The sequence below is a fragment of the Paraburkholderia agricolaris genome (assembly GCF_009455635.1).
GTDB lineage: Bacteria > Pseudomonadota > Gammaproteobacteria > Burkholderiales > Burkholderiaceae > Paraburkholderia > Paraburkholderia agricolaris.
In genome coordinates, this window is record NZ_QPER01000001.1 from 2,121,667 (window position 1) to 2,177,976 (window position 56,310).

The 56,310-nt window shown below is 62.8% G+C and carries 56 protein-coding genes (2 of these 56 cut by a window edge); 30 read left to right on the top strand and 26 right to left on the bottom strand.

Going from position 1 to position 56,310, the window contains the following annotated elements:
• The 3 genes in view from GH665_RS09550 to GH665_RS09560 are tightly spaced (at most 27 nt apart) and all read right to left on the bottom strand, a layout consistent with a single transcriptional unit that may run on beyond the window.
• Positions 1-1,056, bottom strand: the 5' portion of a protein-coding gene (locus GH665_RS09550) for an MFS transporter (protein WP_153135649.1). 261 nt of this gene lie to the left of the window's left edge; only the first 1,056 of its 1,317 coding nucleotides appear in the window; its start codon is at positions 1,054-1,056; its stop codon lies beyond the left edge, outside the window.
• Positions 1,057-1,083: 27 nt separating this feature from the next.
• Positions 1,084-1,584: an aromatic-ring-hydroxylating dioxygenase subunit beta gene (locus GH665_RS09555; protein ID WP_153135650.1), complete on the bottom strand. Its 501-nt coding sequence runs from the start codon at positions 1,582-1,584 to the stop codon at positions 1,084-1,086.
• On the bottom strand, positions 1,581-2,864 hold the full coding sequence (locus GH665_RS09560) for an aromatic ring-hydroxylating oxygenase subunit alpha (protein WP_153135651.1): 1,284 nt from the start codon (positions 2,862-2,864) through the stop codon (positions 1,581-1,583). The genes GH665_RS09555 and GH665_RS09560 overlap by 4 nt, the downstream gene beginning before the upstream one ends.
• Positions 2,865-2,968: 104 nt before the next feature.
• Between GH665_RS09560 and GH665_RS09565 the strand changes: the two genes are divergently transcribed.
• The 4 genes from GH665_RS09565 (at position 2,969) to GH665_RS09580 (ending at position 7,046) form a co-directional block, all read left to right on the top strand.
• Complete coding sequence (locus GH665_RS09565) at positions 2,969-3,889, top strand: LysR family transcriptional regulator (RefSeq protein ID WP_153135652.1); 921 nt, start codon at positions 2,969-2,971, stop codon at positions 3,887-3,889.
• A 111-nt stretch (positions 3,890-4,000) separates the two neighbouring features.
• On the top strand, positions 4,001-4,675 hold the full coding sequence (locus tag GH665_RS09570) for a GntR family transcriptional regulator (RefSeq protein WP_153135653.1): 675 nt from the start codon (positions 4,001-4,003) through the stop codon (positions 4,673-4,675).
• A 70-nt stretch (positions 4,676-4,745) separates the two neighbouring features.
• Complete coding sequence (locus tag GH665_RS09575; protein ID WP_153135654.1) at positions 4,746-6,146, top strand: MFS transporter; 1,401 nt, start codon at positions 4,746-4,748, stop codon at positions 6,144-6,146.
• Between the two features lie 27 nt (positions 6,147-6,173).
• Positions 6,174-7,046, top strand: a complete 873-nt coding sequence (locus GH665_RS09580; protein WP_153135655.1) for an isocitrate lyase/PEP mutase family protein — start codon at positions 6,174-6,176, stop codon at positions 7,044-7,046.
• 4 nt (positions 7,047-7,050) lie between these two features.
• Here the strand turns inward: GH665_RS09580 and GH665_RS09585 are convergent, their stop codons facing one another.
• Complete coding sequence (locus GH665_RS09585) at positions 7,051-7,938, bottom strand: LysR family transcriptional regulator (RefSeq protein WP_153135656.1); 888 nt, start codon at positions 7,936-7,938, stop codon at positions 7,051-7,053.
• A gap of 102 nt (positions 7,939-8,040) precedes the next feature.
• Between GH665_RS09585 and catB2 the strand changes: the two genes are divergently transcribed.
• From catB2 to catC, 3 genes are read left to right on the top strand one after another with little or no spacing between them, the layout of a single operon-like run.
• Positions 8,041-9,198, top strand: coding sequence for a muconate cycloisomerase CatB2 (gene catB2 / locus GH665_RS09590; protein ID WP_153135657.1), 1,158 nt, complete (start codon positions 8,041-8,043; stop codon positions 9,196-9,198).
• Between the two features lie 47 nt (positions 9,199-9,245).
• Entirely contained in the window at positions 9,246-10,154 is a 909-nt protein-coding gene (catA, locus tag GH665_RS09595) for a catechol 1,2-dioxygenase (protein WP_153135658.1), read from the top strand.
• Positions 10,155-10,175: 21 nt separating this feature from the next.
• Entirely contained in the window at positions 10,176-10,466 is a 291-nt protein-coding gene (gene catC / locus GH665_RS09600) for a muconolactone Delta-isomerase (RefSeq protein WP_153135659.1), read from the top strand.
• A gap of 64 nt (positions 10,467-10,530) precedes the next feature.
• On the opposite strand, the gene GH665_RS09605 is transcribed toward catC, so the two are convergent.
• Together GH665_RS09605 and GH665_RS09610 are read right to left on the bottom strand one after the other, a co-directional pair.
• Positions 10,531-11,508: a PDR/VanB family oxidoreductase gene (locus GH665_RS09605; protein WP_153135660.1), complete on the bottom strand. Its 978-nt coding sequence runs from the start codon at positions 11,506-11,508 to the stop codon at positions 10,531-10,533.
• A gap of 206 nt (positions 11,509-11,714) precedes the next feature.
• On the bottom strand, positions 11,715-12,605 hold the full coding sequence (locus tag GH665_RS09610; protein WP_153135661.1) for a LysR family transcriptional regulator: 891 nt from the start codon (positions 12,603-12,605) through the stop codon (positions 11,715-11,717).
• Positions 12,606-12,776: 171 nt separating this feature from the next.
• Here GH665_RS09610 and GH665_RS09615 point away from each other — a divergent pair, with 171 nt between their 5' ends.
• Positions 12,777-13,526, top strand: coding sequence for a sulfite exporter TauE/SafE family protein (locus GH665_RS09615; RefSeq protein ID WP_246216179.1), 750 nt, complete (start codon positions 12,777-12,779; stop codon positions 13,524-13,526).
• Positions 13,527-13,564: 38 nt separating this feature from the next.
• Positions 13,565-13,708 carry a hypothetical protein gene (locus GH665_RS09620; protein WP_153135662.1) on the top strand — a complete coding sequence of 48 codons (144 nt, stop codon included), beginning with the start codon at positions 13,565-13,567 and terminating at the stop codon, positions 13,706-13,708.
• Here the strand turns inward: GH665_RS09620 and GH665_RS09625 are convergent.
• Entirely contained in the window at positions 13,682-14,641 is a 960-nt protein-coding gene (locus GH665_RS09625) for a LysR family transcriptional regulator (RefSeq protein WP_028198674.1), read from the bottom strand. The two genes, GH665_RS09620 and GH665_RS09625, sit on opposite strands and share 27 nt — an antisense overlap.
• A gap of 139 nt (positions 14,642-14,780) precedes the next feature.
• Between GH665_RS09625 and GH665_RS09630 the strand changes: the two genes are divergently transcribed.
• The 3 genes from GH665_RS09630 (at position 14,781) to GH665_RS09640 (ending at position 18,179) form a co-directional block, all read left to right on the top strand.
• On the top strand, positions 14,781-16,091 hold the full coding sequence (locus tag GH665_RS09630; RefSeq protein ID WP_153135663.1) for an MFS transporter: 1,311 nt from the start codon (positions 14,781-14,783) through the stop codon (positions 16,089-16,091).
• An 80-nt stretch (positions 16,092-16,171) separates the two neighbouring features.
• Entirely contained in the window at positions 16,172-17,194 is a 1,023-nt protein-coding gene (locus GH665_RS09635) for a histone deacetylase family protein (RefSeq protein ID WP_153135664.1), read from the top strand.
• Between the two features lie 238 nt (positions 17,195-17,432).
• The gene (locus GH665_RS09640) at positions 17,433-18,179 is read left to right on the top strand and encodes a glucose 1-dehydrogenase (RefSeq protein WP_153135665.1); all 747 of its coding nucleotides are present in this window, start codon (positions 17,433-17,435) and stop codon (positions 18,177-18,179) included.
• 42 nt (positions 18,180-18,221) lie between these two features.
• Here the strand turns inward: GH665_RS09640 and GH665_RS09645 are convergent, their stop codons facing one another.
• Positions 18,222-19,100, bottom strand: a complete 879-nt coding sequence (locus GH665_RS09645) for a LysR substrate-binding domain-containing protein (RefSeq protein ID WP_153135666.1) — start codon at positions 19,098-19,100, stop codon at positions 18,222-18,224.
• A 117-nt stretch (positions 19,101-19,217) separates the two neighbouring features.
• On the opposite strand from GH665_RS09645, the gene GH665_RS09650 reads away from it, so the two are divergent.
• Positions 19,218-20,447, top strand: a complete 1,230-nt coding sequence (locus GH665_RS09650; protein WP_153135667.1) for a 2-aminoethylphosphonate--pyruvate transaminase — start codon at positions 19,218-19,220, stop codon at positions 20,445-20,447.
• Here the strand turns inward: GH665_RS09650 and GH665_RS09655 are convergent.
• On the bottom strand, positions 20,387-20,656 hold the full coding sequence (locus tag GH665_RS09655) for a hypothetical protein (RefSeq protein ID WP_153135668.1): 270 nt from the start codon (positions 20,654-20,656) through the stop codon (positions 20,387-20,389). The genes GH665_RS09650 and GH665_RS09655 overlap by 61 nt on opposite strands.
• On the opposite strand from GH665_RS09655, the gene GH665_RS09660 reads away from it, so the two are divergent.
• From GH665_RS09660 to GH665_RS09690, 7 genes are all read left to right on the top strand, one after another.
• The gene (locus GH665_RS09660) at positions 20,643-21,596 is read left to right on the top strand and encodes a LysR family transcriptional regulator (protein ID WP_153135669.1); all 954 of its coding nucleotides are present in this window, start codon (positions 20,643-20,645) and stop codon (positions 21,594-21,596) included. The genes GH665_RS09655 and GH665_RS09660 overlap by 14 nt on opposite strands.
• Before the next feature lie 198 nt (positions 21,597-21,794).
• Positions 21,795-22,772: an isopenicillin N synthase family dioxygenase gene (locus tag GH665_RS09665; RefSeq protein WP_153135670.1), complete on the top strand. Its 978-nt coding sequence runs from the start codon at positions 21,795-21,797 to the stop codon at positions 22,770-22,772.
• The gene (locus tag GH665_RS09670) at positions 22,769-23,626 is read left to right on the top strand and encodes an alpha/beta fold hydrolase (RefSeq protein ID WP_153135671.1); all 858 of its coding nucleotides are present in this window, start codon (positions 22,769-22,771) and stop codon (positions 23,624-23,626) included. The genes GH665_RS09665 and GH665_RS09670 overlap by 4 nt, the downstream gene beginning before the upstream one ends.
• On the top strand, positions 23,623-24,729 hold the full coding sequence (locus tag GH665_RS09675) for a BMP family ABC transporter substrate-binding protein (RefSeq protein ID WP_153135672.1): 1,107 nt from the start codon (positions 23,623-23,625) through the stop codon (positions 24,727-24,729). Before GH665_RS09670 ends, GH665_RS09675 begins: the two co-directional genes overlap by 4 nt.
• 13 nt (positions 24,730-24,742) lie before the next feature.
• On the top strand, positions 24,743-25,681 hold the full coding sequence (locus GH665_RS09680; protein WP_246216180.1) for an aromatic ring-hydroxylating oxygenase subunit alpha: 939 nt from the start codon (positions 24,743-24,745) through the stop codon (positions 25,679-25,681).
• Entirely contained in the window at positions 25,671-26,891 is a 1,221-nt protein-coding gene (locus GH665_RS38940; protein ID WP_217361873.1) for a Rieske 2Fe-2S domain-containing protein, read from the top strand. Before GH665_RS09680 ends, GH665_RS38940 begins: the two co-directional genes overlap by 11 nt.
• 7 nt (positions 26,892-26,898) lie before the next feature.
• Positions 26,899-27,546, top strand: coding sequence for a glutathione S-transferase family protein (locus GH665_RS09690; RefSeq protein WP_153135674.1), 648 nt, complete (start codon positions 26,899-26,901; stop codon positions 27,544-27,546).
• 65 nt (positions 27,547-27,611) lie between these two features.
• Here GH665_RS09690 and GH665_RS09695 read toward each other — a convergent pair whose 3' ends face one another.
• The 5 genes from GH665_RS09695 to GH665_RS09715 form a co-directional block, all read right to left on the bottom strand.
• Positions 27,612-28,529, bottom strand: coding sequence for a LysR family transcriptional regulator (locus GH665_RS09695; RefSeq protein ID WP_153135675.1), 918 nt, complete (start codon positions 28,527-28,529; stop codon positions 27,612-27,614).
• A gap of 36 nt (positions 28,530-28,565) precedes the next feature.
• Complete coding sequence (locus GH665_RS09700; protein WP_174771709.1) at positions 28,566-31,460, bottom strand: Hsp70 family protein; 2,895 nt, start codon at positions 31,458-31,460, stop codon at positions 28,566-28,568.
• On the bottom strand, positions 31,457-33,307 hold the full coding sequence (locus GH665_RS09705; protein WP_153135676.1) for an Hsp70 family protein: 1,851 nt from the start codon (positions 33,305-33,307) through the stop codon (positions 31,457-31,459). The genes GH665_RS09700 and GH665_RS09705 overlap by 4 nt, the downstream gene beginning before the upstream one ends.
• Positions 33,304-33,894 (bottom strand): DUF2760 domain-containing protein, encoded by a 591-nt coding sequence (locus GH665_RS09710; protein ID WP_153135677.1) that lies wholly within the window; start codon positions 33,892-33,894, stop codon positions 33,304-33,306. Before GH665_RS09710 ends, GH665_RS09705 begins: the two co-directional genes overlap by 4 nt.
• Positions 33,895-34,200: 306 nt before the next feature.
• Entirely contained in the window at positions 34,201-35,097 is an 897-nt protein-coding gene (locus tag GH665_RS09715) for a LysR family transcriptional regulator (RefSeq protein WP_153135678.1), read from the bottom strand.
• A 133-nt stretch (positions 35,098-35,230) separates the two neighbouring features.
• Between GH665_RS09715 and GH665_RS09720 the strand changes: the two genes are divergently transcribed.
• A complete protein-coding gene (locus GH665_RS09720; RefSeq protein WP_153135679.1) occupies positions 35,231-35,890 on the top strand; it encodes an NADPH-dependent F420 reductase in 660 nt (219 codons plus the stop codon).
• Between the two features lie 55 nt (positions 35,891-35,945).
• Here the strand turns inward: GH665_RS09720 and GH665_RS09725 are convergent, their stop codons facing one another.
• From GH665_RS09725 to GH665_RS09755, 7 genes are all read right to left on the bottom strand, one after another.
• Complete coding sequence (locus tag GH665_RS09725) at positions 35,946-36,428, bottom strand: c-type cytochrome (protein WP_153135680.1); 483 nt, start codon at positions 36,426-36,428, stop codon at positions 35,946-35,948.
• Positions 36,425-36,877 carry a c-type cytochrome gene (locus GH665_RS09730; protein WP_246216282.1) on the bottom strand — a complete coding sequence of 151 codons (453 nt, stop codon included), beginning with the start codon at positions 36,875-36,877 and terminating at the stop codon, positions 36,425-36,427. The genes GH665_RS09725 and GH665_RS09730 overlap by 4 nt, the downstream gene beginning before the upstream one ends.
• A gap of 26 nt (positions 36,878-36,903) precedes the next feature.
• Entirely contained in the window at positions 36,904-37,434 is a 531-nt protein-coding gene (locus tag GH665_RS09735) for a methylamine dehydrogenase light chain (RefSeq protein ID WP_153135682.1), read from the bottom strand.
• Positions 37,435-37,472: 38 nt separating this feature from the next.
• A complete protein-coding gene (gene mauD, locus GH665_RS09740) occupies positions 37,473-38,078 on the bottom strand; it encodes a methylamine dehydrogenase accessory protein MauD (RefSeq protein ID WP_153138343.1) in 606 nt (201 codons plus the stop codon).
• Entirely contained in the window at positions 38,075-38,638 is a 564-nt protein-coding gene (locus GH665_RS09745) for a MauE/DoxX family redox-associated membrane protein (RefSeq protein ID WP_153135683.1), read from the bottom strand. The genes mauD and GH665_RS09745 overlap by 4 nt, the downstream gene beginning before the upstream one ends.
• Before the next feature lie 10 nt (positions 38,639-38,648).
• Positions 38,649-39,794, bottom strand: a complete 1,146-nt coding sequence (locus tag GH665_RS09750) for an amine dehydrogenase large subunit (RefSeq protein ID WP_153135684.1) — start codon at positions 39,792-39,794, stop codon at positions 38,649-38,651.
• 128 nt (positions 39,795-39,922) lie between these two features.
• The gene (locus tag GH665_RS09755) at positions 39,923-40,873 is read right to left on the bottom strand and encodes a helix-turn-helix domain-containing protein (protein ID WP_153135685.1); all 951 of its coding nucleotides are present in this window, start codon (positions 40,871-40,873) and stop codon (positions 39,923-39,925) included.
• 272 nt (positions 40,874-41,145) lie between these two features.
• Between GH665_RS09755 and GH665_RS09760 the strand changes: the two genes are divergently transcribed.
• From GH665_RS09760 to GH665_RS09775, 4 genes are all read left to right on the top strand, one after another.
• Positions 41,146-42,510, top strand: a complete 1,365-nt coding sequence (locus GH665_RS09760) for a DUF1329 domain-containing protein (RefSeq protein WP_153135686.1) — start codon at positions 41,146-41,148, stop codon at positions 42,508-42,510.
• 84 nt (positions 42,511-42,594) lie between these two features.
• Positions 42,595-44,412: a DUF1302 domain-containing protein gene (locus GH665_RS09765; RefSeq protein WP_153135687.1), complete on the top strand. Its 1,818-nt coding sequence runs from the start codon at positions 42,595-42,597 to the stop codon at positions 44,410-44,412.
• A 66-nt stretch (positions 44,413-44,478) separates the two neighbouring features.
• On the top strand, positions 44,479-46,839 hold the full coding sequence (locus GH665_RS09770) for an efflux RND transporter permease subunit (protein WP_153135688.1): 2,361 nt from the start codon (positions 44,479-44,481) through the stop codon (positions 46,837-46,839).
• 10 nt (positions 46,840-46,849) lie between these two features.
• Positions 46,850-47,824 carry a WD40/YVTN/BNR-like repeat-containing protein gene (locus tag GH665_RS09775; protein ID WP_153135689.1) on the top strand — a complete coding sequence of 325 codons (975 nt, stop codon included), beginning with the start codon at positions 46,850-46,852 and terminating at the stop codon, positions 47,822-47,824.
• A 32-nt stretch (positions 47,825-47,856) separates the two neighbouring features.
• Here GH665_RS09775 and GH665_RS09780 read toward each other — a convergent pair whose 3' ends face one another.
• Positions 47,857-48,714, bottom strand: coding sequence for an oxidoreductase (locus GH665_RS09780; RefSeq protein WP_153135690.1), 858 nt, complete (start codon positions 48,712-48,714; stop codon positions 47,857-47,859).
• A gap of 116 nt (positions 48,715-48,830) precedes the next feature.
• Here GH665_RS09780 and GH665_RS09785 point away from each other — a divergent pair, with 116 nt between their 5' ends.
• Positions 48,831-49,766 carry a LysR family transcriptional regulator gene (locus GH665_RS09785; protein WP_153135691.1) on the top strand — a complete coding sequence of 312 codons (936 nt, stop codon included), beginning with the start codon at positions 48,831-48,833 and terminating at the stop codon, positions 49,764-49,766.
• 94 nt (positions 49,767-49,860) lie between these two features.
• Positions 49,861-50,127, top strand: coding sequence for a hypothetical protein (locus GH665_RS09790; RefSeq protein WP_246216181.1), 267 nt, complete (start codon positions 49,861-49,863; stop codon positions 50,125-50,127).
• 100 nt (positions 50,128-50,227) lie between these two features.
• Here GH665_RS09790 and pstS read toward each other — a convergent pair whose 3' ends face one another.
• The 4 genes from pstS to GH665_RS09810 form a co-directional block, all read right to left on the bottom strand.
• Positions 50,228-51,319, bottom strand: coding sequence for a phosphate ABC transporter substrate-binding protein PstS (gene pstS / locus GH665_RS09795; protein ID WP_246216182.1), 1,092 nt, complete (start codon positions 51,317-51,319; stop codon positions 50,228-50,230).
• Positions 51,320-51,388: 69 nt separating this feature from the next.
• Positions 51,389-52,876 (bottom strand): MFS transporter, encoded by a 1,488-nt coding sequence (locus GH665_RS09800; RefSeq protein ID WP_217361874.1) that lies wholly within the window; start codon positions 52,874-52,876, stop codon positions 51,389-51,391.
• Between the two features lie 365 nt (positions 52,877-53,241).
• Positions 53,242-53,625: a hypothetical protein gene (locus GH665_RS09805; protein ID WP_153135692.1), complete on the bottom strand. Its 384-nt coding sequence runs from the start codon at positions 53,623-53,625 to the stop codon at positions 53,242-53,244.
• Positions 53,626-53,704: 79 nt separating this feature from the next.
• Positions 53,705-54,118: a thiol-disulfide oxidoreductase DCC family protein gene (locus GH665_RS09810; protein WP_153135693.1), complete on the bottom strand. Its 414-nt coding sequence runs from the start codon at positions 54,116-54,118 to the stop codon at positions 53,705-53,707.
• A 125-nt stretch (positions 54,119-54,243) separates the two neighbouring features.
• Between GH665_RS09810 and GH665_RS09815 the strand changes: the two genes are divergently transcribed.
• The 3 genes from GH665_RS09815 to GH665_RS09825 all read left to right on the top strand — a co-directional run.
• On the top strand, positions 54,244-54,774 hold the full coding sequence (locus GH665_RS09815) for a GbsR/MarR family transcriptional regulator (RefSeq protein WP_153135694.1): 531 nt from the start codon (positions 54,244-54,246) through the stop codon (positions 54,772-54,774).
• Positions 54,775-54,916: 142 nt separating this feature from the next.
• Positions 54,917-56,173: an SDR family oxidoreductase gene (locus GH665_RS09820; RefSeq protein ID WP_153135695.1), complete on the top strand. Its 1,257-nt coding sequence runs from the start codon at positions 54,917-54,919 to the stop codon at positions 56,171-56,173.
• A protein-coding gene (locus tag GH665_RS09825; RefSeq protein ID WP_153135696.1) for a DUF2269 family protein crosses the window boundary here: on the top strand, positions 56,170-56,310 show its 5' portion. It continues 333 nt past the right edge of the window; the window shows 141 of its 474 coding nt (coding positions 1-141); the start codon lies at positions 56,170-56,172; its stop codon lies off the right edge, out of view. Before GH665_RS09820 ends, GH665_RS09825 begins: the two co-directional genes overlap by 4 nt.

The following is a 56,310-nucleotide window of genomic DNA, read 5'->3' on the forward strand; positions in this document are numbered from 1 at the left end:
GGGCAGGCCGAGCGCCAGCGACAGAAACACCAGCAGCGGTTCGTGCGTATCGATCAGCCAGAACGCCGGAAACGCAATCACGACGAGGCCGAGCGCGCCGATCATATACACCGGCCGGCGTCCGATCGCATCCGATAGTCTGCCCCACAGCACGATCGTGACGAGTTCGAGCAGCATGGCGATCATCACGCCGCCGAGCATCACCGAAACCGGCACGCCGATCGTCTTGCCGTACACCAGCACGAACGACAGGAAGATGTACGTGCCGCCGTTTTCGGCGACACGCAGCCCCATGGCCTGCACCACCTGCTTGGGGTGATTGCGCAGTACGGTCAGCATCGGCATGTGCTTCGGTTTCGCCGCGGTGAAGTCGCGGCTCTCCGGCAGACGCCGGCGAATATAGACACCGACGCCGAAGATCAGCACGCTCGCGAGAAACGGCACGCGCCAACCCCAGGACATGAAGCTCTCGACCGGCAAGCGCTGCACCAGATAGAACGCCGCTGCCGACAGCACGAAGCCGCCCGCCACGCCCAGTTGACTGAACGAGGCATAGTAGCCGCGGCGATTGGCCGGCGCGCTCTCGCTGATCAGCAGCACGCCGCCGCCCCATTCGCCGCCCGACGCGATGCCCTGGACGATCCGCAAACAGACGAGTGCGGCGGGCGCCAGAAAGCCGATCTGCGAGAAAGTCGGCAACAGACCGATGCCGAAGGTGGCCACGCCCATCATCATCAGCGTCACGACGAGCGCGCGTTTGCGGCCATGCCGGTCGCCGATGTGGCCGAACACGATGCCACCCAGCGGGCGCGCCACGAAGCCGATCGCGAAGCCGGCGAAGGCGGCGAGCGTGCCCATCAGCGGATCGCCGTGCAGCGGGAAGAACAGCGGCCCGAAGATCAGGGCCGCCGCCGTGCCGTACAGAAAGAAGTCATACCATTCGAGCGCGTTGCCGAGCACGGAGGCGACGATGATCCGCCGCAGGGTGCGCGAGGTGGCCGGCACCGCGGGCGCGACGGGCGAGCCGGCCGTGGGAGAAAACGTGTCGTTTGGCATCGTCGTGCTCGCTGGTATCGTCGTCAGTTACAACAGGAACCCGATGGCGCTGAGCGCCTCGGTCGAATCGATCAGGCGGATGACCTTCTGGGCGATACGCGGCTCGCCGCTCGCGAAACTGATACGGTGCGTGAGATCCGCTGCGAACAGGGTCGACTTGCCGCGCTTGTACGCGACGATGATTTGCGCCGAGCTCACCTCGACCTCGTCGCTCGTATCGCTCGTCAGCGTGAAACGCGAAACGGTGCGCACGGTGCGCGCGGCGTCGCTTGCCGAGGCCGAGTAGCCCGACATCATGCGTTGCACGCGTTTCTCGCGCATGTCCTGATCGTCGTAGGCATAGTTCAGCGTGGCGGCGAAGTCGGTGGTGGCGGGATCGATCGGCACCACATAGAAACCTGCCGGGTCCCACAGCGAAAGCCAGTCGCGATAGTCCTTGCGGTCGAGCAACTCGGCTTCGCGCCAGATCAGTTCGATCGCGCCGGCAAAGGTCTGCTGCGAGAACAGTGTGTTCTTCTGGTCCATCATGCTTGCTCCATCATCGTGCGCCATTGCGCATACGCTTCGCGCATGCCGGTTTCATCGGTGGCGTGCGCGGTCTTTTCGCCGTTCGGCGCGGTGCTTTCGCGATTCAGACCGCGGTTCACGAGGATCGGCAGATCGGGGCCGGCATGCGAGCCGCGCTGCACGCGTTCCCATGCTTCGGCGTCGTCCGGACTGCCGAAACCGAATGGGCCCTGGAAGTGTTCGTGAATGCGCAGGCGCACGCGGTTCGCTTCTTCGGGGCCGCCATCCATCGCCAGAGCCACGTGGCGAATTTCAGTTTCGTTCGCGGAAATGGGCCGCAGCACGCGAAAAAACGCCATCGACAGCGCGAGGTTCGGAAACAGATTCAGGTTGAAGCCGACCCCCATCAACGATCGTACGATGCGGCGCACTTCGTCGGGCGTGTGCTTTTTCGCGAGCGTGGCGGCGAGTTCCTCGAAACGTTCGGGAATCGGCGCGCCGTCGTCGCGGTCGAGATCGACGAGTTCCGGCACCAGCACGGCGAGACTATGGCCATTGCCGAGCGAGCGGCAAAATGCCTGGTCGCTCGTCATGAAACTCGTGATGGCGGCTGCCGTTTCGTCGTCGATCGATTTCATCCACGACTTGTGGACCACCGGGAAGTGATACAGGTCGGTGGTGTTTTCGAGCTGGATCTTCCAGTTGCCGTTAAAGCGGAAGCGATGTTCGCCGTTGGCCTTGATCGGATAACCCGCGCCTTGCTTCATGAACAGGTCGATCCATGGCTTCGCGCCGCCGAGAAAATCCTCGAGCGGTTCAATGTCCTGATTGAAGCTCGCGAAGATCAGACCTTGATAGATGCCCACGCGCAGGCTCGCCAGGGGCAACTCGGTCTTGTCGATCACGCCTTCATAGCCGTCGCCATAGGGCAGCGCGCGCAATGCGCCGTCGAGACCATAGCTCCAGCTGTGATACGGGCACGTGAAGCCTTTGGCGTTGCCCTTGTGCTGCTCGCACACCGTCGCGCCGCGATGGCGGCAGCGGTTTTGCAGCACATTGACGGCGCCGCTCTTGTCGCGCACCACGATCACCGGCTGACGGCCGATCGTGGTGGTGCGGAAGTCACCCGGATTCGGCAATTCGCTTTCATGCGCGACCCAGATCCACGTCTTGTAGAAAATACGCTCGAGCTCGGTTTCGAAAACCGCTGGATCGTAGTACAGCGAAGGGGCGACGCGGTCGGACTGCGCGCGCTGATACAAGGCGCTCGCATCGACGGTCTGATAGGAGGAATCGCTCATTGGAGTGGTATGTGGGTGGTCGATGAAGCAAAGTCTCGCTGAGCGAGTGATATGCGTCAAATTGATCTAAAATAAAATATAAGATCAATCTCATGGATATCTCGATGAATTCACTGGACCACGTCGACCTCAATCTGCTGCGCGTTTTCCAGGCGATCGTCGAGGAGCGCAGCCTTACGCGGGCCGGTCAGCGTCTTGCATTGTCGCAACCGGCGATCAGTTATTCATTGGGGCGCTTGCGGACCCTGTTCGACGATCCGCTGTTCATTCGCACTCGCGCCGGCATGCAGCCCACGCCGATCGCGCTCGAGCTGTCGGGCATCGTCGCGCGGGCGCTGGATACGGTGCGTGAAGCGCTCCGCTACGCGGAGCATTTCGATCCGGCGGTGAGCACGCGCACGTTTCGCTTGTCGCTATCCGATGCAGGGGAGTTGGCGTACCTGCCGCCGATCTGCGAAGCCTTGCATCGTCAGGCGCCGCGCGTGAAATTGCGCATCGAACCGTTGCCCGTAGAAGAAATTGAAGATGCATTGCGCGGCAGCCGGCTCGATTTTGCAATCGGCAATCTGCCGGCGCTGACCGCGCGCACGCGTCATCAACCGTTATTCGAAGAGACTTATGTGTGCATGACGCGCAAGCGGCGCGGCTTGCCGCGTGCGAAAGAGCTGGACATGAAGGCGTTTCTGGATGCATCGCACGTGCAGATCACGTCGGTTGAACACAGCCACTATGCGCTCGACGACGCGTTTCGCGCGCAAGGCGTGGGCCGGCATATTGCACTGGAGTTGCCGCATTTCGTGGCCTTGCCGAGCGTGCTTGCCGTGACCGATCTGTTCGCCACGCTGCCGCGGCGTCTCGCCCAGATTTTCAATCGGGACGGCGGCTTTCAGCTTTACGAATTGCCTGTCACGTTGCCAATGGCGGCTGTCACCATGCACTGGCATGAGCATTTCGATCAGGACGAAGGCAACGTATGGTTGCGCAATCTGATGGGCGATATCGTGCGGCGTTTCGACGAACGTTGAGCGTCTCGGGACAATCCCTGGGCCGGCATCGAAACAACATGGCATACAATGTTTGCATTGGAAGGCGAGAAATTGCCATAAACACCTGATGAAACGCCAACATTGCATACAATGTTAGAAGCCTCAGCCAGCCGGTTTTCCGGTGAAGACGTCTACGCCACGCTGAAAAAGGCGCTGGGCGACAGTCAGTACGCACCGGGCGAATACCTGCGCGAAGCCCAGATCGCGAAATCGATGGGGGTGAGCCGCACGCCGGTGCGCGAAGCACTGCAACGCCTCGCTTCCGAAGGCTGGCTGGAGATCAAGCCGAACTACGGCGCCCGCGTGAAGCACTGGTCGACCCGCGACGTCGAGGAGATTTTCGAGGCGCGGCTGCTGGTCGAGCCGTATCTGGCGGGGCGCGCTGCGCTGCGCATTACGGCGGAGGACATCGGCACGCTCGTCGAGCTGGCCGAGCGGATGAGTGTCATCGCGACGCTCGAGGCAACCCCCGAGACCACCGAACAATGGTTTGCCGCGAACGGCACCTTTCACGCCATCGTGACGGCAGCGGCCGGCAATGTGCGGCTGGACAACGCGCTCAAGTCGATGAAAGAGATGCCCCTGATCAAGTGGACGTACGACACGTATGGCGCCGCCGACCGCAGGCGCAGTGCCCGTCAGCACGTCGAGATCGTCGAGGCGCTTGAACAGCGCAACCAGGCACTGGCCGAGGCCATCACACGCTGCCACATTCTTGCGGCAGAGCAATCGGTACAAGAGAAGATGAAGGCAAAGATGAAATAGCGGCAACCTGCGTCGCAAATCAGCGGCCACGACTGAGCGACGCCGACAATCAACGACATTGGAGACAGGAATGATGACGACGGTGAGCGCTGGCGCAAGACTGGACCGGCTTCCCATATCCCGCTTTCATCGCCGCATTCTGTGGCTGATCGGCGGCGGGATGTTTCTCGATTCATTCGACATTTACCTCGCCGGTGGCGTGCTGGGAGCACTGACCCGCAGCGGCTGGTCGACCATGCAGCTCAACGCGACCTTCCTGTCGTCGACCTTCATCGGCATGCTGCTTGGCGCGCTGACGGCAGGCCTGCTCGGCGACGCCAAAGGCCGCAAGTTTACCTACCAGTTCAATCTGCTGATCTTCGGCCTCGCCTCGATTGCCGGCGCGCTCGCACCCAATATGACCTCGCTGATCGTCTGCCGCTTCTTCATGGGCCTCGGTCTCGGCGCGGAGATCGTTGTGGGCTATGGCTCGGTCGGCGAGTTCATTCCGCCCGCCGTACGCGGTAAATGGTCCGCCTATCTTTCGCTGATCACGAATTCGGCCCTGTTTTTCTCTACATTTATCGGATTCCTGATCATTCCTTCGGTCGGCTGGCGCGCCATGTTCGGGATCGTCGGCGTCGGCGCGCTGATCATCTGGGTGATTCGCAAGAAGATGCCGGAGTCGCCGCGCTGGCTCGAATCGAAGGGTCGCTACGAGGAGGCCGACGCGCTCCTCATCGCGATCGAAACGGAGATCGTGCGCGATCTGCCGGGGGGCGCGTTGCCACCGGTCGCCGAATCGAAGCCCGCCGCCACGCAGGTCACCACGCTACTGAACCTGTTCCAGCGTCCTCTGTTTCATCGCATGTTCCTGTCGATCTGCGTGCAGGTGGCGATCAATATCGTGATCTACGGCTTCATCGTCTGGGTGCCGACCTTCCTGATGAAGCAGGGCATCGGCGTCGCATCGTCGCTCGGCTACACGGCGTTGATGTCGCTGGGCGGCCCGGCGGGCGCGCTCGTTGGCGTGCTGATCGCGGACCGGGTCGGGCGCAAGAACGGCCTGATCGGTGTCGCCACGCTGGCAGCCGTCATCGGCTGGTTGTACGGACACTCGAGCAGCGTGCAGATGGCCACGCTACTGGGCTTCATTCTGTTCACGCTGACCTATCTGATGGTCGCGCTCGGTATCGCCACCTATATTCCGGAATTATTCGCGACGGAAAATCGCATGCGCGCCAACGGCGTGGCCGGTTGCTCCGGGCGCCTCGCGGGTATCGTCGCGCCGCAGGTGGTCGTGCTGATGTATGCCACCGGCGGCATCAAGGACGTGCTCTCCGTAATTGTCGGCGCGCTCGCCGTGCTCGTGGTGGTACTGGTCGCGTTTGGCATTGAAACCAATCAACGTTCGCTGGAAGACATCGCACCGGAAACGGATGCGCCCCCGCTCGCAACCGGGCACGAGATGCCCGGCAAACAACATCTTTAGCCGCTTCTGGACATCAAGGAATTCGCCATGATTCGCAATAATGCCCGTCTCAATCTCAGGGCCCGCCTGTCGCAGCCGGAAATCGTGGTCGCGCCCGGCGTCTTCGACATGATCTCGGTGCGTCTCGCCGACAGCATGAAGTTCGATTGCCTGTACATGACCGGCTATGGCACGGTGGCGTCCTATCTGGGCGTGCCCGACGCGGGTCTCGCCACCTACACCGACATGCTCAATCGTGTCACCGCGTTCTGCGCGGCCAGCGACACGCCGATCATTTGCGATGGCGATACCGGTTACGGCGGCTTGCTCAACGTAGCCAACACCGTGCGCGGTTACGAAGGCGCGGGTGCGGCCGGTATCCAGCTCGAAGACCAGGAGTTTCCGAAGAAGTGCGGGCACACGCCGGGACGTCGCGTGATTGCCACCGAAGACATGGTCAGGAAGATCAAGGTCGCGGTCGAGGCGCGCGTCGACCCGGACTTCCAGATTGTCGCCCGCACGGATGCGCGGACCAGCCTCGGTCTCGATGAGGCATTGCGGCGCGGCGAAGCCTACGTCCGTGCCGGCGCCGACATCCTCTTCATCGAATCGCCGGAGACGCAGGAAGAACTCGAGAAGATCGGCCAGGCGTTCGACAGGCCCCTGCTCGTCAATATCGTGGAAGGAGGCCGCACGCCGCAATTGACACCCGCGGAACTGCAAGCGCTGGGGTTCTCGCTGGCGATCTATCCGGCGTCGGGTTTCCTCGCGGTGACGCATGCGCTGGAGCAGGTCTACACCCGGATTCAGGCGCTCAAGGGCACCAGCGGGGAGGCCGACGCAATGTATTCATTCGCGAAGATGTGCGACCTGATGGGCTTCCCGGCCGTGTGGGAGTTCGACCGGCAGCATGCCGACTGAGGCTTCAGGCTCGTTTGAACAGCTCCCGCGCGAGCGAACACAACAAGGTCGTGGTCGGCGACTCGTCCTGCAGTCGCCGGCTCATGATGATCGGCGACGCGATATTGGCTGCCGGCACCGGCCGGTACACCACGCCATGGGCGCGCAGCCCCTCCACGCTTTCCGGCACCAGACACACGCCGACTTGCGCCGCGACCAGACCTAGCGCGGTTTGCAATTCCCTCACTTCATGAACGGCCCTGGGCTCCAGTGCGTGATCGTGCATTGCCGATAGCTGCTGGTCCGCATAACTCGGCCGTGGCGTGCTCGGATAGACGATCAGCGTTTCCTGTGCGAGCGCCGCGAGCGTCAGCGGTTTCTTCTGACGTGCGAGCGGATGGTCTTGCGGCAGCGCGGCAATCATCCGCTCTTCGACCAGCACCTCGCGCGCCAGTTGTGCGTCGTCGAAACGCAAGCGGCCGAAGCCGACGTCGATACGGCCGCCTTTGAGGGCGCCGAGTTGTTCGATTGTGAACATTTCGATCAGCGACAGCTCGATATGCGGCGCGGCCTCGCGAAACGCACGGATCACCGCGGGCAGCGCGCCATACAGCGTGGACGGCACAAAGCCGATCACGATGCGCTCGGCCAGTTGCGCGAGGCGCCGGGTGAGCGGCGCGAGTTCGTCTGCTTCATCGACGAGGCGCCTCGCCTGCGTATAGAAAATCCGGCCGGCTTCGGTCAGACGCAGCGGTCGTGAACCGCGTTCGAACAGCGCGAGGCCCACGCTTTCCTCGATCTGCTGGATCTGGCGGCTGAGCGGCGGTTGCGTCATATGCAGGCGGTTAGCGGCCCGCGTGATGTTCATTTCTTCGGCGACCGCGATGAAATAGCGGAGCTGGCGAAGTTCCATGCATACCTCTAAGGTATGGAAGTAGTCGGAATCGGTGTTGGACTGCTTCGCGGGTTATTTCTACTATGGTGCTCTCAGGAAAGCAGTTCAGGAGGGCAAGGAATGATAGCAACACCCGTGAAGATCGAGAGCGTGGAGACGATTCTCGTCGACGTACCGACGATTCGTCCGCACCGGCTGTCGGTCGCGACGATGAACTGCCAGACGCTCGTGCTGGTGCGCATTCGCTGCGCCGACGGCGTGGTCGGCGTAGGCGAGGGCACGACCATCGGCGGGCTCGCCTACGGTGAAGAAAGCCCGGAAAGTATCAAGGTCAACATCGATACGTATTTCGCACCGCTGCTCAAAGGCCTCGACGCGACCCGTCCAGGCGCGGCGATGGCCACACTGCGCGGCTTGTTTCAGGGCAACCGCTTTGCCCGGTCGGCGGTTGAAACCGCTTTGTTCGATGCCCAGGCGCAGCGCCTCGGCGTGCCTTTGTCGGAGCTGTTCGGCGGGCGCATCCGCGATTCGGTGGACGTGGCGTGGACCCTCGCGAGCGGTGACACGACCCGCGATATCGACGAAGCCGAGCGCGTTTTCGAGGCGAAGCGGCATCGCGTGTTCAAGCTGAAGATCGGTTCGCAAGCGTTGGCCGACGACGTGGCGCACGTTGTGGCCATTCAGAAGGCGCTGCAAGGGCGCGGTGAAGTGCGGGTCGACGTGAACCAGGCATGGACCGAGTCCGAGGCGATCTGGGCCGGCAAACGCTTCGCCGATGCAGGCGTTGCGCTGATCGAGCAGCCGATTGCCGCGGAGAATCGCGCGGGTCTCAAACGTCTGACGGATCTCGCTCAGGTGCCGATCATGGCGGACGAAGCCTTGCATGGGCCGGCCGATGCCTTCGCACTGGCGAGCGCGCGTGCCGCCGATGTGTTCGCCGTGAAGATCGCCCAATCGGGCGGCCTGAGCGGCGCCGCGAATGTGGCGGCGATTGCGCTCGCCGCGAATATCGACCTGTACGGCGGCACGATGCTCGAAGGCGCGGTGGGCACGATCGCCTCGGCGCAACTCTTCAGCACCTTCGGCGAATTGAAGTGGGGCACCGAACTGTTCGGACCGTTGCTGCTGACCGAAGAGATTCTCACTGAACCGCTGCGTTACGAGAATTTTGTTTTGCATCTTCCACAAGGACCGGGGCTGGGCATCACGCTCGACTGGGACAAGATCGACCGCTTACGGCGCGATACGCGCAAGGGCGCAAGCATCACCACGAACTGACGGTTCATTCGCTAACCGCCAAGAACATCAAACGAAGGAGATACCCCATGAACAAGCAAGCCATCGACGCGCTGCTGCAGAAAATCAACGACAGCGCCATTAGTGAAGGCAATCCGCGCACGAAGCAGATCGTCAACCGCATCATCAAGGATCTGTTCTATACGATTGAAGACCTCGACGTGCAGCCGGACGAGTTCTGGACCGCGCTGAATTATCTCGGCGACGCGGGCAGGAGCGGCGAGCTCGGTCTGTTGGCCGCCGGTCTCGGCTTCGAGCATTTTCTCGATCTGCGCATAGACGAAGCCGAAGCGAAGGCCGGCATCGAAGGCGGCACGCCGCGCACCATCGAAGGACCGTTGTATGTAGCGGGCGCGCCGGTTTCCGACGGCCACGCGCGGCTCGACGACGGCACCGATCCGGGGCAGACGCTGGTGATGCGCGGCCGCGTGTTCGGCGAAGACGGCAAGCCGCTCGCGAATGCGCTGGTTGAGGTGTGGCACGCGAATCACCTCGGCAACTACTCGTACTTCGACAAGTCGCAGCCGGCCTTCAATCTGCGCCGCTCGATTCGCACCGATGCCGAAGGCAGGTACAGCTTCCGCAGCGTGGTGCCGGTAGGTTACTCGGTGCCGCCGCAAGGGCAGACGCAATTGCTGCTCGATCAGTTGGGCCGTCATGGGCATCGTCCGGCGCATATCCACTTCTTCGTTTCGGCGCCTGGTTGCCGCAAGCTGACCACTCAGATCAACATCGACGGCGATCCGTATCTGTGGGACGACTTTGCGTTTGCCACACGCGACGGGCTCGTGCCCGCCGTCAGGCAGGCCGAGGGCGCGGAAGGCAAACCGTACGGCGTGGACGGCAAGTTCGCGCTGATCGATTTCGACTTCACGCTGTTCAAGGAGCGCGACAATCTGCCGGGCGCGGAAGTGGAGCGCGTGCGCGCCGAAGCCTGAGATAAGAAAAGGAGAACAAGCATGCTGTTTCACGTAGAGATGACCGTCAATCTGCCGTCCGATATGGACGCGGAGCGCGCCGCCCGTTTGAAGTCCGATGAGAAAGCGATCTCGCAGAAGCTGCAGCAGGAGGGCGTGTGGCGGCACTTGTGGCGTATCGCCGGGCGCTACGCGAATATCAGCGTGTTCGACGTGGAAAGCCCCGCGCATCTGCATGACGTGCTGAGCCAGTTGCCGCTGTTTCCGTATATGGACGTCGAGGTGCGCGCGCTGTGCCGGCATGCTTCGTCGATCCACGACGACGACCGCTAAAGGCGTAAGAACGCCGATGCTGCGAAGGCGGCACCGGCTTGCTTTAAAGATTGAAGATCACCTCTTAAAGATCGAGCACCAGCAGTGGCGAAGCAGCGCGCGAGACACAGCAGCAGATCACCTTGCCGCTCGCGCGTTCGGCTTTACTCAGGCAATGATCGCGATGCTCGGGTGTGCCGCTCACCACATCGACCATGCAGGTGCCGCAGACGCCTTCGCCGCATGACGTATCCACTTCAATGCCGATCGACGCAAGCGCCGCGACGATCGTCGTGTGCTTATCCACATGGACCGTTTCGCCGCTGCTGGCAATGCGCACGTCGAATGAATCCAGCGTGTTCGATTCGTCGCCAGCCGCAGCAGCCGGTTCGGCGGCAAAACGCTCCAGGTGAATCGCATCGGCGGCAACGTGCTGTTCGGCTATTGCCACCACCCGTTCCATGAAGGGCGCGGGACCACAGGTATAGAGGTGCGAGCCGTCGCGCGCATTGGCGACGCAACCGGCTAGCGCTGCGTCGAGTTGTTCCCGCTCGACGCCGAAATGAAGCCGCACGAAATCACTGAACGGCGCGCGCGAGAGCAAGGGCAAGAACGCCGCATGCTCCGCGCTGCGCGCGAAATAATGCAGCACGAAGCGCTGTTCCTGCTTGAGCAGGCGGTACGCCATGCTCAGGAGCGGCGTCACACCGATACCCGCAGCAATCAGAATGTGTTCGGTGGCGCCGGGCGCGAGCTGGAACAGATTGCGCGGCGCGCCGATCGTCAGTTCGCAGCCGACCGTCACGTCCTCATGCAGCGAGAGCGAGCCGCCGCGCGACGCTTCTTCACGCTTGACCGCAAACAGGTGTGTTTCGCGATGGTCGGGGTCGCCGCACAGAGAATATTGCCGCGTGACGCCCGAGGGGCCGGTGACGTCGATATGCGCGCCGGGTTCGTAGCGCTCGAACGGTTGTCCGTCCAGACGCGATACGCTGAACGAGCGCACGCCGTGCGCTTCGTCACGCACGCTGTCGACGCGTACGCTGAAGGTGGTTCTTTCCATGATCTTGGCGGCCAGCTGAGCAAAAAGGGCAGAGAGGGGCAGAGCGGACGCCACATGCAATGCGCGGCGTCCGGTTGTGCATCAAGGATAAGAAACCGCCGACAATCAGGCAAATCGATTAAAAATCGGTTATAGAATAAATGCAGCTGATAATACGGGGTGCTCATCGCCCCTTGTTATTCCCACCTGCGTCATTCCCACCTGCGTCATTCCCACATCCCGGCCAGGTGCCGCACCAGCGCTTTTTCCGGCCGTTTCAGCGCATTCAGGTCGCGCATGCAAATCAGCAACTGGCGTGTGGCCCAACTGTCCGTCAGTTCGATCGTGCGAATACCCGGCGTGCCGCGATAGCGCTTCGCGGCGGTGGCCGGCACGATGGCGATGCCCGCGCCCTGTTCGACCATGCAGCAGACGCTTTCGAAGGTTCGCATGTGAGCGCGAACGCTGAGCGGTTGCCCGGCAAGCAGCGAACGTTCGCCAAGGTACACGTGCAACGCGCTGCTCGTGCTCAAGCCAATGAATTCACGCTCGGCCACTTCTGCGAGCGTCACGCGGCGGCGTGCGCCCAGCGGGTCGTCACGGCTGGTGATCAGCACGAGTTTGTCGATGGCGAAGGGCAGCGTCTGCAATGTGCCATGCTCGACGGCATCCGAGATGATGCCGATTTCCGCCGCGCCGGCCAGCACCGCCTTGATGGTTTCGCTACTTTGCCGCTCCTTCAGATCGATCTGTACGTTGGGGTGATCGCGTAGGAACAGGCCGACCGCGGACGGCAAGAACTCGGTGATCGCGGCAGTATTGGTCCACAAGCGGATGCAGGCTTTGCGCCCGGCCTGATGTTCACCGAGCTCGCCCTCCATCCGGTCGATCTGGCCGAGCACGAGCCGTGCATGATGCGCGAGCGTATCGCCGGTTGCCGTCGACTCTACGCCGCGCCGGCCGCGCTCCAGCAACGGCACGCCCAGGGCTTCTTCCATACCGCGCAAACGTGCGCTGGCCGAAGGCAGCGACATGTTCGCGCGGGCCGCGCCATGCGTGATGCTGCCGGTTTCGAGAATGTGGAGAAAAAGGCGGAGGTCGATCAGGTCGAAGCGCATGGGGTGAGATTGGATCGGGTGTTGTTATCGTGGCTGGGTTTGAGTTTGAACTTGAGTCTCAGCCTAAGCTTCAGCCTTAGTTATAGCCTAAGTCACAGTACGTATCTTACGCATTGTGAGCAGCGCCGCGGCAACCGAAAATCCGGACATGACATTCATAACAACGTCCCGATGATCTCTTCCTTTGCTATGCGCGCGAGTGTAGTTGCCGCGACCTTTGTGGTGGCCGGCTTCGTCAAGGGCGTGACCGGCATGGGCCTGCCGACTGTCGCGATGGGCGTGCTCGGCACGCTGATGCTGCCGGCGCAGGCTGCCGCGATGCTGTTGCTGCCGTCGTTCGTGACGAACGTCTGGCAACTGTTCGCGGGGCCCAGCGTGCAGGCCCTGATCAAGCGCCTGTGGCTGATGATGGCGGGCATTGTCGTGGGTACGCTTGCTGCAGCGCCGTTCATTGCCGGCGGCGGTGGTGCATGGGCCGTGGCCGGCTTGGGCGCAGCGTTGACGCTCTACGCCGCGGCCGGGTTGCTGGCGTGGCGCTTCTCGGTGCCGGCGCGGCACGAGCGCTGGTTGTCGCCCGCTGTCGGCGTGGTCACCGGGGCGATCACGGGAGGCACGGGCGTATTCGTCGTGCCGGCGGTGCCTTACCTTCAGGGGCTGACGTTAAAGAAAGAGGATCTGGTTCAGGCGCTCGGCCTGTCCTTCACCGTGTCCACCATCGCGCTCGCCATCGGGCTCGCACGCGAGCATGCATTTGCGATCGACGAGCTGGGCGAATCGCTGTGCGCCGTGGTGCCGGCACTGCTGGGAATGTGGATCGGGCAGCGGGTGCGTGGGCACATTAGTCCGGCGACTTTCCGGCGCTGGTTCTTCATTTGCCTGCTCGGTTTGGGCATTCAACTGTTGGTGCGCGCATTCATTTGATCCGGACGTGGCGACGGTGAACCAGGGAGGGATGCATCATGTGGCCGACTATTCTGGATACGCTGGGCGCTTTGGCCGTGCTGGCCAGTGTGGCCGCGCAGATCGCGTTCATCCGCAAAACGCGGCAAGCGGCGAGCCGTGAGGCTCGTCCCCAGTCAACGCGGCGCAAGCCGCTCAGGTAGCGCGTAGCGTTGCATCGTGCGCTCCATGCCGTCGAGAAAGGCCTGCTCGGCGGCGTTCATCTTGCGCGCGCGCAGCCATAGCAGATCGATATCGACGTCGACCAATCCCTCTTCGGGCGGCAGACGCCACAGGCGTTGTTGCGCGAGATCGTCGCGCACGATGTGCTCGGGCAGGCAGCCGATGCCGTATCCGGCGAAGATCAGCCGACGCACTTCGTCGAGGCTCGGAGAGGCCGCCACGATGCGTCCGGTGAAGCCGCGCTGATCGCGGAACACCGTGAGCGGCGAGAGGCTGTCGCCGATCTGGTCGCTGGTGAACGACACGAAGTTTTCCGCCAGCAACTGATCGACCGACAGCGCATGCCGCCCGAACAGCCGATGATGCCGCCCGCAATAAAGCGCATAGCGTTGCCGCAGAAAGCAGCGCTGCTCGAGTTTGTCGACGGGCGTCCGGCATAGACCGAGACCGGCCGTGGCCGTTTTTTGCAGCAACGACGAGATGATGTCCGACGAGCGCATGACTTCGATCTGCAAATCCACGCGCGGGTAGGTCTTGTGGAATTCCGCGAGGAATTCGTCGTAGACGCCGGAGTCGATCCGGCTCACCGTCAGAAGCCGGATCGACCCGGTGATGTCGTCGCTGCGATCGTCGAGTTCGGTTTCGAGCCGCGACATGTGGCCGTAAATATCGCTGGCGATCCGGTACACCTCCTCGCCGGCGCGGGTCGGTTCGAAGTGCGGGCCGCGGCGCTGGATCAGGTTGCGCCCAAGCGTATCTTCGAGCCGTTTGAGCGCCTGGCTGACCGCGGGCTGGGTCAGATGCAAGCGGGCTGCGGCACGGCTGACGCTGCGCTCCTGCATGATCACGAGGAACGTGCGCAGCAGGTTCCAGTCGAGCCGGTCATTCAAAAAGCGCGTGACGTCCGCGCGCAACTGAGTCATAAAATCTCCTCCGGCATTAGCTGAATTTATAGTTGAGATAATAAGCCGAAATTTGACTAATGTTTTATGGCTAGCGATAAAACCCCTCGTAAGATGCCCTGATGTCAGGCATCGCGACTGAGGAGCCGCCATGAACGCTTCACCCCCCGCCACCCGCCAGCCCGTGCGCGCGGCAACCGCCGCTTTCATCGGCACGATGATCGAGTGGTATGACTTCTACATCTACGCCACGGCCGCCGCGCTGGTGTTCGGCGAGTTGTACTTCCCCTCGCACGATCCGTTTGTCAGCACGATGGCGTCGTTTGCGACCTTTGCGGTCGGCTTCTTTGCACGGCCGCTGGGCGGTGTGATCTTCGGCCACCTGGGCGATCGCATCGGCCGCAAGAAGGCGCTGATGACCACGCTGATGATGATGGGTGTCGCCACCGTGTGCGTCGGCTTGCTGCCGGCTTATGCGAAGGTCGGTGTGCTCGCGCCCGTGCTGCTGGTGCTGCTGCGCGTGGTGCAAGGTATCGCCGTGGGCGGCGAGTGGGGCGGCGCTGTGCTGATGGCCGGTGAACATGCACCGCAAGGGCGGCGCACCTTCTTCGCTTCGTTCGCGCAACTGGGCAGCCCGGCCGGATTGATTCTCTCGTTGATCGCCTTTCGCGCCGTGACGTCGATGCCGCACGACGACTTCATCGCCTATGGCTGGCGGCTGCCGTTTCTGGCGAGCGCGGTGTTGCTCGCGGTCGGCATCTTTATCCGTATGGGGGTGAACGAGTCGCCGGAATTCCAGCGCGAGAAAGACGCGAAGCGCACCGTCGAGTTGCCGATTGCCGAAGTGTTCCGTTCTTCCGGCGCGCTCGTTGCGCTGTGCATTGGCGCGAACACGATCGGTATTGCGGGCGTGTACTTCACCAACACGTTCATGATTTCGTACACCACGCAAAACATCGGCGTGTCGAAATTGCTGATTCTCGATTGCCTGTTCGCGGTCGCCATCATCCAGTTTCTGGCACAACCACTCGCCGCGTGGCTCGCGGAAAAGTTCGGCGGGGCGCGTTTCCTGAAGTTGGCCGCGTTTGCCGCGATGCTGTCGCCGTATCCGATGTTCACGCTCGTGCAGAGCGGCAGCCGGCTCTCGATGATTGTCGGCATCGCGCTGGCGGTGGTGTGCATGGCGAGCTTCTATTCGGTGATCGCAGGTTTTGTCAGCGGCGTGTTTCCGGTGCGCGTGCGTTACTCCGCAATTTCGCTTTCATACCAGGTGTGCGGCGCGATTGCCGGTGGCCTGACGCCGCTGGCGGGAACATGGCTCGCCCATAAATTCGCCGGACAATGGTGGCCGCTCGCGGTGTTTTACACCTGCCTCGCGGGCATCTCGTTGTCGTGCATCGTCGCACTGGATGCGCTGAAACACCGTCGTGCCGATGCACCCGAAGCGCTGCCGGCACGCTGAATCACCGTGAAATCAAAGCGCTTGCCGGCGCGTGCGACGATCGCCGCACCGGCTTGCGTCTGAAGCCAAGGACCTGGACCATGCAGACTTTTTTTCATCCGGCGCAGTTGAAGCACCATCCGCGCAGCTATCTGTCGCGCGGTCAGATGCGCACGCCGCAGGAAGTGCCCGAACGTGCGTTGCGACTCGCCGAAGCGGTGAAGAAGCTCGGCTTCGACGTGCGCGAGCCGGCGGATTTCGGCGCTGCGCCGCTCGCCGCGGTGCACGGGATGAACTACCTGCGCTTTCTCGAAGAAGCGCACCGCGAGTGGAAGAAGATTCCCGCGGAATGGGGCGACGAGGTGATGTCGAACGTGTACATCCGCGAGAATAATCCCTTGCGCGGCGTGCTCGCGCAAGCGGCCCGCTATCTCGCCGACGGCAGTTGCCCGATCGGTGCGGATACTTACGAATCGGCCTACTGGTCCGCACAAAGCGCGCTGGCCGGCGCGCAGGCGATTCTCGACGGCGCGGGTGAGGCCTATGCGTTATGCCGCCCGCCGGGCCATCATGCGCGCGCCGAAGCGGCAGGCGGTTTCTGCTATCTGAACAACGCCGCCGTTGCAGCGCAAGCGCTGCGGCAAAAGTATCGGCGCGTGGCGATTCTCGATACGGACATGCATCACGGCCAGGGCATTCAGGAGATCTTCTACGGCCGCGACGACGTGCTGTACGTGTCGATCCACGGCGACCCGACGAATTTCTATCCCGTGGTGGCGGGTTTCGAAGACGAGCGCGGTACGGAACGAGGCGAGGGCTACAACGTCAATCTGCCGATGCCGCACGGTTCGTCGGAAGCGGTGTTCTTCGAGCAACTCGACGCCGCGCTGCGGGTAGTCAGCCGCTTTCAGCCGGACGTGCTGGTCGTGGCATTGGGCTTCGACATCTATAAAGACGATCCGCAAGCGATGGTTGCGGTGACGACCGAGGGTTTCGGCGAACTCGGCGGCCGGCTCGGCGCGCTGAAACTGCCGACGCTGATCGTGCAGGAAGGCGGATATCACGTCGAGACGCTCGAGGCGAACGCGCAATCATTCTTCGGTGGCTTTACGTCGAAGCGGTGAAGTGAGCGGGCGGGGTCCGCTCGGTGTTCAGAACACGGGGCCGGAACCCTGCTGCCGGTTCGGATTGTTCGGCTCATCCGACGTATCTATTCGTCTTCAGCCGCTTTATCCCTTTGGCTTGTGTGCCTACATTGGCTTCAGTGACAGCGCCACTGCATTTTGCAGCTTCATCGACGCCAGCGCCGCGAATCTTCGCGACGTCGCGTCGGCGCGAACTCCATCCAAAGGACACACGATCATGAGCAAGCTCACAGGTAAGGTTGCGGTTGTAACGGGCGCGTCGAAAGGCATCGGCGCCGCGATTGCGAAGGCATTGGCGGCGCAGGGCGCCTCGGTGGTGGTGAATTACGCGTCCAGCCAGGCGGGTGCGGACAAGGTGGTCGCCGCCATCACCGCGGCGGGCGGCAAGGCGGTGGCCGTGGCCGGCGACGTGTCCAAGGCAGCCGACGCGCAAGGCATCGTGGAAGCAGCGGTCGAAACGTACGGCCGCCTCGACATTCTCGTGAACAACTCCGGCGTGTATGAGATGGCGCTGATCGAGGAAATCACGGAAGCGCACTTCCATAAGCAGTTCGATGTGAACGTACTGGGTCTGCTGCTGGTCACGCAAGCGGCGGTGAAGCATCTGGGCGAGGGCGGCAGCATTGTGAATGTCAGTTCGGTCGTGAGCCGCATCACGCCGCCGGGCAGCGTGGTCTATACCGCCACCAAGGGCGCGGTGGACGCCATCACCGGCGTGCTCGCGCGTGAACTCGGCCCACGCAAGATTCGCGTCAACTCCGTGAATCCCGGCATGGTGGAAACGGAAGGCGCGCATAGCGCCGGCTTTATCGGCTCGGACTTCGAGGCTTGGGCAGTCAGCACGACACCGCTTGGCCGAATCGGTCAGCCTGACGATATTGCGGACGTGGCTGTGTTCCTTTCCTCCGACGACTCGCGCTGGCTGACCGGCGAAAGCCTGATCGCAAGCGGCGGTTCGCGCTAATGAGGGGGCCGCCGGATCATATCAATCCGGCGGCTTACCGGTTTATTGCGCCGCCACGGCGGCGCCTGTTAATTCCACCGCAAACAACGCGTCCAGCAGATTCGACCCCGGCCGCCCGGCGAGCCGCGTGAGCGATTCGGTCATTCGCACCTGGCAATCCTGGAGCGGAATCATCCTGATGCGCCGCGATTCGTTGAATTCGGCGCGCGCGATCACGCCCACCCCCACGCCTTGCGCGACCGCTTCTTCCAGCGCTTCGCGGCCGTCCACATACATCACCGGTTCGACCTGCAACGATCCGCGCACCAGTTCGATCTCCAGCAACTGCTGCGTGACCGATTGCGGCTCGCGAAAAATCATCGGCTGTTGCACGAGTTCCGCGTAGCTCAGCCGGCGTTTCTTCGCCACCGGATAGCTGGCCGGCACCATTGCCACCAGCGGATCGCGCCGCAGCACGCGCGACTCGAGCCGGCTATGCACCTGCGGCGCGGCGGTAATGGCGGCGTCGACCGCGCTCGACAACACGCGCTGCATGCAGTCCGCGGCATTGGCGATCGAGAGCGTCACGACGATTCCCGGATGCAGCTTGCGAAACGCGCCGATCAGCGCGACCGCCAGGTCGGGTGCGTCCGCCGCCAGCGAGAGTGAACCGGATTCGAGGCCGCCCGCCGATTCGAGTAGTTGCCGCGCTTCGCGCTCGCACCCGAGCATCTGCCGCGTGACGCTGAAAAGACGCAGGCCGAGTTCGGTGGTTTCGACGCCACGCGGGCCGCGCTCGAACAGTTTGACGCCGTAGTCCTGCTCGAGGCGCTTCACGTGATCCGATACCGCCGGCTGCGTGAGTGACAGCGCCTGCGCCGCTTTCGAAAACCCGCCATGTTCCGCGACCGCATGAAACGCCCGCAATTGCGCGTATTGCACGTCTGCCTCGCCGGGATAAGTTTTTACGATATCAACATCAATTATATCGATTTTACCAATGGGTGCGCTTTATGTACTGTGTCACGCATCGAAATAGCGATATCGGAGATTCCGAACATGGAAAGCGCGATCGACAACTTACCGGCAGTGACCACCATGCCCTCAGCCGCAACCTGCGCCGCGCCGGCACTGGGCGAGCCGTATCTGCTGACGCCGGGACCGTTGACCACGGCGTTCTCGACCAAACAGGCCATGCTGCGCGACTGGGGCTCGTGGGACGGCGATTTCCGCGCCATGACCGCCGAACTGCGTCGCAGCCTGCTGGAGATTGCGGGCGACACCGCGGGCGAGTACGACTGTGTGCCGCTCCAGGGCAGCGGCAGTTACTGCGTCGAAGCGATGCTCGGCAGCCTGATTCCACGCGACGGCCACGCCCTCGTGCTGGCCAACGGTGCTTACGGCAAGCGCATTGCGACCACGCTGGGGTATCTCGGCCGTGCCTGCACGGTGCTCGACAAGGGCGACTATCTGCCGCCGCGCGGCGCTGAAGTCGAAAGCATGCTGGCCGCCGATCCGCGTATTACGCACGTGGTCGCGGTGCATTGTGAAACCAGCTCGGGCATTCTCAATCCGATCGAAGAAATCGCCGCCGCCACCGCGAAGCAGGGCCGCAAGCTGCTTATCGATTCGATGAGCGCATTCGGCGCGGTGCCGCTCGACGTGAAGCGGATTGCGTGCGAGGCCTTCGTGTCGTCGGCGAACAAATGCATCGAAGGCGTGCCCGGTTTCGGTTTCGTGATCGCTCGCAAGCGCACGTTGCAGGAAGCGAAGGGCCGCAGTCATTCGCTCTCGCTCGACGTGTACGACCAGTGGGACGTGATGAACCGCACCGGCCAATGGCGCTTTACGCCGCCGACGCATACCGTGGCCGCGTTCATCGAGGCATTGCGTCTGCACAAGCTCGAAGGCGGCCAGGCCGGACGTCTCGCGCGTTATGCCAGCAACCGCGACGTGCTGGTCGCGGGCATGCGCGAACTCGGTTTCGAACCGCTCCTGAACGCGCGCTGGCGCTCGCCGATCATCGTGACGTTTTTCTCGCCGGCGCATGCGTCGTTCAAATTCGAGCGCTTCTATGAGTTGATGAAGGAGCAGGGTTTCATCATCTATCCGGGCAAGCTGACGGTGGTGGACAGCTTCCGCATCGGCTGCATCGGTCAGGTGGATGAGCGCGTGATGCGCCGCGTGGTGCGGGCCTGCGCGCAGTCGTTGCAGGCGATGGGCGTCGATCACGCCGCGCCGCCGGCGATGGCGATCGAGGAGCGCAAGACGCTGGCCGAAGCGGCATGAAGGGTCTGGGCCGCGCGAGCGGCCTTGAGCTGCCACAGCGCGAGTTTTGTCGAGAGTAGTTTTTTTGCCGACTTTTCAAAGGCGTACTGTTGCGAGACAGTACGCTTTTTTGTTTTGGAAAGGGTCAGCGCGACCTGACCCAAACTGCCCAGGCTTTGCCAGGCTTCGCCCCAATCAATAACAACCCGGACCGATATGTCGAAAACCACGGCGGTCGATACGCTCGCATGGCACATTCACGCGCGCTCGCTACGCTATTTCGATGCGATTCGCCGCGCCGGCTCGATCCGTGAAGCCGCGCGCCAATTGCACGTGGCCTCGTCGGCGGTGAACCGGCAGTTGCTGAAGCTCGAGGCGGAAGTGGGCACGCCGCTGTTCGAACGGCTGCCGGCCGGCCTGGCGTTGACGGCCGCGGGCGAGGTGTTCGCGCGGCATGTGATTACCGTGTTGCAGGATGCGCGACGCTTCGAAAGCGAACTCGACGCGCTGCGCGGCATCCGTCGCGGCGAGATCGGCATCGTGACGGTCGAGGGGCTCAACTCGAGTTTTCTGCCGGACCTGGTCGAACGGATGCTGACGCGCTATCCGGCAATCCGTTTCCAGGTGCATACCGCCGGTTCGGCATCGATTGCCCGCACGATTCTCGATGGCGATGCCGACCTTGGCCTCGCGTTCTCGCTGCCGCGCACGGACGATTTGCAGCAACTCGCCGTCGGGCGTTTTCAGCTCGGCGCAATCGTCGCCGTCGATCATCCGCTCGCCGGCGAAACAACCGTCACGTTCGCGCAGTGCGCGCGCTATCCACTCATTCTCGGCAACGCGCAATTGTCGATCAGCGGCTTGCTCGAACCGCTGATCCGCCATTACGCCAAACCGCTGCAAACGGTGCTCGAAAGCGATTCGATCGAACTGATGCGGCGCATGGCGGCCCGCGGGCGCGGCGTGGGGTTTCAGACGCGCCTCGGGCTGGAGCGCGATCTCGCCGAGGGCACGCTCGTGCATATTCCACTGCGCACGCCGCGCGCGCTGGTCTCCGAACTGGGCGCCTACGCCCGTGCCGGGCGCACCTTGACGCCGGCTCTGGACGCGTTCGTGCGGCTGCTGGCCGAGGCGATCGCCGCTCGGGAAGACGACGAACCGTCCGTCTGACGGCGCGTGCCTCGGGTTCGACTCGCGGGACAGAGCATCACGCCGTGCATGCCATGAGCCGATCCATGAGCTGATCCATGAGCGGAAGGCTGACGTCGGTGCTGATGCCGAAACGGCATCGGCATGCACTTTTTTATGCGCTTTTTTGACCGCCTGCCGCGACCTACACTCGGTCGAAACGGGTTCAAGGGAGCCGCAATGTCCGAAGTGCTATCAGCCAAAGCGGTGCCGCACACGAGCCTGCCCGTCATCGACGTGGCCGGGCTCGAATCGGCCGATCCGCTGCAACGCGCGGCAGTGGGCGCGGCGCTCCACGCCGCCTGCATCGATAAGGGCTTCTTCTACATCGCTCGTCACGGCATCGAGCCGGCGCTAATCGACGCCGCGCGTGCGGAGGCCGAGCGCTTTTTCGCACTCAGTGACGCCTTGAAGCGCGAGGTCGACAAGGCGCAGTCGTTCTGCAACCGCGGCTACGAGCCGTTACGCGGCCAGGTGCTGGAAGCAGGCACGCCGCCCGATCTGAAGGAAGGCTTTTACATCGGCAATGAACTGCCGCTCGATCATCCGCGTGTCGTGGCGCGCGCTTTCAACTGCGGACCGAACCAGTGGCCGCGGCAGTTGCCCGCTTTTCGCCCGGCCATGGAGGCTTATTTCGCCGCGCTGTTCGATCTGTCGACGCGCTTGACGCGCGGCCTCGCTTTGTCGCTGGATTTGCCGGAAGACCATTTCGACGCGTTTTGCGACGAAGCGATGGGCACGCTGCGACTGTTGCACTATCCGCCACAACCGGCCCAGGCGTTGCCTGAGCAGAAGGGCTGTGGCGCGCATACCGACTTTGGCTGCCTGACGCTGCTGTGGCAGGACGGCAACGGCGGTTTGCAGGTGCAGGACAGCGACGGCGGCTGGATTCACGTGCCGCCGCTGCCGGGCACCTTCGTCGTCAATCTGGGCGACCTGATCGCGCGCTGGACCAACGACCGTTATCGCTCGACGTTGCATCGCGTGGTGAATGCGTCGGGCCGCGAACGTTACTCGATGCCGTTTTTCTTTACCGGGCGCCCGGACTATGTGGTGACCTGTTTGCCGGGCTGCGCGCTAGAGGGCGAAGCGCCGAAATATCCCCCCATCACCGTCACAGGCCATCTCGAGGCGTGCTACCGGAGAACCTACGGATGACGCCCGCACGCACGCCGGCAGCAGGCATGCTGCTGATTCACGGCGCCTGGCAGGGCAGTTGGGCGTGGGACGCCTGGTTGCCGGAACTCGCGGCGCGCGGGTGGCGGGCCCGCACTGTCGACCTGCCGGGTAACGGCGCAAATCCTGCACGGGATGCGGGCCTCGAAGTCTCGCTGCAAATCTATGTCGATGCGCTGACCGAAGCGCTCGCGGCGTTCGACGCTCCGGTCGTCGTGGTTGCGCATAGTGGCGCGGGCGTGCCGGCCTCGCAACTGGCCGAGGTGCTGCCCGAGCGGATCGCGTGCCTCGTCTACGTCGCGGGGATGATGCTGCCTTCGGGCATGGGTTACGCGGAGCTCGTCGACGCCAGCGCGGCCGAGGTGCCGAATGCCGGCGGTATCGCGCCGTATCTGCAATGGCGCGACGAGGGTTCGTCCTCCGTCGTGCCACCTGAGGCAGCGCTTGAAATCTTCCTGCACGATTGTCCGCCGGAAGCGGCGCGGCAAGCCGCCGCGAAACTCACGCCTCAGCAGGAAAGCGGCCGCGCGCTCGTCACGACGCTGAGCGCTGCGCGTTTTGGCAGCGTGCCGCGCATTTACGTCGAAGCGCTGCGCGACCGTTCCGTGCTGTTGCCCCTGCAACGCAAGATGCAGGCGCTGGTGCCCGGCGCGATCGTGCGCTCGATCGACTGCGGGCACGTGCCGCAACTGGCGCGGCCGGCCGAACTGGCGGCGCTGGTGTGCGACACGCTGGGCGGGATCGGTATCGCGCCTTCTTCTCCTGCTGCCTGTTCGGCCGCTCCGGCCAGCGCTGCCGCCAGTCCCCATTCGTTCACCACCGGAACCTCGTCATGACCCGACCCAATCGCCTCGGCCGCTTGCTCCTTGCCGGCAGCGCGGCTTCGCTCGTTGCGCTCGCTACCCTGAGCACCCACGCATTTGCCGCCACCGGCGCGCCGCTCGACGTCTCCATCGTCTACCTCGGTAATCCGGGCGATGCCGGTTGGACCCACGCGCACGACCTCGGCATTAGCGCCGCGCAGAAGCAGTTTGGCGACCAGATCAAGGTGACGCGCGTCGACGACGTCCCCGAAAACGCCGACGCCGCCCGCGTGTTCCGCGACCGCGCGGCGAAGGGCGACAAGATCGTGATCGGCACATCGTTCGGTTATATGGATTCGATGATGAAAGTCGCGCGCGACTATCCCGATACGGTGTTTCTGCATTGCTCCGGCTACAAGAGCGCGCCGAACCTCGGCAACTTCAACGGCAAGGTGTATGAGTCGGCGTATCTGGCCGGGGTTGTCGCCGGGTACGTATCGAAGTCGCATGTGCTCGGTTTCGTCGGCTCGGTGCCGATTCCGGAAGTGGTGCGCAATATCGATGCGTTCGCGCTCGGCGCGCGTTCGGTCGCGCCGCAAACAGTCGTGAAGGTCGTGTGGATCAGCAGTTGGTTCGATCCGGGCAAGGAGCGCCAGGCGGCGGAAACGCTGGTCGGACTCGGCGCCGACGTGCTGATGCAGAACACCGATTCCACCGCGACGATGGCTGTGGCCGAACAGCACAAGGTCCACGCATTCGGCTGGGATTCGGATATGAGCCGCTGGGGTCCGCATGCGCATCTGGGTTCGGTCGCATACGACTGGGGTATCTACTACAGCAAAGTGATCGACGAAGTGCGCCGTGGCACGTGGACTAACAAGCCGGTCTATTGGGGAGTCAAGGAAGGCATCACCGATCTGGTGAACGTGAATACCGCGGCGGTGCCGGCGGATGCGCAGCGTGCGCTTGCCGAGAAACGCGCCGCGCTGGTCGCCGGCCGCCTCGATCCGTTCGCCGGGCCGCTGAAGGACCAGAGCGGCAAGTTGCGTGTGGCTGCCGGCGCCACGCTGTCCGCGGACGAGACGAACCGGATAAACTGGTTCGTCGACGGTGTGCAGGGCAGCGTCGCGCAATGACGGAGCAAGGGCTATGGGTATGGCGACGATTGCGGGTACGACAGGCGAAGCAATGAACGGCGCGACGATCGACGAGGTGATCTGGAATGACTGGCATCCGGTGGCCGCGCTCGATGCGCTCGACGCCGCGCGTGCCGCCGGCGGTTCGAACGCCGTGACCCGCACACGTCTGCTCGGGGTCGATATCGGTATGCTCGCGCTGCCGCAGGCTGGGGCGCGGCCGCAAAACAGCTACCGCGTCTGGCGTCTCGACGATCAAACGCCGTGCCATGCGCAGGCGCGCTATGGCGTGTTATGGGTGTGTGCCGGCGAGCCGCGCCGCGACATTCTGGCGATTCCCGAAGCCGACGAGCCCGATCGGCGTCTGCTGCATGCCGGCGCGTTTCGTGTGCATGTGAGCGGGTTGCGGGCCGTCGAAAATTTTCTCGACATGGGACATTTTCCGTTCGTGCATACCGGCTATCTCGGCGTGGAACCGTACACTGAAGTGGCGCCATACCGTATCGAACGGGACGAGCTCAACGACGAATTGTACGCACACGACTGCCGCTTCTATCAGCCACGCGCCGCGATGACCGCCGGCGCCGCGCTCGAGGTGCGCTATGTGTACCGCGTGGCGCGGCCGTACAGCGCGATTCTGTACAAGACCTGTCCGCCGCAACCCGAACGCTTCGACGTGATCGCGCTGTTCGTGCAGCCGGTCGACGAGGAGTGGTGTGTCGCGCATACCGTCATGAGTTATCTCGACGACGCCAGCAGTGACAGCGAATTGCGCGGCTTCCAGCAAACCATCTTCGCGCAGGACATCAAGATTCTCGTCAATCAGGTGCCCAAACGCTTGCCGCTCGGCACGGGCGACGAACATCCGGTGCGCGCCGACGCTATGTCGGTCGCCTACCGCCGCTGGCTCTCGGCACAGCGGGTCACCTATGGAACGACTCATGGCCGCTGAAGAGAGCATCGAACGCGCGTGGTTTGCGCTGTGCGACGTCGATCAACTCGGCGATCGGGCGATCTATCACACCGAACTGCTCGGTCGCGAACTCGTGGTGTGGCGGGCCGGCGACGGCACCTTCAACGTATGGGAAAACCGTTGTCCGCATCGCGGCGTGCGTTTGTCGCTCGGGCACCATCGTGGCGAAGCGCTGCAGTGTCAGTATCACGGCTGGCAGTTCAGTTCCGGCAGCGGCACCTGCCGCTTCGTGCCGGCGCACCCGGATGCGGCAGCGCCGGCGGTCGCGGTGAAGACGTGGCCGGTGGAAGTGCATTACGGGTTCGTGTGGACCTGTCTCGCAGCAGCTGGCGAAGTGCCGCCATTCGCGCCGATCGAGGAGCTTGAGGATGACGTCAGCCTGGACGCGAGCGAAGATGCGGATGCGCGATCTCAAGCCCGCTCAGTCCGCTTGCGCACGGTCGCGATCGAGGCCCCCGGCGAAGCCGTGCAGCATGCGCTCGCCGGCTATTGCTTCGACCATGCACGCTTCGATCCATGGCAGGCAACCGGATGTGTGGCGTTCGACGTCGCGCCGCATGCGGTGATGATCGAGCAACTGGACGACGCCGGGCAGCGGGTGGTGTTCGTGGTGCAGCCGGCTCGCGCCGGGCGGACGTATCTGCATGGCGTCGCGCTCGGGCCGTTTGCCGCGGCCGAACGCCTGAGCGTGCAGCGGCATCATCAGCAAAGGCTCAATGTATTGCGCGATGCGCTGGAGCAGCAGTTCGACCAGCGCGAGGCGCTATCGAGCGAGGGGCCCCCCGATCTGTTGCCGCTTTGCGTGCCTCAAACGTTGTCGCCCGCGCAGCCGGTCATGCTTCAGCGTTCGTTGTCGAAGCCGGTCGGCGCGCCGGGGCTCGCCGGCGAAAAGCGTTCTCCCATGGACCCTGACATGACGGATCGCGCCTTCGATCTTTATCTTTCGCGTAGCAGGCGCACGATCGAGGTTGCCGCCGGCGTCACCGTCTTGCAGACTTTGCGCAATCACGGCATCGACGTGCCGAGTTCATGCGAGCAGGGCGTATGCGGCACGTGCCGCACGCGGGTGATCGAGGGAACGCCGCTGCATCGCGACGATTTTCTGACGCCGCAGGAGCGGGCCGCGGGCGATTGCATGCTGGTCTGCGTCTCGCGTGCGGCGACCGGCACGTTGACCCTGGATCTGTGAGGCCGTCATGCTCAAACTCCACGATGACGAGTTGTGCGGCGAAAGCTACAAGGTCCGGCTGATGCTCGGCTTGCTCGACGTGCCTTACGAAAGAGCGCGGATCGAACTCTACCCGTCAAGGCAGAACGCCGCGCAGGATTTTCTGGCGATGAATCCACTCGGCACCCTGCCGTTGCTCGAAGCGCAGGGCGCGTTGCTGCACGATGCCCACGCGATCCTCATCTATCTGGCGCGGCGTCATGGCGGCACGGAGTCGGGCGGCGAATCGCACTGGCTGCCGCTCGACGATCCGCTTCAACTCGCGCACTTGCAGACGTGGCTCGGCTTCGCCGCGCAATTGAGCGGCGTGGTTTTTCCGATGCGTGCGCACGTGCTGCACGGTGCGCCGCTCAACGACGATGCTGCGCGCCACAAAGCGAGAAAGCTGTTGCGCATCCTCGACGAAAGCTGCTGGTTCAATGAGGCAGGCGGTACGCCTTTTGTCTGTGCGACTGCGGCCCCTACGGTGGCGGATATCGCCTGTTTCGTGCCGGTAGCGCTGCTCGACGAAGCCGGGATCGAATCGATCGACTATCCGGCGCTCCGGCGCTGGAGCACGCGCATTAAGCGCCTGGTGGGATTCACGACGATGGCCGGGGTCTACGCAGCGCTGTGAGAACGGTGCAGATGTAGGCCGCCCATGCGCTCAATCCAGCCCACAGGACCTTGGCGTTTCTCGCGTCACTTGAAATAGCCGACGGCGAGATCGATGAATTCGCGGATCTTGCGCGGCACGAATTCGCGGCTTGGATAAACCAGCGAGACCGCGACGTCGCCATTGAGCACCGTGTATTCGCCGAGGATTTGCACGAGGGTGCCGGCGCGCAGCTCGTCGCTGACCATTTCGAGCGGAAGCAGCGCGATACCCATTGCGCCGAGCGTGGCCTGCTTCTGCATGATCATGCTATTGACCGTGAACGACGCATCGAGCGTGATGCTTTCCTCGCTGCCGTTGTTGCTGCCGTTGCCATCGCGCTTGTTGCCGAATACCCAGGTCTGCGGACTGGCGTCGAGCGACGCGGCGATCACCCGGTGCCGCGCGAGATCGGCCGGGGTCGCCGGATAACCGGCTTCGGCCAGATACGCGGCGGCCGCCACCGGCACCACGTGCGAATTGATGAGGCGGCGCGCCACCAGCGATTCCGAGCGGATCATGTGTTCGGTCACGATGCCCACGTCGAAACCGCCTTCGAGCAGATCGACGCGTTTCTCGGTGAGCGTGACACGCAGATTCACGTGCGGAAATTTTGCCTGGTACTCCGCAAAAAGCGGTGTGAGCCGGAACAGCGAAAAGCTGCCCAATGCCACGATCCGCAGATCGCCCGCCACCTCTTTCGAAGTCGTGGTGGCACGCGATTCGACCTCTTCGAGTTCCGCCAGCACAACCCGGCAACCGTCGGCATAATCCGCACCGGCTTCAGTCAGCACGACTTTGCGCGTGGTGCGCTGAAGCAGGCGGATACCAAGATGTTTTTCGAGGCTCGACACATGGCGCGTGACGACCGAGGTCGAGACACTGAGTTGCTCCGCGGCTTGCGCGAAACTGCCCGCGTCGGCGACCTTGACGAAAGCCTGCATGGCCTGAAACAGATTGATCATGTCGATGCGTAGTACGTGTTTGTTGAGACCTGATCGTCACGGCGTTGCTGCGATCAGCTTCAGCCCCGCGGGCAACGATTCGCCGAACACGCGGCCTTCGTCGGCGTCGTCGAGTTCCACGGTTTCGCTGACCATCGTGATCCAGGCGCGCGGCGCATTGGCCGCTTCGAGCCTGCGCAACACCGTTTGGCGCAACGGCTCGGGCAGGTCGCGCGAACGGTCGCCGGTCATGCGGGAGAGCTGCACGGCGGCGAATGCCGAGGGGTCGACCTTCTTCCAGTCGAGCGCCAGAATCGCGTCCAGCCATTGTGCTGCGATGTCCGGCGGCACGACGCTATGCGCGCTGCCATAGAAGGGCCGCCGCGCACCGATGCGGCCGACCGCCCACCAGCTCTGATGGTTTTCCGTGGGCTTTTTCAAGCGCGCGAGCACCGATTCGCCGAGCTCGATCTTGCGCTCAACCGGAATCCGTTCGAGCGACGCGCTTAGCCGGAGCATGTCGGTAAAGCCGGTTTTCGACACGTCGAACGGCAGCTTGTGGCGCGATTGCGCGGCCGTTTGCAGATAGGCCATCGCGTCGAGCACGCGCAGTTGCGCACTTTCGTCGAGGCCGCCCGCCGCGCGGCGCCATAGTGTCCACCACTCCGACCAGACCTGGCCTTCGTTGACATACTGAATGCCGTCGTCGAACAGCGACCAGAGTTGTTCGACGCGCCATTCATCGAGCGGATAGCCGAAACCCGGCCGGACGCAATAACCGGCCAGATTCAACCACAAGCGTTCGTGGTCCGCCGAGCGCCGCCGGCGGCGCGCGCGCTCCCACAGCGCACCGAACAGTTCGCGCAGCAGCGCGCTGTTCCAGGCCTCGCGCGGGCCGAGCAGTTGTTCGAGCTGCGAGCGCAGACGTTTGACTTCTTTGGGATCGACCTTTTGCGCGCGGGAGCCGAAGCATCGGTCGATATGGTCGATCGCTTCGTCGAGCGCGGGATGCCGGGCTTGTGCCGGGTCCGCCGTGAGGTTGAGCTGGGCGTCTTCGCGGCGCAACTGGAATTCGAGCAGCCAGCGCTGCGCCCGATTGTCGAGTTCGATGCAGTGCACCTCGAGCGTGCCCACCTCGGTAAGCGAGGTGGCGATCTGTACCGCCGTTTCGCCACGCGCCGGGCTCGCGCCGCGCGCTTGCACGATCGTCGCGATAGGGGGGAGTCGAACGAAATCGCCTTGTGCAAGATCGGTCAGTTCGCCGGGCCGATAGATCGTGTCCGCGCTTGACGAGGCCAGGTGAAAGCGCACCGGGTGCCCGAGACGTAGTGCGAATGTGCGGTCCTCGATCCGGATCTCGTGGCCTTCTTCGGTGCCGCGCGGCAGCAGGCAGATGCCGCGTTGCGCCGCTTCGGCGCCGGGCTCGCCATCAACGGTTTCGTCGAGCACAAGGAAGTAACTGCGCGCCGAGCCGCCGCCGATTTTCGGCGCCTGGCCGCTGCGGGCAAGGGCATAGGCGACCGCGCCGCGCGCCACGGCGACATCGGGATTGTCGTTGTGCAGGACGTTGAGCGATTCGCCGCGCCATGTGCCCAGAGTGCTGGCGAGTCGCTGCGTGAGCGCCTCGGCTCGAAACACGCCACCGTTCAGCAGCAGCGTGTCGGGGATCGGCAAAGACTCGTCCTGACCTGCTTCAGTGTTGGACGAATGCGCAGAAGAATCAGAGGCAGAACCCAGCGCCTTACGCGACTGCGCCGCGAAACGGCTCAGAAACGATGCGATATGACGCGTAACGGCCGCGTCGGTGGCGTAGGGCAGACCGAACTCGACGATCGCGCCGCGCGGTCTGCCGGGCCGTTCGTGCGAGCCCACCGCCGGAAAGAATCCGTCGACGATGATCTGCTCGACTTCCTCGCGCGTGACCTGCACCGTGCGCGCGCCGCCGATCAGCTTCGCGCCCGCGCCGAGCAAGGTGATCGAAGCAGACTCCGGCGCCTGTGGACCGAGCAGTTGTTCCTTCGCGCCGCGGCACCGTTCGACCAGTTGCGACAGACTGGCCGCCGACAAACGTGTGCGTTCGCTGCCCGCCTGAGGCAAACGCGCCTCGACCCGATGTGCGAGCGCGAGGTCCATGTTGTCGCCGCCGAGCATCAGATGGTTGCCCACGCCAATGCGCGTGAGTTCCGGCTCGCCGTCGCGCATGCGCACTTCGATCAGCGTGAGGTCGGTGGTGCCGCCGCCGACGTCGCAGATCAACACGAGCTTTGTGTCGGCCAACTCGGCTGCAAGGCTTTCGCGATGATGAAACAGCCAGTCGTAGAACGCGGCCTGCGGTTCTTCCAGCAGCCTTAAGGTAGGTAGACCGGCGAGGCGCGCGGCTTCTACCGTCAACGCGCGTGCGCCTTCGTCGAACGACGCGGGGACCGTCAGCACGACGTCCTGGGCTTCGAGCGGTGCGTCAGGAAAGCGCTGATTCCAGGCCGCCCGCACATGCGCCAGATAGCTTGCGCTGGCTTCGACCGGCGAGACCTTGCGGACGTCATCCGCGGCGCCCCATGGCAGAATCGGCGCGACCCGATCCACCGACGCGTGCGACAGCCAGCTCTTTGCGCTTGCCACCAGCCGCCCCGGCACCTGGCCGCCGAGCGTGCGGGCGAGCCGGCCGATCACGACGGGCTGATCGGTCTGGCCGGGCGTGCCGGCGTCCGGGCCCGCCGCCGCGCGCCATGGCAACTGCAGATCACCCGCGCTCAGTTCGCCCGGTGCAGCGTGATACCGCACCGAAGGCAGCAGCGGCCGCGCGGCGACTTCGCCGAGACTGACCAACTGCTCGATCTCGAAGACGCGAATCTCCTGCGAACCCGCCGCGGGATTGCCCACTTCGGCGTAAGCCAGCACCGTGTTGCTGGTGCCGAGATCGATGCCGACGCTGTAGCGCTTCATCTCAGTCATGCATTGGCGCTGCCGCGCACGTCGAATTCGACCTTCCAACGCTCGTCGCTGCCGCGCGGCACGGCTTCGAGTTCGAGCGTGCCGGCTTCCGTCACACGCGCATGCAGTTTCACCGGCACGACTTCACCGGCGGTGCGGCCGGCGGACGGCAGCGTCGCCTGGATTTCTTCCAGTTCCTGCAATTCCTCGGGGCCCCAGAAGTCGAGCAGCGTGCCGACCTGATCCTGACGACGCACCGACGATCCGAAGAAGCGGAAGTGCACCGGTTCGCCGACCACCAGCCCGAATTCCTGCGCCGGCAATTCGGCCTCGGTGCCTTCCTCCATGCCGAACGGTGCGACGCACAGCGCCTGCACCGGCGGCTCGAGACCGGGGACGGCCGGCATCGCCGATTCGATCGCGATGTAGTACGCGCGTGCGGTGCCGCCGCGAATCCGCACGCCCTGGCCGCGCCGTACATAGCCGTAGTAGGCCGCGCCGCGCGCAACGGCGAGATCGAGATCGGCGCCTTCGAGCAGGCGCGCTGGCGGCGCACCTTCAGCGGCGAGCCAGCCATTGAGCGTGCCCATGATCCGTTCGACCAGCAGCGGCGACTTGAACACGCCGCCGTTAAAGAGCACGGCGGTGGGGTGCAGGAAGCTTGCGCCTTCTGCGGTGGCGAGATCGCGCAAGCCTTCGAGTTCGGCGAGCGCGCCCACCTGACGGCCAAGGAAGGCCGCCAGATGCCGCGTGATGCCCGCGTCCTGCGCATACGGCAGGCCGAGTTGCGTCAGACCGGCACGCGCGCGGCTTACCGGACGCGCCGCGCTCTCCACCTGCGGGAAGAAGCCTTCGAGAATCGTTTGGGTCAATTCCGTACGCGTGAGTTCGGTGCGGATCGAACCGCCGATCAGCTTCGAGCCGCGGCTCGGTACGACGAGCGGCACGGTATCGGTCGACGGATCGCTGAGCAGCGTTTCCTTCGCCGAGCGGCACGCATAGGTGAGGGCGCGCAATTGCCACGCGTCGGCGGTGGTGCCTTGCGCCGCGAGCTTGCGTGCGACCACGTGGGCGAGCGCGAGGTCCATGTTGTCGCCGCCCAGCAGAATGTGTTCGCCGACCGCGACGCGATGCAGTTCGAGATTGCCTTCACGCTCGATCACGGCGATCAGCGAGAGGTCGGTCGTGCCGCCGCCCACGTCGACCACGAGAATGATGTCGCCGACCTTGACCTGTTTGCGCCACTGGCCGCCGCTCTTCTGAATCCAGCTATAGAGCGCGGCCTGCGGTTCTTCGAGCAGCGTCATGCGGCCGTAACCGGCGGCCTCGGCGGCTTCGGCGGTCAACTCGCGCGCGGCCGGATCGAACGACGCGGGAATCGTCACCGTGATGTCCTGCTGGCTGAACGGCGCGTCCGGATGCGCGTGATCCCATGCTTCGCGCAGGTGGGTCAGATAGCGCACTGAGCTTTCCAGCGGCGACACGCGCGCGACTTCAGGCGGCGCGTCGTTCGGCAGAATCGCCGCGCGACGGTCGACACCCGGATGGCATAACCAGCTCTTGGCGCTCGACACGAGCCGGATGGGCGTGGCCGCGCCGCGGCTGCGGGCAAATTCGCCAACCGCGAATTCGCGCTGGCCGGTCCATGGCAGATACAGGTCGCCCGAGGCGAGTTCGTCCGGGTGCGGCAGGTAGAGGAACGAGGGCAGCAGATCGAGGTTGTCGATCGCGCCGGGGCCGGTGAGCTGGGCGATCGGCAGCACGCCCTGGGCGGTCTTTTCGCCGTCGCTGGCGGTGGTGTCGACGTAGGAGAGCGCGCAGTGCGTCGTGCCCAGGTCGATACCGATGGAGAAGCGCGCGTCGCTCATAGCTCCACCTCGGCCGGCGCGATTACCTTGACGTTATGGCTTTCGGTGAGCTTGGGCAGACGTACTTCGTCGACACGCCAGCCACGGTGGCTGATGCTGCCGTTGAACGGCGCCTTGCCGACGACGTTGCCGGTCAGGCGAACCGAAGTGGCGTCGAAACCTTCGGCCAGCGTCACGCGGCTGCCCTCGGCTTCATCGCGTACCGGACGGATCGTGAAATGCTCGCGCAGCGTGGCGCGGCAGCCGTCGTGCACGAGGCGGGCGGCGGCGCCGATGTCGGCGTCGCTATAGCTCTTGATGTCTTCTTCGACGAAATCGATGAAGCGCGCGTCGCGTTGCAGCAGGCCGAGCAACTGGAGCGCGGCGTCGGGGCTCGCTTCCTTCAGCGTGGGTGCGGGTTGCGGCGCGGGTGCAGGTGCCGCGACGGGAGCAGGTGTGGGTGCAGGTGCGGCGCTCGCGGCGGCGCTGCCGCCACCATTACGCAGGCGCAATACCCCGGCGGCGAATTCGCCGTCGCCGAGGATGCTGAAGAACGTACTCACGGCAAGTGAAATCCTGCCGAGAAAAGAGGGGTTCGAATCGGTCATGAATGCTCCTGAGGGGGCTCTGTTAAAGGACGAGCTGTCCTGGCTGCGCCGCATGCGACGGGCCCGGCGCGCCGGATTGGCTTGCTGGGCAGTCGTCATGCGTCATGGCGAGGGTCGGCGGCAGGCAAGCCGCCGAGGTCTGATTCATCCGGTTTTGCGGTGTTCTTGCGGTGCGTTTCGTACGCGCAAACCCGTATTTTGCCTTGTCGCGCGCCCGAAGCGGGCAAAGCCGGCAATTCTAGCGCCCAATGGGTGGAGATTGGCGGATGGCGGAAAGCGCCTGCCGGGGATGTCCGGCGGCGTTTTTCAGGCGGCGTGAGGGCCGAATTCGGCCACCACCTGGTCGATAAAGGCACGCAATTTCGGAGTGGCACGGCTGGCCGGAAACACCAGATGCATGGGTCGCGCGGGCGCCTTGTAGCCGTTCAGCAGGCGGACCAGCCGGCCCGAGGCCAGTTCGTCCTGCACCGCCACTTCGGGCGCGAGGATCACGCCGCCGCCATGGAGAGCAGCGGCCAGCAGCGCTTTCACGTCGTTGGCCTGAAAGTGGCCGGAGATCGGCACCAGGTATTCGCCGTGCGCATCGGTAAAACGCCATTCGGTCTCGACCGGCAGGCTCGTGTAGACGAAGCTCAGACATTCGTGCTCCGCCAGCGCTTGCGGGGTGGCCGGCTCGCCGCGCTCGGCCAGATAGCCGGGCGACGCGCAGGCAACCAACCGATACGGCATCAGGGGCCGCGCGATCAGGGACGAATCCGACAGCGTGCCGAGCCGGATCGCGGCTTCAACCCCTTCGTCGACCAGATCGACGAAACGGTCGGTCAGCGCCAGCTCGACCCGTACCTCGGGATGAACTTTCAGATAGCGCGTGATCATCGGCGCGAGACAGCAGGTGCCGAAAGTAACCGGTGCGGTGATGCGCAAACGCCCGCGCGGCGAGGCCGACAGTTCCTGCGCGACCGATTCGGCTGCTTCGGCATCCGCCAGCAGTGCCTTGCAGCGTTCGTAGAAAATCCGGCCGATTTCCGTGAGGCTCTGGCGGCGCGTGGTGCGGTTGAGCAAACGCGCGCCGACGCGCTCCTCCAGCGTGCTGACGTGCTTGCCGGCCATCTGCGAGGAGATGCCGAAGGCGAGCGCGGCCGCGGCGAACGAGCCGCTGTCGGCCGTTTTCACGAACACGGCCATGCTGGTCAAACGGTCCATGATTCCCCACTCCTGATTTCGACAGTCGTCGAATTTTGCCAATTTATCCGGCTGAAGTTTTGAATCATAGTGCTTCTCACCGATGGGCGTGCGCTCAACGGAGCGATCCTCAGATAGACATGGAGTGTGAAACATGAAGGTAGGTATTCTTGGCGCCGGTTTTATCGGCCGCGCAATGGCGGCGCTCGCTCAAAGCGCCGGTTACGAAGTGATGATCAGCAATTCCCGTGGTCCGCAGACGCTGACCAGCACGGCTGCGGCGCTTGGCTGTGCGCTCGGCACGGCGCAAGAGGCGGCGAAGTTCGGCGACGTGGTGATTGTCGCCGTGCCGTTCGGCAGCATGGACGCGTTACCGGTCGCGGCGCTCGACGGCAAGATCGTGATCGACACGTGCAATCACTATCCCGACCGCGACGGCCCGATCGAGGCGCTCGCCAGCGGCTCGACGACCACTAGCCAGATGCTGGCCGCCAAATTGACGGGCGCAAAGGTAGTCAAGGCCTTCAACGCGATCCTGGCGAAGGACCTCGAAACGGATGGCAAGCCCGCCGGTGCACCGAATCGCCGGGCACTGCCGCTCGCTAGCGACGACGCGCAGGCCAAACAGATCGTGAGCGGGCTGCTCGATCAGTTGGGCTTCGATCCGGTCGATGCCGGAACGCTCGCCGACAGTTGGCGTTTCGAGCGGGCGAAGCCGGTTTACTGCATTCCGCTGGATCGCGCGGGCATGGTTGAAGGATTGGCCGCGGCGAGGCGGGATGTGGAGTTGCCGCATGGGTCGTGGCGGCACTGAGCGGGAGTGCGGCGCCCACCGCTCATTGCTCACGATCCGCTCCGGAAAGCGTGCGTTAATAGTGCTCCGCAACTGCCGTCACGCCACGTTCGCGTAGCAGCCGGATTAAGGCTGCTCGGGTACCTGCAACGTCGGCAAGCGCCGGGCGCCGATGCACGGCCACCTCCGCCGCCGTATAAGGCTTGAAGCCGGGCGGCAGCGCGTTGAGATTCATGGTGGTCAGGAGCCAGTTCAACACGTCGGCAAGCTCCTGGTCGGTAAGCGCCGAGTTTGATGCGCCTGGCACGCGCGTCAGGTACTCGCGGCCACCGGGCACGCCTTCGAAATAACCGAGCGAATTGGCGAGCGGCGGGACCTTGCCGGGGATGCCGGCGCCGGTTGCCGTATGGCAGCCCATGCAGTTCTGGATCCAGTGCTGTTGCGCGAGTGGCCAGCTACCCGCCTGATCGGGTTCGGACGGGGCAGCAACCGCCACGCTGGCGAACCATGCCGCACAAACGCAGCAGGTTCGCAACGTTCGGGCGACTCTGCTTGTCATAGTCCGAGGCGCTTCGTTAGCAGTGCACGACGTGCGTGTACCGCGCTGCCGTCCAGTTCCTGCCCGCGTGCCGTCTTGAGATCGCTCGCGGTAAAGGGTTTCGCGTTGGCATGCCGCGCATTGAGGTCGAACACGACGTAGTTGAGTACTTGCGCGAGTTCTTCATCGCTCATGCTGGCAAAGCTCGGCATTCTGAAGTTGTAGGTCTTGTCGTTGACCCGGATCTCGCCAAACATGCCATGCAGCACCGTCGCGGTCAGTTGCTGCCGCCCGGCGGCGACGCCCGCGTACTTGCCCGGGTATCTGGTGAGCGGCGGCGCGAGGCCGTCTTGCCCGATGCCGCCCGTCTGATGGCACACGGCGCAGTGCGCGTCGAAGGTAGTTTTGCCTGCGTGGTACAGCACCGTCTGAGCGACCGAGACATTCACGGCGCCGGCAAACGTCATCATGGCGATCACCCTGGTTGTCTTGCCTTTCATTGCTTTGCGGCTCCCAGTAGAACCGACACTGAACAGTGATAGTTCGAATTGCTGTTGGCCATACACCAGTTGATGTCGTTATTGAGCGAGAGCTTGTAAAGCGGTTTCTCGCGTTCGTTGCGGTTGCAGAAGCAACTGCCGCAGGAGGTTTTGCCGCAACAGTCGTTGTAGGAGACGATGTAGTCGGAGCCGTCGTGTGGATTGCGGCAGGTGCCGATCCACGTGATCGGCGAAGCGGTGGTGCCCGGCGGACAGGTGCTCGACGTGCCGCCGCAGCAACTGCACAGGAAGCCGTCGATTGCGCAGTACTTCCAATAGTCGCAACTCAGCGGATCGTCGCTCGCGGCCGATGCCGCATTTGACGCATTCGCCGCATTCGCCGCATTTGCCGTGCGGTCGACGGGCAGAAGCGGGACGAGCGCCGTGCCGACGAGTACCTTGCCAAGCTGTGCCAATGCACTGCGTCGCGAGCTGCGTTGCGCGACACTGCGCGCCGAACGTTCGAACCATGAATCAAACAGGGCCATCTGATTGTTCTCCGGTCAAGGAATAAGGATGCGGTGCGTCAGGCGTGCTGTTCGCCATGCACGAATTGCTGCAACGACGCGACGTCGCGCTCCCTGGCTTCGAACAGGCTTTCGAGATGTTCACGCGAGTTGACGAGTCCCTTCGCACGCACCTTGCCGGTTTCGTCGAGCAGCACGGCATAGGGCAGTTTGCCGATCTGATAGGCCATGCCGAGTTCCTGTGACAGCACATACGGGAACCCGCCCAGGCGGTGCTTATCAGCGAAGCGCGTGTGTTCGGCGAGTTCGCCGTCGCTCGCGAGCACGACATTGACAGGTATCGATTCGCTGGCCTGAAGCGATGGCAATAGCGGCAGCAGTTTTTTGCAAACGGGGCAGGTCGGCGACAGGAAGAACAGCAGGGTCGCTTTGCCGCTTGCATCCATGCCGCCGACTTTTACCTGGCGACCATGAATGTCGTTCAGCTCGAACGCGGGGGCGAGCGCGCCGACCGCCGGACCCTTATCGATCATCAGCGCGCCGACGGGCATCACGCGTTCATAGAGGATGCCGATCTGGCGAACCAGAGCGAGGCAGATGGCGCCGAGCGCGAGTACGGCCGCCCAAAGCAGTGCGGTGGAAAGGGTGAGCGCGGTTTGCATCAGGAATTCCTCAATTGTTTGAGCCGGGGGCCGTTGGCGAGCAGCGTGTCGAGTACGAGCAGGGCGCAGACCGTGAGCAGCACGGCGAAGACGAGCGTGATGTAGTCGAACCACACGATTGCCCGTGTGGCTGGTTCGATAAAGGTGGTGGCGACGAAGACGGCGATAAGCAGCGCGCGCCCCACATGCAACCAGCCGATGCCGCGCGCTGCGGCGTCACGCGGCATGCTGGCGAGGGAGGCGAAGCCGGAGCAGCCGCAATCGATGTCCGTATGCCCGCGCAGGATGTTGATGGTGAGGGCAACGGCGAACGACACCAGCAGGACAGTCAGTACCGCTGCGCCCACAATGCGTGAATCGGGAAACAGGAGCGCGGCGGCGCCCAGCGTTTCCGTGCCGGTCACCGCTAACGCCGCCGGCGTGACGAACGCTTCAGGAATAAGCTGGTATTGGGCAAGCGCGCCGCGAAATGCGGCCGGCCGGCGCCACTTGGCGAGCGCGTCGAGCAATACGACGATCGCGGCACTTGATTGCGCGGTGCTCGCGAGAACGGGATCGATCATCGTCGTGACCTCACGGGTTGACGAGCAGGGTGGCGGTGTTGCCGACGTGCTCTTCGATGTGTTTGAGCTTACCGGTTTGCGCGTCCATGACGACCAGTCCGGAGGTTAGCGTGATGCCGTAAAAGAGCGGCTGGTCGTCTTCGCTGACCTGAATCGACAGGAGTGGCCCGATCTTCTGCTGGGCGAGGTCCCAGCGCGCGATGCGCGTCCGGGTGTTCAGGTCGAATACCCAGACTTCGCTTGCAGGATACTTGTGGGATCCATCCGTACCCTTATGCATCGCGACGTAAAGACGATGCAGTCTGGCCTGCACGGCGGTCTGCTGCATGCCGCCCGGACGCCAGCTTTCGGCGCGCTCGGCGTCGCTGACGAGCGACCACGGCTTGCCGAACACAGGTTTGTCGCCGCGGAAATCCGCACTGCGGACCATGCCGTGAAAACTCGTGAAGAGGTAAGTCCCCTGATAAGGCGAGGCATTGACGAATACAGGATCGTGCTCGACGTCGATGAAGGGTTCCGACAAGGAGCGCTTCACCTCTTTGCCATGCGCATCGAGCGTGACGGTGAGCGCGCGGCCGCTCTCGCACAGTGAGGTGAATTTGTCGTTGCCGCTCGGATACGCCAGCACGCAGGCGGCCGTGTCGATCTCCGAGAGGAGTTTCTTCGAATGCACGTCGACCACGCTGACCGAGGTGGCCGGCGTAATGTTCGCGACGTACAGGTGCTTGCCGTTCTGGGCGAATGCGGCCATCCATGGCGATGTCACGCCTTGTGCATGCTTTGGCGGGATCACGACTTCGCCAGCGACGGCGAGCGTGGCGTTGTCGGCGAACTCCACCACGTCAGTGCGCGTGCCGTGGCCGCCGCGCGAGAAATAGGTGGTGGCGACGTAGCTCGTGAGGTGATCCGGCGAGATTGCAAAGCCGGGCGCGAAGCCAGCGTCGATCTGCCCGAGTGGCTTCATGGTATCCGCGTCGTAGACATAGACGCGGCCATCGGTCATCGACGGCGCGTTGGCGTCGACCACGAAGATTTCATGGGGATGCCACGGTGGCATCTTCTGTATGGATAGCTCTTCGGGCTTTTCGGCTGCCTGCGCGCTGCACGCCAGCGCAAGCATCGCTGCGACTGCCGTTGTTCGTCGCCTCACATTCATGTCCTCTCCTGTTCCGGTGCACGGTGTGGAGGGGAATGTATTACGACGAAAGGCGCCGTTATGTCCGAAATCGGCACGCCGTGCGTGCCAGTGGCATCACTCTGGCGCCCGGGGACGTATGCGTTGGTTCAGGAGGCGAAGCGCGGGGTGCGCGACGGCAGCTCGCCAAAGAGGCGGCGATAGTCGCTCGCGAAATTACCGAGATGGAAGAAACCCCAGCGCGCCGCGGCATTCGCAATCGTCATCTGGTTGGCGAGCGTTGAGCGCAGAAGCCGACGTACGCCGCAAAGGCGCACCGCGCGCAAATAGGATGACGGCGATTGACCCGTCACCTGCAAAAAGCTCTTTTGCAGCGTGCGCCGGCAGATGCGCAGTTCACTGCACAGGTCGAGTACCGAGGTCGGGTATTCGGCGTTACCCAGCGCAATCTCCTGGCTGCGTTTGACGATGTCGCTGTATGTCAGACGCGTTACATCGAAGCGGCTTGACGAAGACGATTCGCTCAGCGCGCAGAAGAGGTCGTCGAGCAACTGCTTGCGAGCCATTGCGCGCGGGCCTGCGTCTGCAAGACTTGCCGCGTTGCTTTTCAGCACGTCGATGCGCGAGCGCAATGCCGACAAAGCGTAGGTCGAACGATTGCTTCCCGGCGTGAATTGAGAATGACGGAGTCCGTACTGCAAGGTCGTAAGACCAAGCGATTCGGCAAGACGATCGAACTCGTCGGCCGACATCGTCACGCCAACGATCTCGGTGCCGGGCGGGACATGCAGCACCCAGTCTTCGCCACTGCGCGCGACCATGATCGACAGCTCGTCGATCTCGCGGCCCCGGCTCGTCGGCGCAGCACCCGCGAGGGTCGTCCATGCCAACCCTATTGAGCCGGCCGATATTTGCCCGCACTGGACGACGCGCCGATTGCTGCATTCCGCAAACAGATGAAGTCCGTCGAGATCGAACTGTCGCAGCGTGCTTTGAAACGGCCCGCTTTCGATCTGAAAGTAACTCTGATCGGTTTCGACCAGGCTTTGGGCGTGTTCATCCGCGTCGGAGAACTGCTGAACCGAATAGTAATTACCCATCTCTACATCCCGATGCGCCGAGCTCGTTGCCACACGTTACGTTCAATCCCTCGTCAGATCGTACGCACCCTGCGCCGACGACAGTCCGCGATGCTAACGGATACAAAGTGCGGGTTATATCGGGATAAGCCCGCACACTGAAAACAGTGTGGCACCGGTCCGGATCGCGCGAAACGCTGTGCGCCGCGGCGTGCCAATTTTGGATATTGGCGGGAAAGTTGCTCGGCTATAGTCATTTCACACACGAAGAACGAACTTGACTGGAGACGAGAATGAAGAAGCGGGGTATCTGGACTGTGTGCGCGATTGCGGCGGCATTGTCATGTGTGCATATCGCTGCCGTGCAGGCGGAGGACCTCACTGTGGAGGGTGCCGAACGCGGCGCGAGCGCGGACGGCATGGTCCCGGCTTTCGCGGGCCGGCAGGCTCCCGAGGCAGGATGGAGCTACGGCAAGTATCGCGCCGATTTCTGGCGGCACAGGAGCGAGAAACCGCTTTATTCAATCGACGCGTCCAACGTGGACAAGTACGCTGACAAGCTTTCTGCGGGCCAGCTCGCCCTTATCAGGCAGAAGAAAGGTTATCGGATGGACGTCTATCCGACACACCGCGAATGCCAGTTGCCCGATTGGGTCGAGGACAATACCAGGAAAAATCTCACCGCCGCGAAAATGGATGCAACGGGCGAGTCCATCCAGACGGCGGTGTTACCGGGGATTCCCTTTCCGCAGCCAAAGACTGGCGCACAAGCGATGTGGAACTACGAGATGCGTTATCGCGGCGTCGGCATCGAGTGGCCCAAAGTGCCGACGGCCGTGTCGCCGCGCCCCGGCAGTACCGACTGGATTGTGACAACCGGCCCGCAGACGATGTTCTTTCCCTGGGGCAAGCAAGGCCAGAACACGCCTGAACAGGTTGGCGGAGTTCAAAATTCCATCTACTTCGCGTATAGCACGCCGGCCGCAATGGCGGGCCAGGGTCTGATGGGGAGTGCCTACTTTGGCAAGCCATCCGAAGCGTTCTATTACTTTCCCGGGCAGCGACGCGTGAGACGAATGCCGTCGTACGCCTACGACGCGCCGCAGATCGGCTTCGAGAACCAGTACACGGTGGACGAGGGGTGGCTTTTCAACGGGCAACTGGACCGGTTCAACTGGAAGCTCGTCGGCAAGCGGGAAATGCTGATCCCGTACAACGACTTCGGAATGTACGACTTCAACAGCAAGTTCGAAGATGTGGCGAAAAACGACGGTCTCGACGCCGCTCACCGGCGCTATGAGATGCATCGCGTCTGGGTGGTCGAGGCGACGGTCAAACCAAGCGTGCGCCACGTCGCATCGAAAAAGGTCTTTTACCTGGACGAAGATAGCTGGCTTGCATTGGTCGGCGAAGATTACGACGCACAAGGCAAACTCTGGAAAGTTCGCGAAGGCTATCCGATCCCCGTGTGGGAACTGGGCGGCTCCTGCGATATTGAACCGTTCGTGCAATATGACCTGCTGGATGGACGTTACGTGTTCGACCAGTCGCCGATAGGGGGCGGTAAGGATATTCACTGGTTCGAACAGACGACTGACGATCGCTTCAAGTCGGGCTTCTACAACGCCGAGAACCTGCGCGCCATCAGCGAGCGATAAAAAGACCGGCTATAAAACGGGCCGGCGAACTCTGGTCGCCGGACCAAGAAAAAATAAACGAACGGCGTCAGGAGAGAAATAGGGATGAAAACCACGGAAGTTGCTCTTCCAGTCCTGTTTGTATCATTAGGTATCCTTTCAATGAATGCGTACGGATACGACTTTGATACGGGATTAGGCGACCTGCACGGCTCGTGGGTGTCGAATCTGACAGCGGGTGCGGGGATTCGCGTGAAGGACCCGAGTTGTTCGCTGACGGGCGACCCCAACTCGGCCGGTTGCGGTACGGGTGCCAATACGGCGCAATGGGGCTCGGGCAGCAACGGGGATCTGAATTACCGCAAAGGACAGCCGTTCAGCACGTACGTGAGCGCTACGTCCGAACTGCTGCTAACGATGCCGGCCGAAGGCTACAAGTTCATGATCCGCGGCACGGCCCTCTATGACTTTCTCGCAACGGACACCGCGCGCACACCGCTGTCGAGCGACGCTGCCGCGCAGATTGCCCATAACGTCGAACTGCTGGATCTGTGGGGCGAGAAGGACTTCCACATCGGCGGCCAATCCGCGCACCTGCGACTCGGCAATCAGGTGATCAACTGGGGCGAGAGTATCTACGCGATGGGCGGCATCAATGCGACCAACTCGCTCGACGTGCAGAAACTGCTGGTTCCTGGGACGCAGCTCAAGCAGGCTTTGCTACCGGCGCCGATGATCAGCTTCGCGTCCGGGCTGCCGGCGGGGTTCAGCACTGAGGCATACCTCCAGTTCCAGTGGAACGGCGATCGCTTTCCGCCGTCTGGAAGCTATTGGTCATTTGCCAACAACCTGGGGCGCGGTGCCGGGCCGGCAACACTCAACACGAACAATTTCAACGTCAATGGCACGGACGCCGGCACCATCGCCGGCTCCGCAAGCGGCAACGCGAACACCATTGCGGGGATCAACAGCGGCCTCGCGGGTGGCGAGTTCGCCGGGCCGCCATACAACTCGATTGGCGTGCCGAACACTAACGTGCTGCCCGGCAACAGGCCGCAATACGGCATCAAGCTGAATTACAGAACGAAGTCCGACATCAATCTGGGTTTCTACTACGAAAATTACACTGACAAGTCACCGGTCGCGACCTCGTTGGCGAACCTGACGACGCAATTGTCGTATCTCCAGAACCGTCAGCTTTTCGGCGTAAGCGCGAATCTGCCACTCGGCAACTGGGCGATCGGCACCGAACTGTCGTATCGGCCACACGATGCCGTGGCGCTGTCCGCCTGTTTTTCACCGGGCGGCCCGCTTGATCTGAATACCAACGGCGCGCAGGGCGTCAACTGTCAGCAGTGGGCCGACCAGAAGAAATTGCAGTACGACCTGACCGGCATCCTGATGTTGACTCGTAGCGAATATCCGTTTCTGAACCTGATACGCGCGGATGCGGCCGTGCTGACACTGGAAGCCACCTGGATTTACTACCCGGGCCTGAACGCCGGCGGCATGACGCGCACCGTCGATGGCGTGCCGGTCACGCAGGTTCCCGCCGCCGGCTATTTCACCTGGCTCAACAACAATTCTGGGCTGGGTTATCCGATCGTCGCTGCGCAAGGAACGGCGAGTTCCGTCGGCGCCACGGTCGATTTCAACTGGACCTATGACGGCAGTCTGATCCCCGGATGGCAGGTCACGCCGGGTGTGACGTTTACCGATGCGCTCTATGGATATACGCCTACATTTTTCGCCAACTATATGCAGGGTGCGAAGTCGGTGAACGTCTACGTCCAGTTCAATCAGAATCCGGCCGTCTGGCAGGCCGGAATCAACTTTACGGCGTTCTTTGGCGGTCATCAGACGGTCGGACAACCGTACGCGGACCGCAATTTTGTGGGCCTTTTCGCCACGCGCAACTTTTAGGCTTTCCGTTGCGAAGGTCCTGGCGCGGCGCGCCCAGGACCTTCGCGACGTTCGAGGAATTTAAACGTGCTCAACCGTCTTGTTTTCAGGCTCGAAGCGTTGCTGTTCGGACATCGTGCGATCGCACTGGGCATTATTGGACTGTTCACGGTAGTCATGGCGGTCTTTGCCGTCCAACTGCGTATGGACGCCGGATTCGAGAAGCAGATGCCGAGCGGCCACGAATACATCGAGACGTTCGAACAGTATCGCCATGATCTGTTCGGGGCAAATCGCATCACGGTCGTCGTTAAGGCGCGTCATGGCACGATCTGGACCGCAGACGGGCTCAGGCGACTTTATGCGGTGACGCAGGCTGTTGCCTACCTGCCGAATATCGACCGGGGCGGGGTCCAATCGCTCTGGACGCCTAACGCCTTCGTCAACGAAATCACCGAGGACGGCTTTCGCGCAGATCCGCTTATTGACGGGACGATCACGCCGGCCGACCTGACGCCGCAGGTTATCGCGCGGATTCGCCGCTCGACAGACCAGGGCGGGTACTCAGGGGTACTGGTGTCGCGCGATGGAACCAGCGCGATGATTACCGCGGAGTTGAACGAACGCGACAGCCAGGGCAACACGCTCGACTATGTGAAGTTCAACCATCTGCTCGAGCAATCGATTCGCCGGCATTTCGAAGACGCCGGCTACGAGATTCAGATCATCGGTTTTGCCAAGCAGATCGGCGACATTGCCGACGGCGCATCGGGCGTGCTGGTGTTCTGTGGCGTCGCCATGATGCTGACGGCGCTCGCAGTCTATTGGTACTGCCACTCGGTGCGCTTTACGATCCTGCCGATCGCCTGCTCGTTGACCTCACTTGTCTGGCAGTTCGGCACCTTGCGCCTGCTGGGTTACGGCCTTGATCCGCTCGGCGTGCTGGTGCCGTTTCTTGTCTTCGCCATTGGGGTCTCTCACGGGATCCAGCAGATCAATTTCATCGTGCGCGGACTCTCACACGGCAAGTCCACGCTCGAGGCCGCCCGCGACAGCTTCACGGGACTCCTGATCCCCGGAACCCTCGCGCTGATCACCGCATTTGTCTCATTTGTCACGCTGCTGACAATCCCGATTCCCATGGTCCGCGAACTGGCGGTGACAGCGTCGCTCGGTGTCGGCTACAAGATCGTGACAAACCTTGTCATGCTGCCGCTCGCTGCTTCCTGCATGACATTCGAGAAGCAGTACGCGGATCGTGCGCTTGCGAAACGCGAAAGACGTTCGGCGTGGCTGCGCACGCTGGCACGGGTAGCGGAGCCGCGCAATGCGTGGCTGACGGTGAGCGTCGCGGCGTTGGTGTTCGGTGTCGCGGTCTGGCAGAGCCGCGATCGCATCGTCGGGACACTGCAGCAAGGCGCGCCCGAACTGCGCGCCGATGCGCGCTTCAATCAGGATGCCGTGGCCATCGCATCGAGTTACGACGTGGGTCTCGATTGGCTTTCGATCGTATTCCAGTCCAGCGCAAGCGGTTGCGTCGATCCTCGCGCCGGCATTCTGATCGACGATTTCTCCACCGCGATGCGCTCCGTGCCCGGCGTCGCGTCCGTGTCTTCTTATGCGGACATGCTGAAGATTTACAACGAAGGCTACAACGAGGGCAATCCCAAGATGTACGTGGTTCCCATCGATCCGGAGAACTACGGTGCATTGTCAGCCGAGATCGGCCGGGTGCGCGGCTATATGAACAAGGATTGTTCGATGATGGCGGCGCATCTGTATCTGACCGATCACAAGGCGACCACGATCAATACGGTTATCGATGCGGTCAAGCGCTATCGCCGGGATAACCCGCTGCCGGGCCTGACCATACGGCTTGCCGCGGGCAACGCCGGTGTGCTTGCGGCGACGAACGACGAGGTATCGCGCACGGAAACGCCGATGATGCTGTACGTGTATGCCGCAATCATCTGCCTCGTGTTTCTCGCGTATCGGGATTTTCGTGCGGTACTGGCGTGCTGCGTGCCGCTTTCTGTCGCCACGTTCATCGGTTACTGGTTCATGAAATCGCTACAGATCGGTCTGACCGTTGCAACCTTACCCGTGATGGTGCTGGCGGTCGGGATCGGCGTGGACTACGCGCTTTATATCTACAACCGGTTGCAGCAGCATCTCGCCAACAGCATGCCGATCGTCAAGGCGGTGGAAAGCGCCGTGCTCGAGGTTGGCATGGCCACGATCTTCACCGCGATCACGCTGGCGATCGGGGTGGCCACCTGGAGCTTTTCGGCGCTCAAGTTTCAGGCCGACATGGGCAAACTCCTCGCATTCATGTTCATCGTGAATCTCGTGATGGCGATGACCGTATTGCCGGCGCTCGCTGTCGTGCTCGAGCAGGTTTTCCCGCGTCGCAAGGCCGTCAAGGCTCCTGGTCTCGTCAGTCACTAACGAGCGCATCATGTTAAAAAATATTCGAATCATTCTGTCGGCAACGGTTCATGCGTTGTTGCTGGGGGCTGCGCTGGTCGGCTCCGTTCACGCGCAAGGCGTGGTTCCCAAGCCTGCGCGTCATTGGCCGGATGCGTCGGGCCTGATGCTGCTCGGCGCGGCACACGCTGGCGAGCGTATCGTCGCGGTCGGCGAGCAGGGTGTGGTTCTGCTCTCGGACGACGACGGGCGACACTTCCGGCAGGCCGCCAGTGTGCCGGTTGACGCCACGCTCACGGCGGTGACGTTCGTGAGCGCACGCGAGGGTTGGGCGGTTGGCCAGTGGGGGACGGTGCTGGTGACACAGGACGGCGGTGAACACTGGACGCAGCAGCGCATTGACACATCGGTCGATCAGCCGCTGTTTTCTGTGGCGTTCACTAACGACCGCGATGGCTGGGCAGTCGGGTTGTGGTCGCTGGTGCTCGCCACCCATGACGGCGGTAGGACGTGGACCCAGATGGCCTTACCCAAGCCGCCAGACGGCGGAAAAGCGGACCGCAATCTCTACAGAATCTTTGCCGCTCACGATGGCACGCTCTATATCGCGGCCGAGCAGGGCACGGTAATCAGGTCCATCGACGGCGGTATAACCTGGACCTATCTGGACACGGGTTACAAAGGCTCGCTCTGGACCGGCATTGCCATGCATGACGGCAGGCTGCTCGTCGGCGGCCTGCGCGGCAACCTGTTCCAGAGCGCGGACCGGGGCGCGACATGGTCGGTGGTTCATTCGGGCTCGGCCAACTCGATCACGGATCTGATCAAGACGCACGACGGCGTGCTCGGAGTGGGGCTGGACGGTTTCGTGATGCGTGCGCCGCCGGGCACGGCGGGATTTACCGCGATACAGCGTCCCGACCGTGCCGCGCTGACCGCGGTGCTGCTTGACAGACACAATATGCCGGTCCTGTTCTCGAAGTCCGGCGTGCTTCGCGTGAAGTAGTGGGTTTCAAAGACTACGCAGCCTGCAAACGATCAGCCAGGAAAGTCAGTCGACGCCGACAACGCCGCCCACGTTTCAGTTTCCTCCGCCACGTAGGCATTCTTTTCAGCAATGGCCTTCAGCGTGTCGGTGCCCAGCGGCAGCCGCAACGGTGGCGTCGGTGCATCGACCAGTTCGATCATGGCCGTCGCGAGCTTCTCCGGGTTGCCCGGCTGATTGTGGTTCAGGCTCGTAGCGCGACGGCGGACATTGCCCGATGTCTCGTCATAGTCGGCGATTACGTTCCCGGCGACCACAAGCGATGACGCGTCCAGGAAGTCGGTACGGAAATAACCAGGCTCCACGACCGTGGCGTGAATGCCGAGCGGCTTCAGTTCGGCGTGCAATGACTCGGTCAAGCCTTCTACGGCGAACTTGGTCGAACAATACGCGCCGAACCCGGCGACGGACCGATAGCCGCCGATCGACGACATGTTGACGACGTGTCCTGAGCGCTGCGCGCGCATCACCGGCAAAACGGCGCGCGTGATATTCAGCAAGCCGAATACGTTGGTGTCGTACATGCGGCGCACGTCGGCGTCACTGGACTCCTCGATCGCACCCAGCAAACCGAATCCGGCATTGTTGATCAGCACATCGATGCGGCCGAATCGCTCCACCGCGGCTTGAACCGCAGCTTGCGCCTGAGCTTCGTTGGTCACGTCCAGCGCCACCGGCAGGAGCGCCGGCGAGTCACCGAGGCGCTCGGCGATTGCTGCCACATTGCGGCCGGTGGCAACCACTGCGTTGCCGTCAGCGAGAGCCGCCTGAGCGATCAGGGCGCCAAGGCCGCGCGACGCACCGGTAATGAACCAGACGCGCTTGAAGCCGTTGTTTGCCGGGTTGACCATGATGTTGCTCCTACGTTTCGAGTGAAAGTGAACGAATCATAGGAGCGGCAATTGGCACAAACTAGCCATGGATTGGTAGACTGATAATCAACTTTTATTTGCTAATTCGAATGGCCATGAACGAAGTTCGCGCGATCACGATATTCGTCCGGGCCGCGGCGCTGGGAAGTCTGCGCAAGGCAGCCGTGGATCAGGGCATCTCGCCGCAGGCCGCGAGTCACGCGGTGATGCAACTGGAAAAGGAGTTGGGGGTTCGGCTGTTTCATCGAACCACCCGCAAGTTGAGCCTCACCGAGGAGGGGCAGGGTCTGCTGGACAGCGTAAAACCTGCGCTAGCCGTACTGTCGTCCGCACTCGACGACGCGCGGCGCTCGAAGGACGAGATTGCGGGGCCACTGCGGGTCAGCGCGCCAGCGGCGATGGCGCATACCGTGCTGTGGCCATATTTCATGGAATTCGCCGAATTGCACCCAAATGTGCGGCTGGATGTGCAGTTCGACGACCTCTTCACCGATCTTGTCGGTGATCGCGCCGACGTTGGTTTTCGGGGCGGCTCGCCACCCTCGGGCGGGACGATCGCGCGCCGGCTCCTGCCGATTCAACTGATCGTCTGTGCATCGCCCGCCTATATCGAGCGGCATGGCGCGCCGCGAATCATCGACGAACTCGACGCACACCGATGCACCGGCTATCGAAGGGCGAATACCGGCAAGCAGGCACCGTGGGAATTCCTGATCGGCGACGAGATCGTCTATCGTGACGTCGCGACGACCTTATGCGTCAACGACACGGACGCGGAGACCCAAGCTGTGCTGGCCGGACTTGCAATCGGTCAACTCGGCAGCTTTTCCGCCGCCGTGCCGATCAGGCAGGGCCAGCTCGTACCGCTGCTCGTCAGGCACGTCACCCAGCGTGAGGCCATCTACATCTACTATCGCCATCGAACCGAGCAGCCGCTGCGAGTGAGGACGTTCATCGACTTCATGATCGAACGCCTCGCGGGAAACACGAATTTCTACTTCGAGCCAGCCGAGCTTCGCGCCGCCCGGTGAGCAGGTTTACCGGGCACCGTTTCCCACGCCCGAGTCACGTCGACCGACCTGGCGTTTCCCGAATGAACTGCCCATTGCTGGAGAACCGGCGGATGTGTACTCGACTCTCGAGAACGCACATCGTGCTCTGGCGCAGTCGTCATATCCGAAGCTGCTTTTCACGGCAAACCCGGGGGCGCTGGTGCCACCAGCCGTCGCTGAAAGTTTTGCGAAGAAACTTGAGCACTGCAAAGTGGTTGATCTGGGCGAGCGGCTTCACCACTTGCAGGAAGATCATCCTGAAGTGATCGGCGCTACGGTCAATGAATGGCTGCTTGAACCAGGCGTCGGTGCTTTGCCAGAACAAAGGCTGACGCTATAAACACGTTCCGGATGCGTTGGCCGATTGTCCGTGCTGCATGGAATCGACAAGCGCGAGGTGGCGGCGTACCAGGGTGGTCAGGTGCGCCGCCAGCAGAGGGCTACTTGATCGACTGAATCTGCGCCTGGCTCAGCTCCCACGTGTGAGGCGGCAGTGGAATGAAGTGCACCGTGTCGAGGTAGGCCTCGTTCGTCTCCGAGGGCACGATGGTCCAGAGCAGGAACCTGCGCAGCGCGGCGGCAGTTGCGGCATCGGCTTGTTTCGTCGACACCACCGCATACTCGTAATTGACGAGTGGATAGGCACCCGATGCCGGCGCGAACACCAGGCTCAGACGTTCGTCAGGGGGCGTGCGCGGGCCGAGCGAGGCAGCGCCGGCGGTGATCGTGTCCTTGTTGGGCAGGATAAATTCGCCCGCGCCATTCTTGAGCGCCGCGGTGCCGAGTTTCGCCTCGGCGAGTTTGTCGGTGAAGCTGACGCCGACGTAACCGAGCGACCATGGCGTTGACTGCAGCGCCTGCACCATGCCGGCATTGCCCACCGCGCTCGCGCTACCCGGCACAGCGGGCCACGCGATGCTGGTGCCGTACCCCTTGTCGCTTTCCCAGGCCGGCGTCGAGAACGACAGGAACTGCGAGAACACGAAGGTATCGCCCGAGCCGTCAGCCCGATGGATCGGCACAATCGGATGATGGGGCAACGCCACGCCGGGGTTGAGCGCCGCGATCTGCGGCGCATCCCAGTTGCGAATCGCGCCGGTGTAGATCCCGGCGAGCACCGGGCCGTCCAGCTTGAGATGCGTCGTGTTGAGGCCGGGCAGATTGTAGTTGACGGTCTGCGCGGCGATAGCGAGTGGGACGTTGATGATCTGCGGGTGCTGCCTCATGTCCGCGTCGGACATATAGGCGTCGGACGCCCCGATCTGCACCTTGCCCGTCAGCGCTTGCTGGATACCGGCTTCCGAGCCGGTCGCGCCAGTGGTCACCCGAATGCCGGGGTGCGATCTGGTGTACGCATCCACCCAGGTGGTGAACAACGGGTACAGCAAGGTCGAGCCGGTTTCATTCAAGGTGAGGTCCTGCGCATTGGCCAACGCGCCTGTCATCAAGGTGAGCGTGGCAACGCACAGCGGCGCGCTGACCATGTGCCGCCAGTTCAAGCGCGGTAGCGGGTTCCTGTGTTGCTCAGTCATGCGTGTCTCCGTTGCGATACGGGGAATCCGTCGGGTGTGTGCAAGCGTCATGGCAAGGCGTCAACGCGTCTAGCGTCCAATCTCGTCAAGGCTCACGCCATTTGTTTCGATGCGGAACATCCATGTCACCACGGCGCCGAGAATCGACGTGCCCACGAGAATGTAGAGAAGCGGGCCCGTGCCGATGCTCGTGAGCAGAATCGGGAACAGGAATGCGGTTGCGACCGCACCGATCTTGCCGACCGCCGCGGCGAAACCGGCACCTGTACCGCGAATGGCGGTCGGGAACACTTCGCCCGCGAGCAGATAGGTCTGTGCGTTCGGCCCCAGGTTGGTCATGAAGTTGAACAGCATGAAGCCGGCGAAAATCACCACGGTCTTGGTGGAGCCTTCAAAACCATCGGAGAACGAAGCGACCAGCAAACCTGCCGCGCAGCCGATAAAGCCGATCACCTGCAACCAGATGCGCCCGACCTTGTCGGCGAGGATGACTGCGAAAATGATGCCGACGATCAGCAGCATCGTGATCAGGGCCGCCCCTTTGGCGGCGAGGATATCATTGAGAATCAGGTCGGTGATGCTGCGCACGTGGTCAGGCTTGCTGCCGAATGCGGCGGCGAGGATGGTGGGCGTGAAAATGCCGATCCCATAGGTGCCGAGATCCTGCAGGAACCACGGTATCGAGGCCAGAATCGTGGCGCGCAGGTTGCGCTTTGCGAACAGCGCAAAAAAACTTTGCTTGCCGCCGTGGCCGCTGGCGGCATTGTCCAGTTCGCGCGAGAGCGCGATACTGGTCGGATATTGCGGCGTACGCACCAGCAGGCGTTTCGCAGCGGCTTCCGCGCGATCCACCGCGCCGCGAATGTGCAACCAGCTCGGGCTCTCCGTGATGAAGAAACGGCCGACGGTCACCGCCAGTGCCGGGATGATGGCGGTGCCGTACATCCAGCGCCACGCGTCGAGAGTCGGGATCGTCGACAGGACCAGAAAGCCCACCGCCGTACCGCCGAGCGCGCCCAGCGCCTGAAAGCCGAATGCCGCTAGCACCAGTTTGCCGCGAGCGCTGCTGGGAATGCTTTCGGAGATGATCATATGCGCGGTCGGGTAGTCGCAGCCGAGCGCCACACCGAGTCCGAACAGGCAGATCACGAGCGAGGTGAAGTTGGTGCAAAGAACCAGCAGCACCAGAAACGCGACGAAGATGATCATCTCGACAATGAACATCCGCTTGCGGCCGAAATAGTCGGACATGCCGCCCAGCCCCACCGCGCCGACCAGGATGCCCATCAGGCTGGCGGCGCTGATAAGGCCGTTCTGTGCCGCGCCGATGCCGAACTCGCGCGAGATCAGCGGCAGCGCCACGCCGGTCATAAAGACAACGAATCCTTCAAAGAACTTTCCGGCTGCCGCGAGCGACCAGATGCGCCATTGCATGCCCGTCATCGGCACAGTCGGAAGACGGGTGCCGTCGGGCCATATCGGGCGCTCGTCAATGTACTGCTGGACCGACTTCACACTGGTGTGCCGCAAACCCTCGGAATCTGCCACATCATGCATAACTTGCTCCTGGTGGAACTGCAGCGGTAGCACAGGCAATCGAAAGCATGTCGTAAGCGGGCACGCATGTACTCGTCGCATGTACTCGTCGCATGTACTCGTATTTCGCCGCGCATCATGAGCCTCTGAGCGGCGCGCGAATCTGGACTCGAGCATCTGGCCGACGCACGGCAGGCGAGGAGGTGGGTGAGTCGACGCCGCCGGCAGCCAAACCGACATGGTGCCGCCCGTGGGTGTCGTTCGGATGACACAAACCTGTCGTAAATCATTCGGTGCAAGCTCGCGTATTGCGATCTTTTTTCGACGTTGGAGTGTCGTCGTGTTGTGTATAGCTTGCTGACAGGTTGGGTATGAGCGGATGCTGGTTACGTCCTGGGCAACGTGGATTTTCCGCGGCGTTTGCGCGGCTTCGGCTCGACGCCGATACGCGGATCGCGCGCGAGTACGAGTGCCGTCATTTTCTCCACCACGGTTTCAAACGCCGGATCGTCTTGCGGGACGTAAAGCCATTTGCCGAGCACCGGATGGGGCCGCAAAGCGGGTACTTCCTCGATGAGCGCGGCGTGCCGCTCATGCGACGTGCAGACCAGCAAACCATTCCATGGCTTGTCGCGATCGGCGGCGATCAGACACAGCAGGCCGTCGATATAAGCAGCGTCGCTGCCGAACATCCGCTTGCTGATGTAGGTTGAATCGCGCTCGAACGCGTCGAAGATCCAAAGGAGCGAGTTGCGGATGGACGAGGGCATGGGCAAAAGATCCTGGGCGATAAAAGCGTAGAAGAGCTTACACAAATTCGCCGGCCCTGGCAGCCAATGCCGAAGTCGTTCACGGATCCATTTTTAGCGTGCACGTTTCGTCTGTGCACGGCGGACCGTTTGTCACCCCTAAGCGCCTGGAAATGCTCATGCGATTCCGGGCGAACGCACGATATAGGACCCGGAAGGCAGGGCGCATGAACGGCACGCGCAGCGGTGCGACTATCCACCCTTGGCCGGCCAGCGTATAGGCGGCGATGATGCTGTCTATCCCGACGACGCATCGTCCGTCCGCAGTCCACCCGTGCAACTGACGATTGAGTGCCGCCAGGTCTACGCCGAGCGGCGCCGCATCGAAGCCGGGTTGCGCGATATCGACGAACGCGAGCCGCGCATGGCGATCCCATACGCGTAGTTTCGCCATCTCGGCGACGCATAGTGGACAATTTCCGTCGATATACAGCGTCAGCAAGGTGTTTTCCATGGCCTCTTCTCCGGTGCGCCTGTTTCAGTTATTTCTGTCAACACAGAAATTAGGCCGGGACGCATTGGCCGTCAAGCGTTATTTCTCTCTTGACAGAAATAACTGAAGAAAATAAAGTTGCCGACATGGAACTCACACCGATTGCCGAACGATTCATTCTTCACTGGGGCGAAATGGGCTCGCGCTGGGGCGTCAACCGCACCGTCGCACAGATTCATGCGCTGCTGTATCTGCTCGGCCGCCCAATCGCTGCGGACGAGATCGCCGATACGCTCGGCGTCGCCCGCTCCAATGTGAGCACGAGTCTGAAAGAACTCCAGTCTTGGCGCCTCGCCAAGGTGGTGCATGTGATGGGAGACCGTCGCGACCACTTCGAAACCTCCACGGATATCTGGGAACTGTTCAAGCTGATCGTGGAAGGGCGCAGGCAACGCGAGATCGATCCGACGCTGACCATGTTGCGGGATAGTCTGGTCAGTCAGGAGATGGCGGAGGAAAGTCGTGACACGGAAAAACGCATTCGCGAGACGCTGAAGTTTCTCGAAACGCTCACCACCTGGTCCGACGAGATGCTGCGCCTGAAGCCCGAAACGCTGATGAAAACGCTTGGTATGGGCGCGAAAATCAGTCGTACGGTAAGGCGCACGAAGGACTAACGGAATAGCACGGACGATAAGATCGTCCATTTTTTTGACCTGTTATTTCTGTTTATACAGAAATAACAGTAACGGGGAGAATTGGAATGAGGTTGTGCTCAGCGAGTCTGTTCCGCGCAGCCTCCGTTATGGAGCTCACGGTATGAACATCCTGGTCTGCGGTGCGAATGGCTTCATCGGCCGGGCGCTGTGCAGCGCATTCGCCAGCGAGGGGCATCGGGTGTTCAAAGGCGTGAGACACGCCCTGCGCGAAGACGAAGTCGCGATCGACTACACGACCGATCTTGATCCGTCTGATTGGTCATCGAAGCTACGCGCTATCGACGTCGTGATCAACGCGGTCGGCATCCTGATCGAACGCGGCGATCAGACTTTCGAGCGCATCCATCATCGCGCGCCGGTGGCACTGTTTGAAGCGGCGTCACGTGCAGGCGTGCGGCGCGTCGTTCAGATATCGGCGCTCGGCGCACAGACCGGCGAGACGGACTACTTCGCCAGTAAGCGAGCCGCCGACGAGGCTCTGCAGTCGTTGTCCGTCATGCACCACATCCTCCGGCCCGCTCTGATCTACGGGGCAACGGGTTCTTCGTCACGCTTCTTTCGTGCCATAGCGAGCCTGCCGGTTCATCCGCTGCCTGCCGGGGGGCATCAGTTGGTGCGGCCGATTCACGTCGACGAGCTGGCCGAAATCGTCGTGCGGCTCGTGACGTCCGGGGTCGCCGATCAGCCGATTCTCGACCTGGTAGGCGGCACGCAATTCGAGTACCGGGAGATGCTGGCGACCTATCGTGCATCGATGGCGCTGCCGCCGGCATGGCGCATTAGCGTGCCGGCTGCGCTGATCGATGCAGGTGCCGCGCTGCTCGACCGTGTGCCCCATTCGATGCTGACACGCGACACCTGGCGCATGCTCCGGGCAGGAAACACGGGGCCGGTCGCAGCGACAACGAAGGCGCTGGGGCGTGTGCCTGCCGGTCTCGAAACCTTCGTTGCGCCAGTCGACGCGATCGCGTCACGCCATGCAGCACTGGCGATGTGGCGTCCGGTCTTGCTGCGTGGCGCACTGGCGATCATGTGGATCTGGACGGCGCTCTGCAGCGCCTTCATCTATCCGCAAGCGGCCAGCCTGGCACTGCTCGCGCACGTGCATCTGCAGGGCGGCGCGGCGATGGCCGCGCTCTATCTGGCGGCGACGTTGGATTTTGTTTTTGGCGTCGCCACGCTCGTTCGCCCGGGGCGACGGCTTTGGGCGATGCAGATAGGGCTGATCGGTGCATATTCGATCATCATCGCCGTTGCGCTGCCCGAATTCCTGTGGCATCCGTTCGGTCCGATCCTGAAGAATGTGCCGGTCCTCGCACTGCTGCTCGTTCTCCTTAGTGAAGAAACACGGCCATGAACCTCTATCTTGCGATCAAGACTTTGCACATCATGTCGTCGGTGCTGCTGGTGGGAACCGGCTTTGGCACTGCGTTCTATCTCTTCTTTGCTAACCGGACGCGTTGTGTGCCCGCGATTGCAACCGTTTCGCGACTG

Coding starts and splice junctions, on each gene's coding strand:
- GH665_RS09610 (WP_153135661.1), bottom strand. CDS start 12,605: ATGCGCTTCGACCTGATCGACCTCCGCCTTTTTCTCCACATTCTCGAA.
- GH665_RS09785 (WP_153135691.1), top strand. CDS start 48,831: ATGAACGAAGTTCGCGCGATCACGATATTCGTCCGGGCCGCGGCGCTG.
- GH665_RS09815 (WP_153135694.1), top strand. CDS start 54,244: ATGGAACTCACACCGATTGCCGAACGATTCATTCTTCACTGGGGCGAA.
- GH665_RS09640 (WP_153135665.1), top strand. CDS start 17,433: ATGAGCAAGCTCACAGGTAAGGTTGCGGTTGTAACGGGCGCGTCGAAA.
- GH665_RS09755 (WP_153135685.1), bottom strand. CDS start 40,873: ATGGGTAATTACTATTCGGTTCAGCAGTTCTCCGACGCGGATGAACAC.
- GH665_RS09725 (WP_153135680.1), bottom strand. CDS start 36,428: ATGACAAGCAGAGTCGCCCGAACGTTGCGAACCTGCTGCGTTTGTGCG.
- GH665_RS09570 (WP_153135653.1), top strand. CDS start 4,001: ATGTTAGAAGCCTCAGCCAGCCGGTTTTCCGGTGAAGACGTCTACGCC.
- GH665_RS09565 (WP_153135652.1), top strand. CDS start 2,969: ATGAATTCACTGGACCACGTCGACCTCAATCTGCTGCGCGTTTTCCAG.
- GH665_RS38940 (WP_217361873.1), top strand. CDS start 25,671: ATGGCCGCTGAAGAGAGCATCGAACGCGCGTGGTTTGCGCTGTGCGAC.
- GH665_RS09700 (WP_174771709.1), bottom strand. CDS start 31,460: ATGACTGAGATGAAGCGCTACAGCGTCGGCATCGATCTCGGCACCAGC.
- GH665_RS09695 (WP_153135675.1), bottom strand. CDS start 28,529: ATGATCAATCTGTTTCAGGCCATGCAGGCTTTCGTCAAGGTCGCCGAC.
- pstS (WP_246216182.1), bottom strand. CDS start 51,319: ATGACTGAGCAACACAGGAACCCGCTACCGCGCTTGAACTGGCGGCAC.
- catB2 (WP_153135657.1), top strand. CDS start 8,041: ATGATAGCAACACCCGTGAAGATCGAGAGCGTGGAGACGATTCTCGTC.
- GH665_RS09675 (WP_153135672.1), top strand. CDS start 23,623: ATGACCCGACCCAATCGCCTCGGCCGCTTGCTCCTTGCCGGCAGCGCG.
- GH665_RS09605 (WP_153135660.1), bottom strand. CDS start 11,508: ATGGAAAGAACCACCTTCAGCGTACGCGTCGACAGCGTGCGTGACGAA.
- GH665_RS09810 (WP_153135693.1), bottom strand. CDS start 54,118: ATGGAAAACACCTTGCTGACGCTGTATATCGACGGAAATTGTCCACTA.
- GH665_RS09650 (WP_153135667.1), top strand. CDS start 19,218: ATGGAAAGCGCGATCGACAACTTACCGGCAGTGACCACCATGCCCTCA.
- GH665_RS09670 (WP_153135671.1), top strand. CDS start 22,769: ATGACGCCCGCACGCACGCCGGCAGCAGGCATGCTGCTGATTCACGGC.
- GH665_RS09730 (WP_246216282.1), bottom strand. CDS start 36,877: ATGATGACGTTTGCCGGCGCCGTGAATGTCTCGGTCGCTCAGACGGTG.
- GH665_RS09805 (WP_153135692.1), bottom strand. CDS start 53,625: ATGCCCTCGTCCATCCGCAACTCGCTCCTTTGGATCTTCGACGCGTTC.
- GH665_RS09705 (WP_153135676.1), bottom strand. CDS start 33,307: ATGAGCGACGCGCGCTTCTCCATCGGTATCGACCTGGGCACGACGCAC.
- GH665_RS09710 (WP_153135677.1), bottom strand. CDS start 33,894: ATGACCGATTCGAACCCCTCTTTTCTCGGCAGGATTTCACTTGCCGTG.
- GH665_RS09745 (WP_153135683.1), bottom strand. CDS start 38,638: ATGATCGATCCCGTTCTCGCGAGCACCGCGCAATCAAGTGCCGCGATC.
- GH665_RS09620 (WP_153135662.1), top strand. CDS start 13,565: ATGTGGCCGACTATTCTGGATACGCTGGGCGCTTTGGCCGTGCTGGCC.
- GH665_RS09780 (WP_153135690.1), bottom strand. CDS start 48,714: ATGGTCAACCCGGCAAACAACGGCTTCAAGCGCGTCTGGTTCATTACC.
- GH665_RS09760 (WP_153135686.1), top strand. CDS start 41,146: ATGAAGAAGCGGGGTATCTGGACTGTGTGCGCGATTGCGGCGGCATTG.
- GH665_RS09720 (WP_153135679.1), top strand. CDS start 35,231: ATGAAGGTAGGTATTCTTGGCGCCGGTTTTATCGGCCGCGCAATGGCG.
- GH665_RS09630 (WP_153135663.1), top strand. CDS start 14,781: ATGAACGCTTCACCCCCCGCCACCCGCCAGCCCGTGCGCGCGGCAACC.
- GH665_RS09775 (WP_153135689.1), top strand. CDS start 46,850: ATGTTAAAAAATATTCGAATCATTCTGTCGGCAACGGTTCATGCGTTG.
- GH665_RS09660 (WP_153135669.1), top strand. CDS start 20,643: ATGTCGAAAACCACGGCGGTCGATACGCTCGCATGGCACATTCACGCG.
- GH665_RS09800 (WP_217361874.1), bottom strand. CDS start 52,876: ATGCATGATGTGGCAGATTCCGAGGGTTTGCGGCACACCAGTGTGAAG.
- GH665_RS09690 (WP_153135674.1), top strand. CDS start 26,899: ATGCTCAAACTCCACGATGACGAGTTGTGCGGCGAAAGCTACAAGGTC.
- catC (WP_153135659.1), top strand. CDS start 10,176: ATGCTGTTTCACGTAGAGATGACCGTCAATCTGCCGTCCGATATGGAC.
- GH665_RS09635 (WP_153135664.1), top strand. CDS start 16,172: ATGCAGACTTTTTTTCATCCGGCGCAGTTGAAGCACCATCCGCGCAGC.
- GH665_RS09575 (WP_153135654.1), top strand. CDS start 4,746: ATGATGACGACGGTGAGCGCTGGCGCAAGACTGGACCGGCTTCCCATA.
- GH665_RS09615 (WP_246216179.1), top strand. CDS start 12,777: ATGATCTCTTCCTTTGCTATGCGCGCGAGTGTAGTTGCCGCGACCTTT.
- catA (WP_153135658.1), top strand. CDS start 9,246: ATGAACAAGCAAGCCATCGACGCGCTGCTGCAGAAAATCAACGACAGC.
- GH665_RS09820 (WP_153135695.1), top strand. CDS start 54,917: ATGAACATCCTGGTCTGCGGTGCGAATGGCTTCATCGGCCGGGCGCTG.
- GH665_RS09560 (WP_153135651.1), bottom strand. CDS start 2,864: ATGAGCGATTCCTCCTATCAGACCGTCGATGCGAGCGCCTTGTATCAG.
- GH665_RS09750 (WP_153135684.1), bottom strand. CDS start 39,794: ATGAATGTGAGGCGACGAACAACGGCAGTCGCAGCGATGCTTGCGCTG.
- GH665_RS09715 (WP_153135678.1), bottom strand. CDS start 35,097: ATGGACCGTTTGACCAGCATGGCCGTGTTCGTGAAAACGGCCGACAGC.
- GH665_RS09680 (WP_246216180.1), top strand. CDS start 24,743: ATGGGTATGGCGACGATTGCGGGTACGACAGGCGAAGCAATGAACGGC.
- GH665_RS09765 (WP_153135687.1), top strand. CDS start 42,595: ATGAAAACCACGGAAGTTGCTCTTCCAGTCCTGTTTGTATCATTAGGT.
- GH665_RS09555 (WP_153135650.1), bottom strand. CDS start 1,584: ATGATGGACCAGAAGAACACACTGTTCTCGCAGCAGACCTTTGCCGGC.
- GH665_RS09580 (WP_153135655.1), top strand. CDS start 6,174: ATGATTCGCAATAATGCCCGTCTCAATCTCAGGGCCCGCCTGTCGCAG.
- GH665_RS09735 (WP_153135682.1), bottom strand. CDS start 37,434: ATGGCCCTGTTTGATTCATGGTTCGAACGTTCGGCGCGCAGTGTCGCG.
- GH665_RS09585 (WP_153135656.1), bottom strand. CDS start 7,938: ATGGAACTTCGCCAGCTCCGCTATTTCATCGCGGTCGCCGAAGAAATG.
- GH665_RS09665 (WP_153135670.1), top strand. CDS start 21,795: ATGTCCGAAGTGCTATCAGCCAAAGCGGTGCCGCACACGAGCCTGCCC.